This is a genomic window from Hymenobacter sp. CRA2 (genome assembly GCF_002007105.1).
GTDB lineage: Bacteria > Bacteroidota > Bacteroidia > Cytophagales > Hymenobacteraceae > Solirubrum.
This window is the reverse complement of sequence record NZ_MVBC01000001.1, coordinates 802,760-859,792: the sequence shown is the minus strand read 5'-3', so window position 1 is coordinate 859,792 and position 57,033 is coordinate 802,760. Positions and strand designations below refer to the sequence as shown.

48 protein-coding genes (2 of these 48 only partly in view) are annotated in these 57,033 nt (G+C 64.3%); 17 read left to right on the top strand and 31 right to left on the bottom strand.

Translation table 11 applies throughout. The features are described from left to right. The 5 genes from B0919_RS03515 to B0919_RS03495 form a co-directional block, all read right to left on the bottom strand. Positions 1-337, bottom strand: the start of a protein-coding gene (locus B0919_RS03515; RefSeq protein WP_078010796.1) for a class I SAM-dependent methyltransferase. It extends 413 nt beyond the left edge of the window; only the first 337 of its 750 coding nucleotides appear in the window; the start codon lies at positions 335-337; its stop codon lies off the left edge, out of view. Positions 338-684: 347 nt separating this feature from the next. Next, positions 685-1,080: a hypothetical protein gene (locus B0919_RS03510; protein WP_078010795.1), complete on the bottom strand. Its 396-nt coding sequence runs from the start codon at positions 1,078-1,080 to the stop codon at positions 685-687. Positions 1,081-1,133: 53 nt separating this feature from the next. Further along, positions 1,134-1,781, bottom strand: a complete 648-nt coding sequence (locus tag B0919_RS03505) for a hypothetical protein (RefSeq protein WP_078010794.1) — start codon at positions 1,779-1,781, stop codon at positions 1,134-1,136. 96 nt (positions 1,782-1,877) lie between these two features. Next, positions 1,878-2,738 (bottom strand): carboxylating nicotinate-nucleotide diphosphorylase, encoded by an 861-nt coding sequence (nadC, locus tag B0919_RS03500; protein WP_078010793.1) that lies wholly within the window; start codon positions 2,736-2,738, stop codon positions 1,878-1,880. A gap of 93 nt (positions 2,739-2,831) precedes the next feature. After that, on the bottom strand, positions 2,832-3,233 hold the full coding sequence (locus tag B0919_RS03495; RefSeq protein ID WP_078010792.1) for a DUF4783 domain-containing protein: 402 nt from the start codon (positions 3,231-3,233) through the stop codon (positions 2,832-2,834). Positions 3,234-3,377: 144 nt separating this feature from the next. On the opposite strand from B0919_RS03495, the gene gpmI reads away from it, so the two are divergent. From gpmI to B0919_RS03480, 3 genes are all read left to right on the top strand, one after another. Then, entirely contained in the window at positions 3,378-4,919 is a 1,542-nt protein-coding gene (gene gpmI / locus B0919_RS03490; protein ID WP_078010791.1) for a 2,3-bisphosphoglycerate-independent phosphoglycerate mutase, read from the top strand. After that, positions 4,912-5,517 (top strand): hypothetical protein, encoded by a 606-nt coding sequence (locus tag B0919_RS03485; protein WP_078010790.1) that lies wholly within the window; start codon positions 4,912-4,914, stop codon positions 5,515-5,517. Before gpmI ends, B0919_RS03485 begins: the two co-directional genes overlap by 8 nt. Positions 5,518-5,607: 90 nt before the next feature. Next, positions 5,608-6,213 carry a hypothetical protein gene (locus B0919_RS03480; RefSeq protein ID WP_139361877.1) on the top strand — a complete coding sequence of 202 codons (606 nt, stop codon included), beginning with the start codon at positions 5,608-5,610 and terminating at the stop codon, positions 6,211-6,213. 11 nt (positions 6,214-6,224) lie between these two features. On the opposite strand, the gene B0919_RS03475 is transcribed toward B0919_RS03480, so the two are convergent. The 4 genes from B0919_RS03475 to fumC form a co-directional block, all read right to left on the bottom strand. Then, positions 6,225-6,647: a secondary thiamine-phosphate synthase enzyme YjbQ gene (locus B0919_RS03475; RefSeq protein WP_078010788.1), complete on the bottom strand. Its 423-nt coding sequence runs from the start codon at positions 6,645-6,647 to the stop codon at positions 6,225-6,227. Between the two features lie 99 nt (positions 6,648-6,746). Beyond that, positions 6,747-8,261: a hypothetical protein gene (locus tag B0919_RS03470; RefSeq protein ID WP_078010787.1), complete on the bottom strand. Its 1,515-nt coding sequence runs from the start codon at positions 8,259-8,261 to the stop codon at positions 6,747-6,749. Between the two features lie 157 nt (positions 8,262-8,418). Continuing rightward, positions 8,419-8,859, bottom strand: coding sequence for a hypothetical protein (locus B0919_RS03465; RefSeq protein WP_078010786.1), 441 nt, complete (start codon positions 8,857-8,859; stop codon positions 8,419-8,421). Between the two features lie 130 nt (positions 8,860-8,989). Continuing rightward, the gene (fumC, locus tag B0919_RS03460) at positions 8,990-10,393 is read right to left on the bottom strand and encodes a class II fumarate hydratase (RefSeq protein WP_078010785.1); all 1,404 of its coding nucleotides are present in this window, start codon (positions 10,391-10,393) and stop codon (positions 8,990-8,992) included. Between the two features lie 369 nt (positions 10,394-10,762). Between fumC and B0919_RS03455 the strand changes: the two genes are divergently transcribed. After that, positions 10,763-11,134: a dodecin family protein gene (locus tag B0919_RS03455; protein ID WP_078010784.1), complete on the top strand. Its 372-nt coding sequence runs from the start codon at positions 10,763-10,765 to the stop codon at positions 11,132-11,134. Between the two features lie 68 nt (positions 11,135-11,202). Here B0919_RS03455 and B0919_RS03450 read toward each other — a convergent pair whose 3' ends face one another. From B0919_RS03450 to B0919_RS03425, 6 genes are all read right to left on the bottom strand, one after another. Continuing rightward, positions 11,203-12,345 (bottom strand): energy transducer TonB, encoded by a 1,143-nt coding sequence (locus B0919_RS03450; protein WP_139361876.1) that lies wholly within the window; start codon positions 12,343-12,345, stop codon positions 11,203-11,205. Then, the gene (locus B0919_RS03445) at positions 12,332-12,940 is read right to left on the bottom strand and encodes an RNA polymerase sigma factor (protein WP_078010782.1); all 609 of its coding nucleotides are present in this window, start codon (positions 12,938-12,940) and stop codon (positions 12,332-12,334) included. Before B0919_RS03445 ends, B0919_RS03450 begins: the two co-directional genes overlap by 14 nt. 135 nt (positions 12,941-13,075) lie before the next feature. Then, positions 13,076-14,209 carry a hypothetical protein gene (locus B0919_RS03440; protein WP_139361875.1) on the bottom strand — a complete coding sequence of 378 codons (1,134 nt, stop codon included), beginning with the start codon at positions 14,207-14,209 and terminating at the stop codon, positions 13,076-13,078. After that, entirely contained in the window at positions 14,146-14,586 is a 441-nt protein-coding gene (locus tag B0919_RS03435) for a hypothetical protein (protein ID WP_139361874.1), read from the bottom strand. Before B0919_RS03435 ends, B0919_RS03440 begins: the two co-directional genes overlap by 64 nt. A 57-nt stretch (positions 14,587-14,643) precedes the next feature. Then, the gene (locus tag B0919_RS03430) at positions 14,644-16,077 is read right to left on the bottom strand and encodes a hypothetical protein (RefSeq protein ID WP_078010779.1); all 1,434 of its coding nucleotides are present in this window, start codon (positions 16,075-16,077) and stop codon (positions 14,644-14,646) included. Then, positions 16,068-16,454 carry a hypothetical protein gene (locus tag B0919_RS03425; RefSeq protein WP_139361873.1) on the bottom strand — a complete coding sequence of 129 codons (387 nt, stop codon included), beginning with the start codon at positions 16,452-16,454 and terminating at the stop codon, positions 16,068-16,070. The genes B0919_RS03430 and B0919_RS03425 overlap by 10 nt, the downstream gene beginning before the upstream one ends. Before the next feature lie 212 nt (positions 16,455-16,666). Here B0919_RS03425 and B0919_RS03420 point away from each other — a divergent pair, with 212 nt between their 5' ends. Next, on the top strand, positions 16,667-18,634 hold the full coding sequence (locus tag B0919_RS03420) for a vWA domain-containing protein (RefSeq protein WP_078010777.1): 1,968 nt from the start codon (positions 16,667-16,669) through the stop codon (positions 18,632-18,634). 722 nt (positions 18,635-19,356) lie between these two features. Here B0919_RS03420 and B0919_RS03415 read toward each other — a convergent pair. The 4 genes from B0919_RS03415 to radA form a co-directional block, all read right to left on the bottom strand. Continuing rightward, on the bottom strand, positions 19,357-19,791 hold the full coding sequence (locus B0919_RS03415; RefSeq protein ID WP_078010776.1) for a hypothetical protein: 435 nt from the start codon (positions 19,789-19,791) through the stop codon (positions 19,357-19,359). 84 nt (positions 19,792-19,875) lie between these two features. Continuing rightward, positions 19,876-20,904 carry an SPASM domain-containing protein gene (locus B0919_RS03410; protein ID WP_078010775.1) on the bottom strand — a complete coding sequence of 343 codons (1,029 nt, stop codon included), beginning with the start codon at positions 20,902-20,904 and terminating at the stop codon, positions 19,876-19,878. 254 nt (positions 20,905-21,158) lie between these two features. Continuing rightward, entirely contained in the window at positions 21,159-22,628 is a 1,470-nt protein-coding gene (locus B0919_RS03405; RefSeq protein ID WP_078010774.1) for a TlpA family protein disulfide reductase, read from the bottom strand. 204 nt (positions 22,629-22,832) lie between these two features. Then, the gene (radA, locus tag B0919_RS03400; RefSeq protein ID WP_078010773.1) at positions 22,833-24,218 is read right to left on the bottom strand and encodes a DNA repair protein RadA; all 1,386 of its coding nucleotides are present in this window, start codon (positions 24,216-24,218) and stop codon (positions 22,833-22,835) included. A gap of 277 nt (positions 24,219-24,495) precedes the next feature. Between radA and B0919_RS03395 the strand changes: the two genes are divergently transcribed. From B0919_RS03395 to B0919_RS03360, 8 genes are all read left to right on the top strand, one after another. After that, positions 24,496-24,942: a DUF2846 domain-containing protein gene (locus B0919_RS03395; RefSeq protein ID WP_078010772.1), complete on the top strand. Its 447-nt coding sequence runs from the start codon at positions 24,496-24,498 to the stop codon at positions 24,940-24,942. A gap of 345 nt (positions 24,943-25,287) precedes the next feature. Then, a complete protein-coding gene (locus B0919_RS03390; protein WP_078010771.1) occupies positions 25,288-26,733 on the top strand; it encodes a T9SS type A sorting domain-containing protein in 1,446 nt (481 codons plus the stop codon). A 213-nt stretch (positions 26,734-26,946) separates the two neighbouring features. Continuing rightward, the gene (locus tag B0919_RS25915; protein WP_078010770.1) at positions 26,947-28,347 is read left to right on the top strand and encodes a sensor histidine kinase; all 1,401 of its coding nucleotides are present in this window, start codon (positions 26,947-26,949) and stop codon (positions 28,345-28,347) included. Between the two features lie 159 nt (positions 28,348-28,506). Further along, complete coding sequence (locus B0919_RS03380; RefSeq protein ID WP_078010769.1) at positions 28,507-30,168, top strand: FAD-dependent oxidoreductase; 1,662 nt, start codon at positions 28,507-28,509, stop codon at positions 30,166-30,168. Between the two features lie 235 nt (positions 30,169-30,403). After that, positions 30,404-31,264 carry a metallophosphoesterase family protein gene (locus B0919_RS03375; RefSeq protein WP_078010768.1) on the top strand — a complete coding sequence of 287 codons (861 nt, stop codon included), beginning with the start codon at positions 30,404-30,406 and terminating at the stop codon, positions 31,262-31,264. Continuing rightward, a complete protein-coding gene (locus B0919_RS03370) occupies positions 31,264-31,938 on the top strand; it encodes a hypothetical protein (RefSeq protein WP_078010767.1) in 675 nt (224 codons plus the stop codon). Before B0919_RS03375 ends, B0919_RS03370 begins: the two co-directional genes overlap by 1 nt. Positions 31,939-32,113: 175 nt before the next feature. Further along, complete coding sequence (locus B0919_RS03365; RefSeq protein ID WP_254846465.1) at positions 32,114-32,848, top strand: metallophosphoesterase family protein; 735 nt, start codon at positions 32,114-32,116, stop codon at positions 32,846-32,848. Next, positions 32,832-33,470: a hypothetical protein gene (locus B0919_RS03360; protein ID WP_139361872.1), complete on the top strand. Its 639-nt coding sequence runs from the start codon at positions 32,832-32,834 to the stop codon at positions 33,468-33,470. The genes B0919_RS03365 and B0919_RS03360 overlap by 17 nt, the downstream gene beginning before the upstream one ends. 15 nt (positions 33,471-33,485) lie before the next feature. Here the strand turns inward: B0919_RS03360 and B0919_RS03355 are convergent, their stop codons facing one another. Next, entirely contained in the window at positions 33,486-34,862 is a 1,377-nt protein-coding gene (locus B0919_RS03355) for a lysophospholipid acyltransferase family protein (RefSeq protein WP_176132829.1), read from the bottom strand. A gap of 241 nt (positions 34,863-35,103) precedes the next feature. Here B0919_RS03355 and B0919_RS03350 point away from each other — a divergent pair, with 241 nt between their 5' ends. Further along, positions 35,104-36,321: a tetratricopeptide repeat protein gene (locus tag B0919_RS03350; RefSeq protein WP_078010763.1), complete on the top strand. Its 1,218-nt coding sequence runs from the start codon at positions 35,104-35,106 to the stop codon at positions 36,319-36,321. A gap of 83 nt (positions 36,322-36,404) precedes the next feature. Here the strand turns inward: B0919_RS03350 and B0919_RS03345 are convergent, their stop codons facing one another. From B0919_RS03345 to B0919_RS03330, 4 genes are all read right to left on the bottom strand, one after another. Further along, positions 36,405-37,490: a chorismate mutase gene (locus B0919_RS03345; RefSeq protein ID WP_078010762.1), complete on the bottom strand. Its 1,086-nt coding sequence runs from the start codon at positions 37,488-37,490 to the stop codon at positions 36,405-36,407. An 89-nt stretch (positions 37,491-37,579) separates the two neighbouring features. Further along, positions 37,580-38,425 carry a prephenate dehydrogenase gene (locus B0919_RS03340; protein ID WP_078010761.1) on the bottom strand — a complete coding sequence of 282 codons (846 nt, stop codon included), beginning with the start codon at positions 38,423-38,425 and terminating at the stop codon, positions 37,580-37,582. A 4-nt stretch (positions 38,426-38,429) separates the two neighbouring features. Beyond that, entirely contained in the window at positions 38,430-39,614 is a 1,185-nt protein-coding gene (locus B0919_RS03335; RefSeq protein WP_078010760.1) for a pyridoxal phosphate-dependent aminotransferase, read from the bottom strand. Between the two features lie 43 nt (positions 39,615-39,657). Next, positions 39,658-40,491 carry a prephenate dehydratase gene (locus B0919_RS03330; protein ID WP_078010759.1) on the bottom strand — a complete coding sequence of 278 codons (834 nt, stop codon included), beginning with the start codon at positions 40,489-40,491 and terminating at the stop codon, positions 39,658-39,660. 605 nt (positions 40,492-41,096) lie between these two features. Here B0919_RS03330 and B0919_RS03325 point away from each other — a divergent pair. After that, positions 41,097-43,274 (top strand): PAS domain-containing protein, encoded by a 2,178-nt coding sequence (locus tag B0919_RS03325; protein WP_078010758.1) that lies wholly within the window; start codon positions 41,097-41,099, stop codon positions 43,272-43,274. 126 nt (positions 43,275-43,400) lie between these two features. Here the strand turns inward: B0919_RS03325 and B0919_RS24565 are convergent, their stop codons facing one another. The 4 genes from B0919_RS24565 to B0919_RS03305 form a co-directional block, all read right to left on the bottom strand. Continuing rightward, positions 43,401-43,856, bottom strand: a complete 456-nt coding sequence (locus B0919_RS24565) for a hypothetical protein (RefSeq protein ID WP_139361870.1) — start codon at positions 43,854-43,856, stop codon at positions 43,401-43,403. A gap of 22 nt (positions 43,857-43,878) precedes the next feature. Beyond that, a complete protein-coding gene (locus B0919_RS03315) occupies positions 43,879-44,172 on the bottom strand; it encodes a transposase (RefSeq protein WP_078010756.1) in 294 nt (97 codons plus the stop codon). Positions 44,173-44,394: 222 nt separating this feature from the next. Continuing rightward, positions 44,395-47,439 carry a M16 family metallopeptidase gene (locus tag B0919_RS03310; protein ID WP_078010755.1) on the bottom strand — a complete coding sequence of 1,015 codons (3,045 nt, stop codon included), beginning with the start codon at positions 47,437-47,439 and terminating at the stop codon, positions 44,395-44,397. A 321-nt stretch (positions 47,440-47,760) separates the two neighbouring features. Then, positions 47,761-50,799: a M16 family metallopeptidase gene (locus B0919_RS03305; RefSeq protein ID WP_078010754.1), complete on the bottom strand. Its 3,039-nt coding sequence runs from the start codon at positions 50,797-50,799 to the stop codon at positions 47,761-47,763. A gap of 343 nt (positions 50,800-51,142) precedes the next feature. Here B0919_RS03305 and B0919_RS03300 point away from each other — a divergent pair, with 343 nt between their 5' ends. Further along, positions 51,143-52,840, top strand: coding sequence for a M28 family metallopeptidase (locus tag B0919_RS03300; protein ID WP_078010753.1), 1,698 nt, complete (start codon positions 51,143-51,145; stop codon positions 52,838-52,840). A gap of 80 nt (positions 52,841-52,920) precedes the next feature. Here B0919_RS03300 and B0919_RS03295 read toward each other — a convergent pair whose 3' ends face one another. The 3 genes from B0919_RS03295 to B0919_RS03285 form a co-directional block, all read right to left on the bottom strand. After that, positions 52,921-53,367, bottom strand: a complete 447-nt coding sequence (locus tag B0919_RS03295; RefSeq protein ID WP_139361869.1) for a hypothetical protein — start codon at positions 53,365-53,367, stop codon at positions 52,921-52,923. Positions 53,368-53,462: 95 nt separating this feature from the next. After that, positions 53,463-55,301: a family 10 glycosylhydrolase gene (locus B0919_RS03290; RefSeq protein ID WP_078010751.1), complete on the bottom strand. Its 1,839-nt coding sequence runs from the start codon at positions 55,299-55,301 to the stop codon at positions 53,463-53,465. A 60-nt stretch (positions 55,302-55,361) separates the two neighbouring features. Beyond that, on the bottom strand, positions 55,362-56,471 hold the full coding sequence (locus tag B0919_RS03285) for a glycosyltransferase (RefSeq protein WP_078010750.1): 1,110 nt from the start codon (positions 56,469-56,471) through the stop codon (positions 55,362-55,364). Positions 56,472-56,618: 147 nt separating this feature from the next. Here B0919_RS03285 and B0919_RS03280 point away from each other — a divergent pair, with 147 nt between their 5' ends. Continuing rightward, positions 56,619-57,033: the 5' portion of a hypothetical protein gene (locus B0919_RS03280; RefSeq protein ID WP_078010749.1), read on the top strand. Its footprint extends 2 nt past the window's final position; only the first 415 of its 417 coding nucleotides appear in the window; it begins with the start codon at positions 56,619-56,621; the stop codon is cut by the window's right edge — 1 of its three bases falls inside, at position 57,033.

Sequence of the window (57,033 nt, the reverse complement as noted above, 5' to 3'; positions counted from 1 at the left end):
CAAAATCAAAAGGGCCGTAGGGCAGCGGAGCGCGCATATCGTGCACGTAGAAGCGCAGCCGCTCTGTTTCGTGCTGGCGCGCTACATCAATGCTTTCGGGTGAGAGGTCGAGCCCCGTCACATCGAAGCCGCGCTCGTTGAGGTAGATGGCGTGCCGGCCGCGCCCACAGGCCAGGTCCAGCAGCCGCTCCTTGGGCTTGGGGTGCAGATGCCGCAGCAGGTTGTCGAGGAAGTAACGCGCCTCGTCTTGGTTACGGTCGTGGTAGAGCAGGTGGTAGTAGGGCGAATCAAACCACGTGCTGAACCACTCGGCCGACTGCGCATAGGTGTACGGCATGGGAATGCGGAGGGAAAAGGAGGGCGTAACCCGACAAATTAACGATGAATGCCGGCCACGCGCCTAGCAAACCCAGGACTAAGACTAAGGTTAGTTTCCCTCCTCAGCTGAGGAGGGGTTAGGGGTGGTTGACCAAACGTTGAACGACTTCTAGAAATAGAATTTAGCTCTAGTTCATCAACCACCCCTAGCCCCTCCTCAGCTGAGGAGGGGAACTAACCTTAGCCTTGGCCGTGGATTTGACAATCCCGGTGAGCAAGTAAGCGCCCCGGCCCGGCCGCTGGCATATCGGTAGCCAGCGACTAGGCCGGGGCGCACGGGCAGTACGTCGAGCCGCGGTCGAGCGGTTAGTTTTTCTGCGGACCGCCGCCGTTTTCGTTCAGGTCGTGGTGCGTGTCGGTTTCGGCCGGCGTGCCTTCCTCGCCCATTTTGCTGCCTTCCACTTTGGCGGCTTCCGTCGTCTGGCCGTGCTCAGCCGTCATGCGGTCAGGCGCACCTTTAGCCGGGTCCAGGGTTTGCTCCACGTCCATGTGCGAGCTGATGGGCGTCTCGATAGCGCCACCCTTGTGCTGGCTGGGCGCGTCCGTGGCTTGGTCGAAGTCGTACGACTCGCGGGTGCCAGGAGCCACCAGGTCGTTGGATACTTTATTGTCCGGACGCCAGTCCGACGGTTCGCTGCTGCACGAAGCCAGGCCCAGCAGAGCTGCGGCGGCCAGGCCCAAAACGAGTTTGTTGGAGGTCATATTGATGAAGCGGAAGAAATGTCTCAAATGCGAAGTACGGAGAAAACGCTGGCTTAGGCGGCCTTGGGCGCTTCCGGCGCGGCAGTGCCGGGGCCGGCGGGCAGCAGGTTCTTGCGGCGCAGCAGGTTCTCAAACATGGTCAGGTCCTTCGGCGCGTTGAAAATACGCGTCGGCACGTGGATGAATACGGGCACCCACATCACCTTGGCCAGGGTAGCGCGCCAGCCGCTGACCTGGTCGGTCACGTCGGGCTGCTTGAGGTAGAGCACGTAGGCGTCCTTCTCGCGTTTTACGCGCTCGATCATGTCCCAGGTCATGCCGCGGGGCTGATCCTTATCGTTGGCGCGCATGGCGATGTAGCGCGGATCGAACTCGTAGCTGAGGCGCTCAAACAGCACCTTGCCCTGCTCCAGCTGCGTCACGCCCGTCACCTGCGCCGAGCGGATGAGCACGTAGAGTACCGTCACGAGTACGGCGGCCGCAATCCACCACCACGAAAAGCTGAAGATGGCCGGCAACGACAGCACCACCAGCGGAATAACGGCCTGCCACCAGTCCTTCTTCCACACCTGCATGAGGGCCATGCGGGTGTAGGTTTCCTTGTCGAGCTGGTATTTCTTGGTGCGGATGGCCAGCGGCGAAGACTGCGGCTGCTGGACGAATTGGCGACCCGCGCCGCCGCGGGGAATGGGAGGTTGCATTAGGAAGGTTTCAGTTATCAGTTGTCAGTTGTCAGCCAGTTGTTAGTACGTGCGACAAGCGCCGTAGGGCCTGACAACCAGCAACTGACAGCTCAATTAAAATGCTTTCAGACTCAGGTCCAGAATGTCGGCGGAGTGCGTGAGGGCCCCCACCGAAATGTAGTCGACGCCGCTTTCGGCCACAGCGTGGATGGTGTGCTCCGTGATGCCGCCCGAGGCTTCCGTAGGAAAGCGGCCGGCAATCAGCGCCACGGCTTCGCGCATGGTATCGGGCTTCATGTTGTCGAGCATGATGCGGGTGATGCCGCCTACTTCCACCACCTGCTGCACTTCCGTGAGCGTACGGGTTTCCACCACGATGGGCAGTTCGCGGCCCAGCTGCTGCAGGTAAGCGTGCGTGGCTTCGATAGCGGGCCGAATGCCGCCGGCGTAGTCCACGTGGTTGTCCTTCAGCATGATCATATCGAACAGCCCGAAGCGGTGATTTACGCCGCCGCCGATGAGCACCGCCCATTTCTCGCAGAGGCGGAAGTTGGGCGTGGTTTTGCGCGTGTCGAGCAGCTTGGCCTTGGTGCCGGCGATGAGCGAGGTCAGGTAGGCCGTTTTGGTGGCAATGCCGCTCATACGCTGCATGCAGTTGAGCACCAGTCGCTCGGCCGTGAGGATGCTGCGGGCCGGTCCTTCCACCGTCAGGGCCACGTCGCCGTGCTTCACGCGGCTGCCGTCGGGCAGCAGCACCGTCACCTGCAGCGCAGGGTCCACCTCCCGGAAGATGACCTGAGCCAGCTCTACCCCGGCCAATACGCCTTCGTCCTTCACCAATAAGCGGGCCTGCTTGCGGGCATCGGCGGGCACGCCGGCCAGCGACGAATGGTCGCCGTCGCCTACGTCTTCGGCCAGAGCCGAGTGGATAAAGGCGCGCAGCGCGTCGGGCGTGAGATAGGGCGGGGTTTGCACGGTACAAAAATAGGAAAAGGCCCCGACTTAGAGTCGGGACCTAACCCAGAGCAAGGAGGTAAAAGCAGGGGAGAAAGTAGTCGTTCAGCCCATCTACTCGTGCGAAAATTCCATGGTATCGATTTGCATCGCTCCTTGCGCGGCCTTCATCTTGATGAAGACCCGGTAGCTGCCATTTTTGCCAGCGTACTTACCGATAGCGTACTTGATGCCCTCGGAGGTGGAAGCGCCCTGGTGTACCACCTCAAAAGTGGCGGGCGAGTTCTTGGCGAAGAAGTCCTTCAGCACGAACTCCGCCTGCGTGGCGCTGTAGCTCTGCTTCTCGCCGTCGAAACCAATCTCCACCGTACCGCCAAAGTACTGAGATACAGCCCGGGACGAGCCGTTCTGAATGGCCGAGCGCACGGCCCCGAACGTGTCGTTCTGGGCGTGGACGGCGGGCGCCAGCAGGGCCAGGCACAGTACCGTCAGAGCTCGGAAAATCAATCGTTTCATGTAATATGCGGGGGTTGCAGCGGCGGGTATACCAAAACTATGCCAATCCCCTACGGGCAGCCCCGCGCGACGGTTGGGCGCTGATGGCTCCAAAATAGTGAATCGGTGCGGCTTGGCAGTTACGTAGCTCCTATCTTTGCGGCCATGAATAAACCGGTACTGTTGGTAATCCTTGATGGGTGGGGCTTGGGCACCAACCCGGCCGTGTCGGCCATTGCGGCTGCAAAGACGCCTTTCATCGATTCGCTTTTCCAGCGCTTTCCGCACAGCCGCCTGCAAGCTTCCGGCGAGGCCGTAGGGCTGCCCGATGGGCAGATGGGCAACTCGGAAGTAGGCCACATGAACCTCGGTGCTGGCCGCGTGGTGTACCAAGACCTGGTACGCATCAACAAAGCCATTCGGGAGCGGAAGCTGGGCGCCATGCCCGCCCTCAAGCAGGCGTTTGAGTACCTGCGCCAGCACCCCGACAAGAACCTGCACCTGATGGGCCTGCTCTCCGACGGGGGCGTACACTCTCACATCGAGCACCTGAAGGCCCTGTGCACCCTCGCCCACGACGAGGACGTGCACCGCGTGTTCATCCACGCCTTCACCGACGGCCGCGACACCGACCCCAAAGCCGGTGTGCGCTACGTCAACGACCTGGAGCAGCACCTTCAGCACGGGGCCAGCGGCAAAATCGCCTCCATCGTGGGGCGGTACTACGCCATGGACCGCGACAACCGCTGGGAGCGGGTGCAGGTAGCCTACGACCTGCTGGTGAACGGCAAGGGCCAGCGCTGCAACAACCTCATCGGCGCCATGCTCGACTCGTACAAGGCGGGCGTGACCGACGAATTCCTGAAGCCGCTGGTGAAAATCGGGGCCGACGACCAGCCGCTGGCTACCATGAAGGAGGGCGACGTGGTCATCTGCTTCAACTTCCGCACCGACCGCGGCCGCGAAATCACGCAGGCGCTGACCCAGCAGGACTTCCACGCCTTCAACATGCACCGGCTGAACCTGCACTACCTCACGATGACGAACTACGACGCGACGTTCGTGGGCGTGCAGCCGATTTTTGAGAAGGACAATCTGGAAAAGACGCTGGGCGAGGTGCTGGCCGCCAACGGCAAAAAGCAGATCCGCATTGCCGAAACGGAAAAGTACCCGCACGTGACGTTCTTCTTCTCGGGCGGCCGCGAGCAGGAGTTTGAGGGCGAAAACCGCATTCTGCGCAACTCGCCCAAGGTAGCCACCTACGACCTGCAGCCCGAAATGAGCGCCTACGAGCTGCGCGACGCCCTGGTGCCGGAGTTGCGGGCCAAGTCGGCTGACTTCGTGGTGCTGAACTTCGCCAACCCCGACATGGTGGGCCACACCGGCGTGTTTGAGGCCGCCGTGAAGGCCGTGGAAACCGTGGATCAGTGCGCCAACGACGTAATTTCGGCGGCGCTGGAAAGCGGCTACGCCAGCATCATCATCGCCGACCACGGCAACGCCGACGTGATGATGAACGAGGATGGCACGCCCAACACGGCCCACACCACCAACCTGGTGCCCTGCATCCTGGCCGATAACGACTACCGCGGCACGCTGGCCGACGGCAAGCTGGGCGACATCGCGCCCACCGTGCTGGCCCTGATGGGACTGCCGCAGCCCGCCGAGATGACCGGCGAATCGCTGCTGCGCCCGACCAATGCGTAAGCTCTCCGGGTTCCGACCCGCTGCGGCGGCGCTGATCCTGCTCCTCGGGGGCGGGGTTGGCGCCGCTTGCTCGTCGGGCGGCGACGATATCGGGGCCCGGCCGGCCCGGCGCCCGGCTGGCTACTTCGATACGCAAACGCTGCTGAACGCGCAGGTACAACGCCTGCAGCGGCAGCGCCCGGCGCTGGAGAAACGCGTGATGCTGCGCGACGCCCTGCCCGAAACTGCCAAGCTGCCGCAACCCGACTGGGCGCGTGAGCTGCAGCTGTTTTACCAGGCCGACATCAACAAGCCCGCGCTGCGCGGTGCCTACCAGGTACTCACGTCGGATTCGGCTGGCTTCACGCGGCGCATCTTCCGCCGCCTGCCCGAGGTAGACCACCCGGTGCTGGCTCTGGAAGTGGTGCAGGACGACTCCGTGGTGCGCGAACTGCGCGCCACGCTGGAGCAAAGGAACCCGCTGTTTTTCTCCGGCAAAAAGCTGCAACTACGTTTTGGTGCCGACGGCCTGCTGAGCGACTACGAAGTGCAGGGCCGCCAGAAGCTCGTGGGCTTCGATACCACGCGCTATGTAAGCAGCGCCCGGGTGCTGCGCTAGCCTCATTTACGCCTTACTGAAGTGGTCGTACAATAAATAAGCGGATGGCAAAAACGCCCTGCTGAGCTTACTTCTGATGCTTCTTTACTGGTGCGAAAGATTCTTGCCGCCGCTATCCTGACCTGTGCCGCGCGTTCGGCCACTGCTCAGGCAGCCACCGCTCCTTCAGCGGAACAAGTGCGGGTGGAAAAGCAGCTGGTGCTGGCCGGTATTAACTACCTGGGGGCAGCCGTGGCTTATGAGCGGCGCTTGGGCAGTAGCCTGACGGCCTACGTAAGCGCCGGAGCGCACTACAGCTTTTATTCCACCAATCTGCCTATCGGCGGCACCCGGTTCGTAAATGTTATCGACCCACATTTCGGGCGCGACTACAGCACGGCGGCACTTTTGCCCTACTTGGCCGGAGAGCTACGGGTGTATCCGCGGCTACTCGTGCGGCAGCGCCAGGGCAAGGACATCCGCCGGCAGGCGGGCAGCTTTCTGGGTTTGTTTGCCGAAGCCGCTTTGGCTACTGACCGCCTGATTAAGGTGCCCAACCTAGCTGCGGCTCACCCGGTGGGCCTTCGTTACGGCTTGCGGCGCAACGTAGGCGCGCATCTGCTGGCCGAAGGCAGCTTGGGGATAGTATCCAAGATCAGTCCGACCCAACGCACGCTGATGCCCCGCCTCGATGCCAGCCTCAACTGGGTCCTCTAACTCGCACTGAGCTATGCCCCTAGCAACGTCAGCACGATCCAGCGGCGGCCGCCGTCGTTACGGTGCTCCCCGAGGTAGATGCCCTGCCAGGTGCCCAGCGCCAGCTCACCCTTGGTGACGGGAATGGTGACGCTGCTGCCGAGCATGGCGGCTTTTAGGTGCGCGGGCATGTCGTCGGGGCCTTCCAGGGTGTGGCGGAAATAGGGCGCGTTTTCGGGCACCGCGCGGTTGAAGAACTGCTCGAAGTCGTGGCGCACCGTGGGGTCGGCTTTTTCGTTGATGGAGAGGCTGGCCGAGGTGTGCTGAATGAACACATGCAGCGTGCCTACCTGCACCTGTTCCAGTTCAGGCAGATTGGCCGTCACCAGGTCGGTAATGAGATGAAAGCCACGGCGCACGGCCGGCAAGCGCAGTCGTTTCTGAACGCAGATCATGGGTGGAGTATAGAGTATGGAGACATGAGAAGTGAGAATTGTTCTTGCATTTAAGGTGCTTAAGTCTCACTTCTCATGTCTCCATACTCATGTCTACAATTACGGATTGACGCGCTCGTAGGCGCCGGGGTCGGGAGTAGCGCTGCGGCTGAGGTTGCGCAGGTCGTTGGTCAGCGCGGGCAGCGGCACGGCACGGTTGCTGGCCGGCGAGAGGGTATCGAGGCGGTAGTCGAAGCGCTCGGCGGCGTTGTCGGGCGTGCGCTTGAACTTCGGGTTCACGTTGATCAGGTTGCCGTTGCGGGCCAGCCCGGGCTTGCCGCCGGCATCGGCGGCGGCCTGGTACTCCTGGGTGCGCAGCACACTGTTGCGCACCTGAATCTGCGCGAGGTAGGTGCTGCTGTTGTCGAAGTACAGCTCGTCTTCAAAGGAGCCCCACACGATGCTGTTTTCGATGCTGACGCGGGGCGCGACGCGCAGGGTGGGATTCTGTACCGGCAGGGCGTCGGAAAACGTGAGCGAGGAAGTCTGGCGGCGGAACTGCGGCGTGTAATTGGCCACGGTGCAGTACTGCAGGTTGTAGGTGCCGCCCTGGAAACCGGCCACGGCGTACTCGCCGCAATTGGTAAACAGGGAGTTGCGCACGTCGAAGTCGCCGGAGAAGCCCAGGATGCCGGCCCCATCGAAGGGAATGGGGTTGTTGAAGGTCAGGGCTGCGCCGGAGATGTTGCGGAAGGTCGTGTGCTCCACCGTCACCTTGGGGAAAGGCTGCCGGGCTTCGGGGTTGTACACCAGCAGGCCAAACGAGGCGTTTTTAAGGTCACAGAAACGCACCACGCTCGGCCGGCTGCCGGGGTCGAACTGAATGCCGGCCCACTGGCCCGGAATGTCGTTGTAGAAGCTTTCTAGCCGGTCGCCCTGGAAGCGCACGATGCGCGGGTCCTCGGGCTTTACCTCGCCCGTGGGCTGCAGCGTGGGGTTGATGCGCAGCTGGCCCCGCACCACTATGCCGGCACCGGCGTGGCAGTACACGCGCGTGCCCTCCTGCATGGTCAGGGTGCAGTTGCTGTTCACCAGCACGCCGCCGTAAATGACGTGCGGCTTGTCGTTGCGCCACACGGCGTTGCACGGCAGCGTCTCGTTGAAGTGGAAGTACGCGTTCTGGCCGTAGGCAATCAGGCGCACCAGCTGCTCGTTGCCGTTGGTGCGAAACTGAATCTGGTCCTCGGTCAGGAAAGGCTTGTTGAGCGGCTGGTTGTTGGTGCCGAGCGTGGCCTTTACCAGAATCAGCAGGCTGTCCTTGCCGCGAATGGTGAGGTTTTGCTGGGCCGCGCCCGAGTCGCCGTTGATCAGGAGCTTGTAGGGCTGGCCGTAGGCACCGGACAGCCGGATTCCCTCTACCTGCACCGCGCGCTTGTTGCGGTTGTACACCCACAGGCGCTTGCTCACGGTGCGCGTCTGCACAAACACGGTATCAAACATCACCGTGTCGGTGGAAAACTCTAGCCGGGCGCTGCTATCGGTAGTCAGAAGCTCCTCCTTCGGTTCGCAGCCGGGTAGCAGCACGGTGGAAACCAGCATGGCGAGCAGGAGCAGCAGCGGAAAAATGTAGCGCACTGATCAAATGGTTAAAGGGCCGAATGGTTAAATGGTTGACTGTGCAACGCGGGCAGAACGACTAGCCATTCAGCCACCCAACCATTTCAAAACACAAACCTACGGCTCAGGCGCTTAACGACGAAGGCGGCGCGCAAAGTGCCCGGTGGGCAGGCGCCTAGCCCAATGAGGGCAGCTGCCCGGTGGTCAGGGGTTTGCGCACCCAGGCGCGCGCCGTTTCCAGGTCGTCAAAGTACATGGGGTCGGGGCGGTTGGTGTGGCCGGCGGCGTTGGCCCGCTGGATAATCTCCGTCAGGCGCCGGCGCCCGGCTTCGCTGCCCGAGTTGACGATGGCCACTTTATCCAGCTTCAGCTCCACGTAGCGGGGGTACCAGTACTTTTCCAGCCACTGCACCTCGGCCTCCTGTGGCAGGGGCATGGCGCGAAAATCACTAAGCCAGGCCCGCGCTTGGTAGCGTTCGGCCAGCAGCAGGGCCTGCCAGTACGCGTCGCGAAACTCACCGGCCGAGATGCTGCTGTGCAGCCACTGCACCTCCAGCAGGCGATGCTGCCGCACGTAGGCAATGCGCAAGTATGGTTTTTCGTAGAGTATAATCATGCATTGGATGTATAGACATGAAAATGCGCCCAAAAACCGGGCCTAAGGCACAGCGGTGAATTTTGTTAACAATAGAAACGCCGCAACCGGTTAGGGCTGCGGCGTTTAAACGCACAAGGGCGGATTTTATTTAGCGGGGCAGCTCGCCCACCATGTCTTCGGGCTTGAGCCACTCGTTGAACTGCTCCTCGGTGAGGTAGCCCAGCTGCAGGGCCGTTTCCTTCAGCGTCGAGCCGTTTTTGTGGGCCGTCTGCGCAATTTCGGCGGCCTTGTAGTAGCCGATGTGCGGGTTCAGGGCCGTCACCAGCATCAGGGACGACTCTACGTGCTTGCGGATGTTATCTTCCAGCGGACGGATGCCCACGGCACACTTGTCGTTGAACGACACGCACACGTTGCCGATCAGGCGGGCCGAGTGCAGGAAGTTGTAGATCATCACCGGCTTGAACACGTTCAGCTCGAAGTGGCCGTTCATGCCGCCGATGTTGATGGCCACGTCGTTGCCCATTACCTGAGCAGCCACCATGGTCATAGCTTCCGACTGCGTGGGGTTCACCTTGCCGGGCATGATGCTGGAGCCGGGCTCGTTGTCGGGGATGAACAGCTCGCCGATGCCCGCGCGCGGACCCGAAGCCAGCAGGCGGATGTCGTTGGCAATTTTCATCAGCGAGGCGGCCACCGTCTTCAGGGCGCCGTGGGCTTCCACGATGGCGTCGTGGGCAGCCAGGGCCTCAAACTTGTTTTCGGCCGTGATGAAGGGCAGGCCGGTGAGGTCGGCAATGTGCTTGGCCACGTTCTCCGAGTAGCCGGCGGGCGTGTTGATGCCCGTACCCACGGCGGTGCCGCCCAGCGCCAGCTCCGAGAGGTGGGCCAGGGTGTTCTTGATGGCGCGCAGGCCGTGGTCGAGCTGCGACACGTAGCCGCTGAACTCCTGGCCCACCGTCAGCGGGGTAGCATCCATCAGGTGGGTGCGGCCGATCTTAACGATGCCCATGAACTCCTTGGACTTGGCGGCCAGGGTGTCGCGCAGCTTCTCGATGCCGGGGATGGTCACCTCCACCAGGATTTTGTAGGCCGCGATGTGCATGGCCGTGGGGAAGGTGTCGTTCGACGACTGCGACTTGTTCACGTCGTCGTTCGGGGCCAGGGCCTTCTTCTCGTCGAGCAGGTTGCCGCCCTGCAGCACGTGGCCGCGGTAGGCTACCACCTCGTTCACGTTCATGTTCGACTGCGTGCCCGAGCCCGTCTGCCACACCACCAGCGGAAACTGGTCGTCGAGCTTGCCTTCCAGGATTTCGTCGGCTACGCGGCCGATCAGCTCGGCTTTCTCGGCCGGCAGCACGCCCGCGTCGCGGTTGGTCAGCGCGGCGGCTTTCTTCAGGTAAGCGAAGGCGCGGATAATCTCCTTGGGCATCCGGTTGATGTCCTGCGCAATCTGGAAGTTCTCGATGGAGCGTTGGGTTTGGGCGCCCCAGTAGGCGTCGGCGGGGACCTGCACGGTGCCCATGGTGTCTTTTTCGGTGCGGAATTGCATCAGGCGAACAGACTCGGTGAAACGATGGGAATTAGGCGCGGCAAAGGTAGCACCCGCCGCCAAAGCAGGCTAAACGCAACGCAGCAAAGGCACCGTTGCGCACGGGTTTTATTTTATAACGGGTACTAGTAAACTAAGCTACCACCGGAAATCTGAGCGCGAATTTCCACTTGGTAAACATGTTTACTGTATTGTTGCCCCCGTTAAACACGGCGCCAATACCTGCTACTTCTGCGAAAATGAGGCGTGAAGGCGCTGTTGGTCTGCGGGGCCTGTGCTTTCTTCTGGCGAATATGTCAGCCGCTGAGTAGCGGGGCTGCGTACATGCTGGTTCGCCACTGTATCGTTCAACCCCACACCCCCACAGCCATGAGCACCATCAAGAAAGTTATCGAAGTGCTGGCCTCGTCGGACAAGAGCTTTGAAGACGCCCTGCAGCGCGCCCTCACCGAGGCCAGTACCACCGTCAAAGGCATCAAGTCCATCTACATCAAGGACCAGAGCTGCCGGGTGCAGGACAATAAGATTGTGGAGTACCGCATCACGGCCAAAATCACCTTCGAGGTGATGCACCGCTGGCAGCCCTCCACGCAAGGCCAGGCAGCGGACGAAGAAGTGGATGGCGGCGGCGTGCCCGACTACTCGGGCGTGCGCATCAAGACCGAACCCGATCTGCCGCAGGCGGAAGGCCCCGGCGGCAGCGCTACTGCCCCCGAAAGCGGCGGCGGCTACAGCAACTAGCCAGCCCGGACGCGAGCAAAGCGGCCCGCCGGTTCGTGCTGAACTGGCGGGCCGCTGGCGTGTATGCGCTAGCGGAAGGGCACGTCTACGCGCACCGTCTGGCTGGCGCGGCGGCCGTTCACGATGCCCGGGCGCCAGGCCGGCCCCTCGCAGATTAGGCGCATGGCTTCCTCGTCGAGGGCGGGGTGCAGGCCGCGTACCACCTGGATATTCTGGACGGTACCGTCGGCTTCCACGGTGAATTTCAGCTTGACAACTCCGGAAAGGTTCTGGCCGCTGGCTTCGCTGGGCCACTGCTGCTCGCGGCGCAGGTAGCGTTCCAGGGCGGAGTAGCCCCCCACGGGCATCGGGGCAATGGCCGGCGCGGGCGGCAACTCGGCTTTGCGCTTGCCGGCTTCTTCCACCAATGTATTGGCTGAGGCCGCCGGCACAGGCGCCTTCTTAGCGGCCATGGCCACCCGGCCGGCCACAACCGGCGCCTCGGTGGGCGCTGGAGCGGTGACTTCCTGAGCGACGGCCGGCAACTGTTCGGCAAGCTTGCTGTCCTCGCTGCCGACTCCGTTCAGCGCAGGTTCAGCGGCGATGGTTCCGGCTGCTACGGCCGTAACCGGTTCTTCCGGAGCCTGCACCGGCCGGCGCGGCGTGCGCCGCCGAGGCGCAGCGGCGTAGCCCGGCGCAGGACGGCTTGCCGGGCGCTTCCGAATACTGGAAGCCGCAGCCGGCGCCGTAACTGGCGCTGCTGCTACGGCCGGCGCCGCCTCAACGGATGCTTCCTCGGATACGGCCGGAGCCGGTGCTGGAGGCGCGGGCACCACTTTCGGGGCAGAGGGTCTGGTCGTGGCGGCCACTGTCGGCTGGGGCCGCTCGGCCCGTTGCCACATCCCCAGGAGGGCGACCAACAAGGCCAAAACGGCCGCCGCGGCGGCCATCCACCAGCCAGCCGCACCGCGGGGAGCAGCCGGCTCGGCCTGTACGCGGGCGTGCAGGCGCTGACGCAGCTCGGCCAGCGCGGCGGGGGCTACGGCCGCGGGCACGGCCAGCAGATAGCCGTCGAGGGCATCGGCGCAGAGGGCGCAGCCCAGGGTATGGTGCTCTACCTGCCGCCGCTCCGGGGCCGTAAGCGTCCCGGCGGCGTATTGCCGCAGCACCGCCGCAGGCAGATGCGCAGTCGGCAGAGCCGAAGCCGGAAGGTGCGAATCAGCGGACGACATGGCGGGCGAGGGAGAGTTTGAGGTTGCGCTTACCGTTTTGCAGGTAGCTTTTCACTTGCTTGAGGTCGTAGCCGGTAAGCGCGGCAATTTCCTGGTACGACTGCTGTTGGCGGTAAAACAGGTCGAGGCACTGCTGCTGCTCGGGCGGCAGCGCGGCCATGGCCGCTTCGAGCTGCTGCAGGTGCTCCTCGGTGGGAAAATCGTCGTCATCAGCAGCTAGATGCAGGACGCCGTCGGATTCCACACCGGCCGCGCCGGGCAAGGCAAATTCCACCGTATCGGGCGCCGATTTGCGGCGGCGCAGCTCCATCAGGCAGTGGTTGCGGGCGGTGGTGTGCAGCCAGCTGCTGAGGTGCTGCACCTCGTGGCGGCGCAGGTCCACCACCAGCTTTTCGAAGATGTGCATCACCGCGTCCTTGGCGTCGTCTTCGGTGCGCAGGTAGCGCAGGCACACGCCGTACACGAGGTGGAAGTACGGTTCGTAGAGGCGGCCGAGGTCCTGCACGTCGCCGTGCTGCCGGTAGCGTGCGAGCAGCTCCGCCTCGGTCGGGGGCGGCGCAGCGGCGGACTTATTGCGGCGAAACAGCGAGAACATACACGAATGATGGCGGCAGGCTAAAGATACGGAGCCGGACGGGCCGCGGCGCGGCGGTAGAAAATGAAACGGGGCACCAGAACTTTCGCTTAGGTTCGGGGGCTCCGTTTCGCACTTGTCCACGCCACTACCGGACTACGGCTGCACCACCAACCGGCGCCCGGGCCCGACGGGTGCGCCGCCCTGTTCGTAGCGCAGGGCGTACACGCCCGCCGCCAGCCCGCTGAGCGGCAGCTCCACCTGCCCGCTCGGGGCCGCCGGCACCGTCGCCGTGCGCACACATCGCCCTAGTGCATCGAGCAGCACAACGTGGGCCAGGGCGCTGCCCGCCGCCCGGCGGTAGGGCACACGCGCCGCGCCGGTAGCCGGATTGGGGAAGGGCTGGCCCAGCCCGGCGAAATCAGCGGGCCGCGGCTGGGCTGGCGCGGCAGCCGTGACGACGGCCGGCAGCCCGCGCAGGCTCACCCGCGCCGCGTACGGGGCCGAGACGAACGCGCCGCCCGGCCCGGCCGTGCAGCCACCCAGCACGTAGGCGGCGCTGTCGCCGTCGGCCAGCAGCTGGAAGGTTTCCACCCGGTTGCAGATGGGGCTCAGCAGCTCGTGGCGCTGCAGCAGCCGGCCGGTGGCCCCGTCCAGGCGCAGCAGGTAGAAGGGGCGCTGCTCGGCCGCGGGCGTGTTGTTGTAGGACAGCAGCACCAGCACCGAGCCGTCGGCCAGCTCCAGGGCCGTGCCGTACTGGCCGATGGCGCCGGGCGTGCGCGGCGGCAGGTAGCGCTCCACCCGCGTCCAGACCGGGCGCAGCTGTGCGTCCACCTTCACGGCCACCGGAATGTTGGGCCGGCTCACAGAGTCAACGCTGGTAAGCACCAAAAATCCACCGTCTGTCAACGAGAACAAATTTCTCCATCCTTCAGGTGTCGCTACGGTGCGCCCCGGGCCAAGCGGAGCGAAGCGCAACGAGTTCAGCGAGTCGCCCCGCTGGTTTACCAGCAGCAGCTTCAAATCGTACTGCTGGGCGTACTGGGTGTAGCCCATCAGCAGCAGGTTGCCTTGCAGCGTAAACTTCATATCCGCGATAATATCCCCTTGCCACCCATAGCCCTTGACCCAAAGCAGGTTGCCCGTGGTGTCGGTCTTGGCAAGCGAAAAGCTGGTGCGCGCTCGGGCGTCGGAATAGAAGCCCAGAAAGCAGGCGGCGGCCGTGGTCAACACGCCACCGCAGAGCTCCTGCCAGCCGTTAAAGAAGTTGTAGCGCCGCGGTGCCCCCATGCCAGGCTGAAATCGTTGCGGTAGCGCACCAGCGTCAGTTTCTGGTTATCGGCGGGCGTCGCGCCCGGACTTCCGTAGCAGACCACGTAGCCGCCAAAGGCTGCCGCCCGGCCCAGACCTGCGTTGAGCCGGTAAAACTGCATCGGGGTGGCCAGCGTGTCCAGCTGGCGGTTGAGGCGGATGAAGCGCTGCTGAAACCCCGGCATTTGCGGCAGTCGCTTAATCGTGTAGGTCAGCACACTTCCATTAGCCAGCCCGGAGGCCAATGGGAAAGGGCGCGTACTCAAGGCTGGGTACATCCGGTCGCGCAGCAGTCGCTGGGCGGGGCTTAGCTGGCTTACAAAAGCCAGTAAAAGCAGAAGGCAGAAGGTACGCATGGCGCAAAACTGTAGCCCCGCCCGGCCACTACAGTGCCGAGCGGGGCTACGAAATAATTAACGCGTAATGACTAAGTGCTTGGCCGGGCCGGGGCGCCCGTCCGTGACGAGGCGGTAGCTGTAGTGGCCGGGCGGCAGGGCGCGCACGTCCAGCAGCAGCTGGCCGGCGCCGGCCCGGGCGGCAAGCGCCTGCGTGAGCACGCGCTTGCCGCTGAGCAGGCTGTAGAGCTGCACCTCGGCGCGGCGTACCTCCGTGCCCAGCGCGTAGCGGAGCATTAGCTCGGCCGTAGCCGGGTTGGGGCTGACCCCGTCGAGGCGGGTAGTGGCCGTTTCAACCGGGCTGGTGGTGGTGGCGCTAGGCCGCAGGGCGGGCCTTGTGGCAACCGGCAAGGCTTTCGGGTAATAGTACCGCAACCGGGTGGCTGCTTCCTCGGCTACATCGGTGCCGGAGAGGGCAACTTGGCGCAGGGCCACGCTGTCGGCTGGCAGCAGGCGCTGCCCGGGGCGTACGGGGCGCTGGGCCAGGCGGGTCAGCGCGTCCGAGAGCTTAATCTGGTTGTGCACCTCCACATCCTGGCCGGCAGTACGCAACAGCTCGGCGCGCACCCATTGGGCGCGGGCAACGTTACGTTGTTGGCGCCGGATGCGCAGCAGGCCCAAGCCAATGGATCGGTACGCGTCGGAGTTGGCTGTTTCCAGGCGGGCCAGGTATAGCTCCAGCGGAGCCAGGTTGTTCTGGCTGGCGAAGTGGCGCACAATCTCGCCCTGGTAGTCTTTTAACCGGTAAGCCGGCGCGTTGCGCCGCAACACCGAATCCATCAGGGCCTGCACGATGGCAGAAGCCCCCCCAGCTGCCCGGGCCGCGTTGACCCCGGCGGTGTAGGGAGAACAAGCGTTGATAGGAGATAAGCTAGAGGGAATAACAGTCGTACCGTTATTCCCTGACCCTGATACAATTTCCTGCCCTGAACTATACCGCCAATAGGTTACCGAGCCGTTCCCATCGTTGCGCAGCGGCTCCTGGATATTTACGAAGCGGTTGCCGCCCGGCTGGCTGTTGGAGCCGAACTGCAGACTTTGCTGCATGGCGCTGGAAACTACAATCCCGTAGACGTAGGGCGGGCCGCCGCTCAGGCGGGTAAAGCGGTTGCAGCGCACCTGCGGGTTGCTCAGGTAGTACGTGGCGGGGTTCACGCGCACGGCTTCTTCGCAGTTGAAAACGAAGTTGCCCAGCAGGCGGGGCTGGCCGTTGAGCGTGCTCATGCCCACGTTCAAGTCCCGGAAATAGTTGGTTTCCAGCAGTTGGTTTTCCCCCGCCACGGCTCCCAGCTGCGGGCGCGGCGAGGCCACAGTGCCGAAGGGGGCACCGTACACGTAGTTCCCGCTGGCCGGGCTGGCCCCGTAGCTAAGGCTGCCGCAGTAAAGGCCCGCGGCCGAAGAACCGGGGTCTATTTGCGGCGATGAAGCGCCATTCAGCGGGTTCAGATACACGGTATTGCCGGAAAATTCGTTGGAGAAATTACCATCTTGCTGCCAGATACCAATGGTGTAGATGTTTGCGTCAACTGGTCCACGACCTTCTGCGCTGCAAGGCCGGTGCGGGCCGTACCGCTGACCTGCACCAACGCGCCAATGCTCTTTACCGCGCCAGCGTTACCGACGGCCTCGGCCGCGGGCCTTGCGACAATGGTGCCACCGGCTAGCAGGGCGTAACCATCGGCCGCAGCGGGGAGCAGCCGGGCAGGCGGACTCAGCAGCGGCTGGCTAGCAGCGGCCGCCACGAGCGGGAGAGGAAGAACTGCCTTTGGGGAGAGGCGGATGCCTGCTTCAGCGCACAGCAGCGGCAGCAGGAGTAATAATGTTTTCATAAGCGGGTATGTATTGTTGAACGGGGTATGCTTACTAGATCGGCCCATAGCACGGCTCCGCTGAGGGCCTGGAACTGCGCTTGCTGGCACAGCACCAAAATACACCCTTGTTTGGCATCCCGACAATGGAACATCTTTTTATTCCCACCCCGTGTGGAATCTGAAGTTGCCCCGCATCCAACAGGCACCTACCACCTCAAACACCTGTTCTGATGCGCACCGTATTGCTTTCCTGCCTGCTGAGTGCGGCCGTCGCTACGGCCTGCCAACGTGGTTCCGTTGCCCAACGCCCGGTCGGCGCTTCGCAGCCCGGCGTGCTGATAGCCCCCAACACGACCGACTCGCTGGCGGTGAGTGGCCGGGTCACGGAAGCGGGCACCGGCGCGGACCTGCCCGGCGCCACCGTGCTTATCAAAGGCACAACCACCGGTACTACCACGGCCTTCGACGGCTCGTTTCGCCTGGCCCTGCCGCCGGGCACCCGCGACGTAGTCCTAAGCATTGCCTCCGTTGGGTATAGCCCCAAGGAAGTGAAGGTCAGCCGGGGCCAGCAAGTGCAGGTGGCGCTGGCTGCCGACACCAAGCAGCTCAACGAAGTGGTAGTGACGGGCTACGGCAGCGCCAGCAAGATGAGTGGCATTTCCGGACCGCCGCTGTTCGGTGGGCGCAAGGCCAAGATGGCCCAGGGCGCGGCGCCGGCACCCAGCTATGCGCCGCTGCCCGGCCGCGTGGCGCGCGCCGAATCCGAATCGTACGCCCACCAGGCCGAAAACGGCTTTCAGCTGGTGAGCAAGGCGCCCCTTAGCACCTTCAGCATCGACGTGGACGCGGCTTCCTACAGCAACGTGCGCCGCTTCCTGCTGCAAAACGGCCAGCTGCCACCCCCTGATGCGGTACGCACCGAGGAGCTGGTGAACTACTTCAACTACCAATACCCGCAGCCCACCGAAGCCGGCGCGCCCTGCGGCCTGCACCTGGAGCAGGCCCGTTGCCCCTGGGAGCCGCAGCACCAACTGGTGCTGGTGGGCCTGCAGGGCCGTACCGTACCGAATGAGCAGCTGCCGCCGGCCAACCTGGTGTTTCTCATCGACGTGTCGGGCTCCATGCAGTCGGCCGACAAGCTGCCGCTGGTAAAGGCCTCGCTGCGGCAGCTGGTGCGTGAGCTGCGGCCGCAGGACCAGGTGTCGCTGGTGGTGTACGCCGGGGCTGCAGGCGTAGTGCTGCCGCCCACGCCGGGCACGCAGCGCGCCGACATCCTAGCAGCGCTGGATCGGCTGGAAGCGGGCGGCTCCACGGCGGGCGGCGCGGGCCTGCGCCTAGCCTACGCCACCGCGCGGCAGCACTTTAAGAAGGAGGGCAACAACCGCGTGATTCTATGCTCCGACGGCGACTTCAACGTGGGCGAGTCGTCGGACGACGCCATGGAGCACCTCATCACGCAGGAACGGGAGTCGGGCGTGTTCCTGTCGGTGCTGGGCTTTGGCACCGGCAACCTGCAGGACAGCAAAATGGAGCGCCTCGCCGACAAGGGCAACGGCAACTACGCCTACATCGACCACCTGGCCGAGGGCCGGCGCGTGCTGGTGCAGCAGTTCGGCGGCACCCTGTTTACGCTGGCCAAGGACGTGAAGCTGCAGGTGGAGTTCAACCCCGCCAAGGTGCAGGCTTACCGCCTCATTGGCTACGAAAACCGCCTGCTGGCCGACGAGGACTTCAACAACGACAAGAAAGACGCCGGTGAGCTGGGCGCCGGGCAGCAGGTCACGGCCCTGTACGAAGTGGTGCCGGTGGGGGCCCCGCCCGTCATTGATAATCTGAAGTATCAGGCGCCAGCGGCGGCAACCAATGGGGCCGCCGCTACCGAGTTGCTTACCGTGAAGATGCGCTACAAAGAACCCCAGGGTCAGCAAAGCCGCCTGCTCAGCCGCGCCTTGCCCGCTACCGCCCCCGCCACGCTCGCGGCGGCCTCCGAAAACCTGCGCTGGGCCGCCGCCGTGGCCCAGATGAGCCTGCTGCTGCGCCAGTCGGAGCGGCGCGGGGCTACCACCTGGCCCAGCACCCTGGAGCTGGCCCACGCCGCCCGCGGCCACGACGCCGACGGCTACCGTGCCGAATGCATCCGCATGATGGAAGTAGCCGCGGGCCTGACGCCGGGCACAGAAGCCTACGGCCGGCGTTAAGCCTTGTCCCGAGCCTCTATTCCCCTTTTTACGACTTCCCACGCCATTCTTATCCCTACATGACTCGTGCTAGTGTACAAGTGCAGGTATCACGCGCCGGGGCCCGAGCGAGGGAGGCCATGACGCCCGCGGCCCCGGCACGCTATCCTACGGCTTGCCAGCATACCGCAACCAACTTCACCGCCTTTCCCGATGCTGAAGCGCCAACTCACCTGCGCCCGGCAACCGGTCAGCGGGCAGGAAGTCGGCTTCGGGCGGAGCAGCGAGGTTGGGGGCTGGTGCATGCCCCCGCCGCTGCTCCGCGCTGGCAGGCTTGGCCGCCGCAAACCGTCCGCACAAGGATATCATGCAGCGCGGCGGCCGGTTCTTTTGAACCAGAAGCGCCGCTCGGCGGTTGCAGGTTTAGTGTGTCTTGTGGAGGGATTGAAGCCCGCTCAGTGCGCCGTCCGCGTTGCGGATGCGCTTATGCGGATCAGGGGAAGGACACACGCCACCGTGCACGAACGACAAGCGCTGCTCATGCTACCCGCGTGGCTGCTGTCACGCGCTGGAATTCAATGCTTTCTGCACAGCTTGGCGCAGTTCGGGCAACCACCCGGCTTGATTCCTACTCCCTTAGTCAGGCGTGAGGCCCCGACGCCCACACGCTCACGCGGCATTTACCCGTTCCAACCATTCACTCACTGACGCGAAACGGCCCGCCCCTGGCGGGTCGCTTCGTTTTATGCCGGTGTGTGGCGGCGCTGCTCCTGCTGCAGCCAGCGAATGGCCTCGCCTTCGTCGCCGAAGAAAGCCAGCGCGAAGGGCTGCCCGTCGTAGTGGCTGGGCGGCCGGTAACCGGGGCTGGTAGTGAGGGCGTGCAGCAGGGCCGGGGCCGTCAGGTAGGCCACCGCCAGGCGGCCGCCCAGCCGCGGGCCCATTTGCGGGAAATACTCCGTGAGTAGCCACTGCGTAATGGCCGGGTCGTTCAGCGTACGGCTTCGGATATCCTGTAGCCAGTACCGGCAGCCGCACGCCAGCGCATCGGCCGTGAGTTGCTCGTAAACGGCTGGCAGCGCGGCCGGCTCGGGCTGATAGCTCCAACGGCCGACCAAGATGCCCAGATCGGGCCGGTAATCAGTACGCAGAAGCTGGGGGGCGGAACTGGAAGGAAGCATGCGGCAGCAATGGCGGCGCAAGGTACAGCTGGTTCTGTACCCGGCAAGGCTTTACTGCAATCAGTCGGCTTACTATAGTCCAACTCAGCCCCACACCCGCGTGCCCTCGGTGCAGTTGCGGCACATTTCCACCTGGTCGCGGCCCTTGAGCAGGGCGCGCCGGAACCCCTGGTACTTGGGCCCGTGCCACAGCTGCCGGAACGTGGTGCCCTTCAGGTCGCCGAGGCGGTACTCGGCATCTTTATCAAAGCAGCAGGGCACCACCAGCCCGTCCCAGGTGATAACGCAGGAGTGCCACATCTTCCAGCAGTGGTTCAGCAGGCGGTTTTTGATGCTCCACGAGCCGTCGGCGTTGTTCTGGTAGCGCGAGTAGTAGTCGATGGTCGGAATCAGCGGCGAGCCTTGCTGGTAGTCGTATATCTGGGCCGTCTTGAACCACACGTCGTCCACGCCCAGCTCCCGGGCCAGTTCCCGGGCCTCGTCGATCTGGTGCTCGTTGGGGCGCACCACCAAAAACTGGAAGATGATGCGCGGCGTCTGCGAGTTGAGCTCCTGCTTGTACTTCACCACGCGCCGCACCCCGTCGAGCACCTTATCGAGGCGGCCACCCACGCGGTACTGCTGGTACACTTCCTGCGTAGTGCCGTCGAGCGACACGATGAGGCGGTCCAGCCCGCTTTCCACGGTTTTCTTCGCGTTGGCCTCCGTCAGGTAGTGGCCATTGGTGCTGGTGGCCGTGTAAATCTTCTTGCGCGAGGCGTACTGCACCATGTCCAAAAACTGCGGGTGCAGGTACGGCTCGCCCTGGAAGTAAAACGTGAGGTACCACAGCCGCGGCGCCAGCTCATCGATGGTGCGGTGAAACACGTCGTCCTGCAGCATGCCCGTGGGCCGGGTAAAGGAGCGCAGGCCGCTGGGGCACTCCGGGCAGCGCAGATTGCAGGAAGTGGTGGGCTCCAGCGAAATAGCCAGCGGCAGCCCCCAGGCCCGCGACTTTTTGGTGAGCCGGCTCAGCACGTAGGAGCCCGTCACCTGCGCGGCGTTGAGGGCCCGCAGCGGCGTGAGCTTGGAGAAGAAGTTGAGCCCGTCGCGCACCGCGGAGGCATTGAACATTGGCATGGCTGATACGAAGGGCGGCCCGACGAGCCAGCTGATTTCCGCCGCACTAACCCCAACCGGCGGCCTTAAGTTATGCGGCTGGTAAAAATAGCGGCTTTGGCCGTGGTCGGTGGCGCCACCGCGCGTGCCGTGTATCGTTTGCGCTTTAGGCCGGGCATTGCCCGCCGCTTAGAAACAGCAGTGCCACGGCCTAGAGCCGTGGCACCATACTCTTGTGAATCGACTACAAAAGCCGTCTGATCCGCAGTTTAGTTCTTACCCGGCGCGGGCTGGGCGCTGGTGTAGGTGGCGGCTTTGCCGAACGACTCCTTGATTTCGTCCATGGCGGCGCGGCTGCTCAGGCGCTTGGGCTTGGTGTTGAGGAAGGTACCGTCCTCGGCGATAAGGAAATAGGCGGGCACCTCCTGCAGCATGTAGGCTTTGGCTACGGTGCCGCGCTGCCCGCCGGGGGCGCGCAGATGGGTGCCGGCCAGCTTCTTGCTCACCACTAGCTGCTTCCAGGCCGGCTCGTTGTCGTCCAGCGCGATGTTGACGAAGGCAATATTCTGCCCGTTAAACTTCTTAGCCAGCTCCTGGGCATAAGGCAGGTCGCGCAGCGAAAGGCCGCTGGTGGTGCGCCAGAAGTTCAGGTACACCAGCTTGCCGCGGAAATCCTGCAGCGACACCGTGTCGCCCTTGGCCGAAACCAAGCGGAAGTCGGGCGCAGGCGACCCGATGGCGAAGTCCTTGTGGGCGTCGAAGTCGGCCTTCAGTACGGGGTAAAACTGGTTGCTCTTGTCCACCGAAGCGCGGAAGTCATCCAGCATGGCCGCCGACTGCTTCACGTGCCCGAAGCGGAACGACTCCTGTAGCACGCGCCCCATCACGACGGGGCGAGCGGGACCCTGCAGCTTCTCCTTGGCCATGTTATAGCACACGCGGTAGAACTCAGGGTCGCCCTTCTTGTGGCCGGCCGCGGTGGCGGCGTAGTGCACGTAGTTGAGCAGGAATTCCTGGTAGTTCTCGTTCTGCAGCGCGGCTTCGTTGTTGATCAATGACGCGTCGTTGAGGAAGTCGTAGTAGGTAGGCGACATTTTCAGCCGGCCTTCGGTGGCTACTACCTGCTCGCGCAGGTCCTGAAAAGTCAGCCGGTCGTTGGCGTAGCTGTAGTCTACCTCGGCCTTCACGTAGTTGCGGAAGGCGGGCGACACCGTCTGATCTTCCTGCACGTCCTTGAGGAACTTCATTTCCTCCTTGCGGCGGTAGTCGAGGAAGGAGACGAACGGGGCCTCGTAGAGCGAAATGTTGTCGGGCAGCACCTGAAAGCCGTCGTTCTCCACGAACCGCTCATCGAAGTCGGCCAGGTAGGTATTGGCCTGGGCGCCCTTGCCCTTGAACTTCACGGAGGTGGCCAGGTCGTCGCCCTTGAAGCGCACGTCCATGTTGGTGCCGGGTTCCAGCCACAGGCCGGCCACGTCGTCGCCGTACACCAGGTCGGCTTTGGTGGGGCCGTTCACTTTCATCGCCAGCCGAAACTCGCCCTTGTCGTTGACGGCGGCATAGGTCAGCTGCTCCTTCGGGTCGAGCGGATGTTCCCGCACCGATACGGCGACCGAGTCGGCCGTTTTGCCGCTGATTTTACCGGTGAGCACCACAGTGCTTTGGGCCTGCGTTGCCAGCGGCGCCGTCAGCGCTGCGGCAAACAAACCGAGGGCGAAAGTGCGTGAGACGAAGGACATCGGGCGGCTAGGTATCTGGGTGAGGCAAAGCAAACAATAACTCTCATACGCGGCCGGGGCCGCCCCGTTGCTGCCTATCCGAAAATTGAGTCGGCCAAGCGTTTCACGGGAAAAGTCAATTGATGGACCGAAGATAAGGCGATTGGATACACAAAATCCAATCGGCCGGCTCACATTTTCGGGTGATTCCTAATTTTTTGGGGTTTAGCCAAAGAGGCCCGCCAAAACTTCATCGAGACGTCCTACCGGGTGAACTTTTAGTCCAAACCTTCCCAAATCAAGACCGCGGCCGTTGAATTGCGAAATGTACATCTCGCGGAAGCCGAGCTTTTCAGCTTCCGACAGGCGCTGATCGAGTCGGCTCACCGCCCGGATTTCGCCGCTCAGGCCCACTTCGGCGGCCAGACACACGTCGCCGGGCACCGGAATATCATTCAGGGAACTGACCACGGCGGCGCACACGGCCGCGTCCAGGGCCGGGTCTTCGAGGCGCAGGCCGCCGGCAATGTTCAGGAACACGTCGTGCTGGCCCAGGCGCAGGCCCGAGCGTTTCTCCAACACGGCCAGCAGCATCTGCAGGCGCTTGGCGTCGAAGCCGGTGCTGCTGCGCTGCGGCGTGCCGTAGGTGGAGGGCGTCACCAGGGCCTGCACTTCCACCAGCAGCGGGCGGTTTCCCTCCAGCGTGGCGCCGATGGCCACGCCGCTGAGCTGCTCGTCGCGCTGCGAGAGCAGGATTTCGGAGGGGTTCGACACCTGCCGCAGCCCCGAGCCCTGCATCTCGTAAATGCCCAGCTCGGAGGTGGAGCCGAAGCGGTTCTTGACGGTGCGCAGAATACGGTACGTGAGGTGCCGGTCGCCCTCGAACTGCAGTACCGTATCCACCATGTGCTCCAGGATTTTGGGGCCGGCAATGGAGCCGTCCTTGGTGATGTGGCCGATGAGCAGCACCGGCACGCCGGTGTCCTTGGCGTACTTCAGCAGCTCGGTGGTGCACTCGCGCACCTGGCTCACCGAGCCCGCACCCGACTCCACCAGCTGGGAGTGCAACGTCTGGATGGAGTCGACCACTACCACGTTGGGCTGCAGCGCGTCGATCTGCTTGAAGATGTTCTGGGTGCTGGTTTCGGTGAGGATGTAGAGGCCCGGGTGCTGCTGGCCCATGCGCTCGGCGCGCATCTTGATCTGCTGCTCGCTTTCCTCGCCCGACACGTACAGGATGCGCAAGTTCTTGAGCTGCATGGCAATCTGCAGCATCAGGGTGCTCTTGCCGATGCCCGGCTCGCCGCCGATAAGCACCAAGGAGCCCGGCACGAGGCCGCCGCCGAGCACGCGGTTCAGCTCGCCGTCGTGGGTATTGAGGCGCGACTCTTCTTCGTAGAGGATGTCGCCCAAGGGCTTGGGCTTGGCCGCCTTGCTGGTGCCGCCCACCGAGGTAGAGGCCTTCCACGCGGTGGCGGGCGTGAGTTCGTCCTTCTGCACTACTTCCTCCACGTAGGTATTCCACTCGCCGCAGCTGGGGCAGCGGCCTATCCACTTAGCGCTTTGGGCGCCGCAGGTCTGGCAGAAATAGAGGGTCTTGACTTTGGCCATGGAGCTCAACCGGGGTAAAAGAAAGTAATGCTTTCGGCTGCTAAAAAGTTTGGCAATTACGGGTTTTTTGGCCGGTAAAAGCGGCTCACCAAGCTACTGTCGGCGGGCACCGCTCCACCCCTAGACCTAGGGTGCCGGGCTGACTACGCGGCCTCCCAGTGCCCCACCAGCACAACGTGTATCACATTGATTAGCAACTATATCACCTTTTTATGTGATTGAAGCGAGCAGGGCCTTTCTATACTTTCGCTCCGTACTATTTTCCTTCTCTACGGACATGCGCACCCTCCTCTGCACCAGCCTGCTAGCCGCAGCCACCGGCACCTGCTACGCCCAAGGCCCCGTTCCCACACCCACGCCCGAAATGGCCACTGTGGTCTTCTACCGTCCGCCGATGCTGGCCCAAGCCGGCGTCAACTTCACGGTGCGGGCCAACGGCGCCGAGCTGTGCCGCCTGAGCAACAAGCGCTACTTCGTGAGCAAGCTCAAGCCCGGCGAAACCTCCTTTACCTCCGTGGCCGGCGGCCTGAACCTGCCCGACCAAGACAAGTTTGACCTGACGCTGGAGCCGGGCAGAGTGTACTATGTGCAGGGCGACGTCAAAAGCCGCCTGATGACCGTGAAAATGGTGTTTACGGAAGTCACGGAATCAACCTACAAGAAGAAAAACGCCGACCTGAAGCCCGACAACTGCGACGCCGCGGCTACCTCGGCGGGCAAGTAAGCGGGGCGGCCTCAAGTGCACCCAACCAACGCGCGGCTCGTCTTTCGCAGGCGGGCTGCGCGTCGCTGTTTCCTCCTAGTTGGTAGCGGCGCCCCCAGTAGCACCGGGCGGGCTGTTGGCTACCCAATCGGTGCCGTTGGCATACATAGCCCGGCGGCAGCGGTAGCCCGGTGGTAAGTTTGGCTTCGGCTCGGGCCTGATACCAGCTGCTGGCTCCTCCGGGCGCCGTAGCGGCGGGCAAAAGGCCTGAAGCGCAACCTGGTAAATAAATGAGGTTTAACCGGACCGCCTGTGTACTTTAGCGGCCCCGATGCAAATCCGGCCCGGAACTCTTTAATCCATTCTATGAAAGCTTTCTACGGTTCTATTGGTTTCCTTGGCCTGAGCCTGACTGGCATGGCTCAGAACATGACCATTAACGGCGCGCAACTGACAGTATCTTCTGGGGCTGTACTATACGTCGACGGGGCCGTGACCAACACCGCGGGCAGCACCCTTACCAACGAAGGCACGCTGCAGCTCGGCGGCAACTTCGTCAACCAAGGCACCGTGAGCGGCAACGGCTCAGTGGTATTCAGCGGCACGACCAATCAGACGCTGACGCCGGGTGGCGCCACGCTGTACCGCGTGGTCGTCAGCAAGCCGACTGCCGGCCAGGATACGCTTATCGTACCGGCCGACCTGACCATCAGCAACCAGCTTAGCTTCACCAAGGGCATGGTGCGCACGCCCGCCAGCGTCGTTATCACCCTGCCCAACGGCGCCACCGTGCAGGGCGAAGCCGCGGGCCAGTACGTGCAGGGTAACCTGCGCGTGGTGCGCACGGCGGTGAGCGGAGCCTCGGTCTTCGACTTCGGCAACGGCCTGGCACTGACGCCGGGTGCCAACAACCTCGGGCAGGTAACCGTGACGCGCACCGCCGGCCTGCGCCGGGCCGACGTCAGCTACGGCACGAACCCCAATAACGCCGCCTTCAAGGGCATCGACCGGATCTGGACGGTGCAGGCCGCGCAGCAGCCGACCTCGGAGGTACCGCTAACCCTGACCTGGGTAGCCGACAACGACAACGGCCTGACCAACTTCAGCAACGCCCAGCTGTGGCAGAAAACTGCCGCCAACGCCAGCTGGCTGCCCGTGGGCGGGCCCGCCGATGCCTCGGCCTCGCGCAGCATCACGGCCAACGCCAGCAGCCTGAGCGGCTCCTTCACGGTGAGCAACGCCGCCAACCCGCTGCCGGTAGAACTGGTGGATTTCACGGCCGAGCGCGTGGGCAAGGATGCCCTGCTGCGCTGGACCACGGCACTGGAAAAAGACAACGACCGGTTTGAGGTGGAAGCTTCCGTGGATGGCCGCGCGTTCCGCCGCATCGGCACGGTGGCTGGCCAGGGCACCACCACCCACCGCACCGACTACGAGCTGACCGACCTCGGCATTGCGCGCTACGGGGCCAGCGTGATTTACTACCGCCTCCACCAGGTGGACCGCAGCGGCACGGCCAGCTACTCGCCTGTTCGCACCGTGCGTGTAGACGAGCGCAGCGAGCTGGTACAGGCCGCCCCCAATCCTTTCCACGACGAGCTGACGGTGCGCCTCACCCTGGCTACTGCCGGACAAGTATCGCTGCACGTGCACGATACTGCCGGACGCTTGCTACTGCAGCAGCAAGCCAACGCAGCGGCCGGGGCCAGCACCATGACCCTGGAAGGCGCGGGCAAGCTGCCCATCGGGCTGTATTTCCTGACGGTAACTACCCCGCAGGGCAAGAGCACGGTGAAGCTAACCCGCGAATAGTACCGCGTCAATCTCCCAACGCAAAACCGCCCACTGGCCCCTGGCTGGTGGGCGGTTTTGCGTTGGGGCCAAAGTATTTCTGCCCGAACGGCGTCTGCCAACGCGAGAGCCGCCGGCCGGTGATGCCAAAACCCGGTGGCTTCCGCTACTTTCGCATACCCCGCCTGCGGGCGCCGGTTGTTTTTTGTGTTGTCCCTTTCCAGTCGACGTGCTATGGCCACAACCGCAACCCTTACCGCCGAAGACCTGACCGTGGTGCCCGCCCTGCAGGGTTTGCCCGATGACGTGCTCACCTGGCTGCTTACCCACGGCGAACCGCGTGAGGCGCCCGCCGGCACCGAGCTGTTTCATCCCGGCGAAGAAGCCAACCACCTGATTGTGCTGCTGCGCGGCAGCCTGCAGCTGTGGCGCGAGCAAAACGGCCACCGCGAACCGTTTCTGCGCTTCGAGGCCCCTATGGTAACCGGCGTGCTGCCCTACTCCCGCCTGCGCCAGACCTCGGCCGTGGGCGTGGTAGTGGCCGATGCCTCGCTGCTGCTGCTGCACCGCGACTTATTTCCCGAGCTGGAGCGCATCAGCCCCGAGCTGGTGCAGCGCCTGGTAGGGCTGATGAGCGACCGGGTGCGCGAGGAAGCCCGCACCCAGGAGCGCGACGACAAGCTGCGCGCCCTGGGCAAACTATCCGCCGGCCTGGCCCACGAGCTGAACAATCCTGCCGCCGCCATCAGCCGCTCCGCCGCCGAGCTGTCGAACCGCACCGGCTCGGAGGCCGTGCTGCTGCAGGAGCTGGTGGCCGCGGGCGTCACGGCCGAGCAGCTGCCGCCGCTGCTGATGCTGGCCAGCCGCTCCACCTTGCCCGGCGCCTCCATTTCGGCCCTGGAGCGGGCCGACTGCGAGGAAGAGCTGGAAGACTGGCTTAATCAGCAGGGCATAACCGACGTGCACGGCCTGGCTACCGGCCTGCTCAGCGGCGCCCTCGATGCCGACGCCTTGGCTCCGGTACTCGCGGCCTTGCCCGCCGACGCCCGCCGGCCCGCCCTGCGCTGGCTGGAGGCCCAGCTGACCAGCCGGCAACTGGTGCGCGACATCCAGGAAGCCTCACGGCGCATTTCGGAGCTGGTGCACAACGTGAAGGACTACTCCCACATGGACCGCGCCGCCGGCCTGGTGCCCACCGACATCCACGGTGGCCTCGATAGCACCCTGGCCCTGCTGAGCTACCCGCTGCGCAAGCACCACATCCGCGTGGTGCGCGACTACGCCGAGGGCCTGCTGAGCGTGGTGGGCCAGCCCGGCGCGCTCAATCAGGTGTGGACCAACCTTATCGACAACGCCATCGATGCCATCGGCACAGAGGGCGTCATCACGCTGCGCACCCGCCGCTCCGGCGAGTTTGTGCAGGTCTGCATCGAAGACAGTGGTCCGGGCATTCCGCCCGACGTGTTGCCGCATATCTTCGAGCCGTTCTTTACAACCAAGCCCGTGGGTGAAGGCACCGGTCTGGGCCTCGACATTGCCCGCCGCATCGTGCTCAGTCACGGCGGGCGTGTCAACGTCAGCTCCGTGCCCGGCCGCACCGAGTTCTGCGTGTGGCTACCGATGGAAGAAGAATAGATAACACCGTTTCTGGCAGTCATCCTGAGCGAAACGCGCCGGACCGACGCGCGCAAACGCCCCTACCCGGATAGCTACTACCGGCGTGGGAAGGTCCTTTGCTGCGCCGATGTCGGCGCAAGGATGACAACTGATACCCCCTTATGCCGCACCCAAGCCATGGATAAGAAACCTGTTTTGCTCGTCGTCGACGACGACCCGCAAGTGCTATCGGCCATCGACCGCGACCTACGGCAGGAATTCCGGCCCGACTACCGCGTGGTGCGGGCCGGCTCGGGCGCCGAAGGCCTGGAAGTGATTCGCCAGCTCAAGGCCCGCGCCGAGCCCCTGGCCCTGGTGCTTTCGGACCAGCGCATGCCCGATATGGAGGGCGTGCAGCTGCTGGAGCAGGCGCGCACGCTGTTTCCGGAGGCCAAGCGCGTGCTGCTCACCGCCTACGCCGACACCGAAGCCGCCATCCGGGCCATCAACGACGCCCGCCTGGATTACTACCTGATGAAGCCCTGGGACCCGCCCCAGCACCTGCTCTACCCCACGCTGCACGATTTGCTGAGCGCCTGGCAGGCCCAGCACCGGCCGCGCTTCCGCGGGGTACGGCTGCTGGGTTTTCAATGGTCGCCGCTCTCGCACGAGCTGAAGGATTTCCTGGCCGCCTACATGGTGGCGTATCAGTGGCTGGACTTCGAATCCAACCCCGAAGCCGAGGCCCTGCTCAGCTCCCTGAACCTGACGCCGAGCGAGCTGCCGGTGGCCGTGTTTGAAGATGGCTCGGCGCTGGCCCAGCCCACCCGTGCGCAGGTGGCCGAAAAGCTGGGTCTGGCCCTGAAAGCCTTGCAGGCGCTTTACGATGTGGTGGTGGTGGGCGCCGGGCCCTCGGGGCTGGCCGCGGCGGTGTACGGCGCCTCGGAAGGGCTCAAGACGCTGCTCATCGAGCGGCAAAACCCCGGCGGGCAGGCCGGCACCTCCTCGCGCATCGAAAACTACCTGGGTTTCCCCACGGGCCTGAGCGGTACCGAACTGGCCCACCGCGCCTGGACGCAGGCCGTGCGCCTCGGGGCCGAGTTCCTGACGCCGCAGGAAGTCACGCAGCTCTGCGTGCAGGACGAGTATAAAGTGCTGACCCTGGGCGACGGCAGCGAAATCCGGACGCGGGCCGTGGTGCTGACCACCGGCGTGAGCTACCGCCAACTGGAGGTGCCCGGCATGCAGCAGCTCACCGGCGCAGGCGTGTACTACGGCGCAGCCCGTACCGAGGCCCGCTCCTGCGCGCAGCAGGACGTGTACGTGGTGGGCGGCGGCAACTCGGCCGGGCAGGCGGCCATGTACCTGGCCACCTACGCGCGCCAGGTGTTCATCGTCATCCGTGGCGCGTCGCTGGCCGCGTCCATGTCGGCTTACCTCATCGAGCAGATCGGGCGCACGCCCAACATCGAGCTGCTGCCCTTCACCGAAATAACGGAAGTGCAGGGCCAGGACCACCTCGAAAGCGTGGTGCTGCGCAACAGCCAAACCCGGCAGAGCCAGCAGTGCCCGGCGCGGGCCGTGTTCGTGTTCATCGGCGCCAAGCCCAGCACCGAATGGGTGTGCGACGTGCTGCTGTGCGACGGCAAAGGCTACGTGCTCACCGGCCGCGACCTGGTGAGTGACCCGCGCTACGCCACCAAGTGGAAAAAGCAGCGCGAGCCGTACGCCCTGGAAACCTGCGTGCCGGGCGTTTTCGCGGCCGGCGACAGCCGCGCCGGGGCTATGGCCCGGGTGGCTTCGGCCGTGGGTGAGGGCTCCATGGCCATCAAGTTTGTGCACCAGTACCTGGACGAATAGCCCCAGCAGCTGGTAACCTGTTAGTAACCGCCCGAATGCCAGAATAGCCGGTGCGGAGCCGATCAGGCGCTGTACACTGCGCTATAAAACGCAGGTAAAACCCGGTAAGTTAAAATAAAATTATCTGGATGTCCGATACACGGCGGGCTTTTATTTAACAAAACCTCCTGCTCGTAGGTATATGCTCCTGACCTCGGGAGCCAAGGCCGCACATCTGCGCCCCGAGACACTACCTATGACCTACTTCTTCTCGCTTTTCCACCGCCTTTTGCGCCTGCGCCCAGCTCTGCTGGCTGGTAGCGCTTTCACCCTTGCTTCCCTGCTCTCCGGCTGCGGTCTGATTGAGTTCAACCCCAACGAGACGCGCACGCCGGAGGCCTACAGCAACCTGACCCGTAAAAACCTGGAGCGCCTGCAGCAGCAGCCCAACCCGCTGGGCGGCGACTCGCTGCGCTTCGTGTTTGTGGGGGATTCGCAGCGCTTTTACGACGAGGCCGATGCCTTCGTGAAGAGCGTGAACCAGCAGCCGGGCGTGGCCTTCGTGGCCATAGCCGGCGACATCTCCGACTTCGGGCTGATTCGGGAAATGCGCTGGGTGCACGACCGGCTCAAGAAGCTTGACGTGCCCTACCTCACCGTCATCGGCAACCACGACCAGGTGGGCAACGGCCGCGAGTCCTACCAGAAAGTGTACGGCCCGCTGAACTACAGCTTCGAGTACGGCGGCACCCGCTTCGTGCTGGTGGACACCAACGGCCGCGAGTACGGCTTCAACGGCCGCGTGCCCGACGTGCCGTGGGTGCAGCGCGCCCTGAGCGAGCCGGGCCCCGGCATCCGCCGGCAGGTGGTGATGAGCCACGTGCCGCCCATGGATGCCGACTTCGATCCGCAGCTGGAGCGGCCCTACGTGCAGGCGCTTAATGACGCGCCGCGCGTGGCCTTCGAGCTGAACGGCCACCGCCACGACTTCAGCATCGGGGAGCCCTACGAAAACGGGCTGACATTCATCAACTCCTACAGCTTCGAGAAGCGGGAGTACGTGGTGCTGACGGTGTGGGGAGAAAAGGAGTTTTCGCTTAAAACCGTGCAGTACTGATGCGCCGCCTACTTCTATTCGTGTTGTGGGGGGCCGCGCTGCCCGCCACCGCCCAGCTTGACAGCACCACGCTGGCGCTGGTGGCCGAGCCGCTGGAAGCACCGGCCCCGCCCAAGGAAACCAAGGTGGCCCCGGCAGGCCTGGCCGCTCAGCCGTGGTACCACCCGCACCATGTGGTGCTGCAAACGGCTGGCGGCCAGGGCATGATTACGGGCGGGGTGGGCTACACCACCCTGCGCGGCCGCATTGATCTGGACGTGCTGGCGGGCTATGTGCCCCGCCAATACAGCGTCACGCCCATGGGCGTCTTCACCGCCAAAGCCGGCTATTCGCCCTGGACGCTGCCCGTGGCAGCGGGCCGCTGGCAGGTGCGCCCGCTCACCGTGGGCGCCCTGGTAAGCCACACGGCCAGCCGGGGGCTGAACAACACGCGCGACGACAAGTACTACAAGGGCTACTACTGGTGGTCGTCGCGCACGCGCATCGGCGGCTTCGTGGGCGGCAAGGTGTCGCGGGTGGTGGGCACCACGCGCTACGGCCGGCCCCGCACCCTGGGTGCTTACTACGAGCTGGGCACCAACGACCTGTACCTGGCTAGTTTGTTTACCAATCTGGGCGGCCTGGGCGTGCACGAGATTCTCACACTCGGCTTCGGCGTGAAGCTGGATCTGTAAATCGCCCGGCGCTGTAACCGAATGATAGTCTGCGCGGTATTACCGGTACGCGGGCTTGTTACTTCCCGGCCGCATGGGGTGGATGAGGGTTTTTACTCGTTGGAGCGTCGGCGCGGGGTTGCTTATCCTGGCGGCGAGTTGTCAGCTACTCGAATTCAGCCCGCACCAGGTGACCATGCCCGGGGCCAGCCAGCTCACGGCCCGGCACCTGGCGCGCCTGCGCCAGCAGCCCCGCGCCGCCCGGGGCGATACGGTGCGCTTCGTCTTCGTGGGGGATACCCAGCGCTTTTACGACGAAACGGCCGACTTCGTGCGCAGCGTCAACCAGCAGCGCGGCATTGATTTCGTGCTCGTCGGCGGCGACATTTCCGACTTCGGCCTAGCCCGGGAGCTGCAGTGGACCGACCGCCGCCTGGGGCAGCTGCGCGTGCCCTACCTCACCGTCATCGGCAACCACGACCAGGTAGGCAACGGCCGACAGGCTTATCAGGCCGTGTTCGGGCCCCTGAACTACAGCTTCGTGTACGGCGGCGTGAAGTTCGTGCTGATCGATACCAACGGCCGGGAGTCGGGCTTCGGCGGCCGCGTGCCCGATGTGGCGTGGCTGCAGCGCGAGCTAGCCGATACCGTAGGCGTGCGCCGCGCCGTCGTGGTCAGCCACGTGCCGCCTACCGACCTCGACTTCGACCCCAAGCTGACGGCCGCCTACGCCGCCGCGCTGGCGCGCAGCCCGCGCCCGGCCATGCACCTGGCGGCCCACATCCACCGCCACACCGCCGGCCACCCCTTCCACGACGGCGTGCCCTACCTCACCACCTACAGCTTGCAGAAGCACCGCTACCACATCCTCTCGGTGTGGGGCGAGCGGCAGTTCCGCCTCGAAACCGTGACGTATGGACCTCAGGCCTAACCCCTCGCTTTTGCTGACGGCGGCCCTGCTGGGCCTGGCCGGCACGGCAGCGCACGCGCAGGCGGCGGGGCCGTTTTTCGTGTCGGTGCAGGTGGCGGGCGGCTCGGGAGCCGTGGCCGTGGGCGGCGGCTACTGGCTGGCCCATCGGCAACTGGAACCGGAGCTGCTGATAGGCGTGCTGCCGGGCAAGCTGGCGGGCGGCCGCCCGCTGCCGGTGTTCAGCCTGAAAACGACCTACGCGCCGCGGGGCTTCCGGCTGGGCTCGGAGGCGGCGTGGCGCCTCTCGCCGCTGACGGTGGGCGGCATGATCAGCTACACGCCCGGCCCGAACCTGTACCTGGTGCGCAACCCCGACCGGCGCTATTCGACCAACAAGTACTACTGGTGGCCCTCGGCGCTGCGCATCCACGGCTTTGTGGGGGCTCGACTGGCCCAGACGGCCGCGGGCGGCTGGCCGCGGCGGCGCCTGCTGGCCGCCGAAATCGGCACCAACGACCTGTACTTCGTCAGCTGGCTGACCAACAGAACGCTACGCCTGCCCGAAATCCTGACGCTGGGCCTCACCGCCAAAGCCGGCGGCACGCCCAGCTACGGCCCGATAGGGAACGGCGGCAAGCCCTAGCCGGCGCGGCGACTTTCAGTTCGCGCTACCGGCAGTTTGGGCCGTCACGTAGGCCGTTCGAGCCTCGCCGAGCAAGCGCAGGATGGTGGCGCGCTGGCGCAGCACGGCTTCGGCGGTGCCCTGGTGCTGGCGAAACAGGCGCAGCACGCGCAGGCGTTGCAGGCGCAGGGTCAGCTCGTTCCAATAGTGCAGGGCGTAGAAACCGGTAACGGGCAGGCTGAGGGCGTAGAGCACCGTGAGCCAGGCGCTATGCGTGAGGCGGTGCACCAGCCAGATTTGCAGCGGATACAGCAGGCCGAAGGTGAACATGCCCGTCACCATCATCAGCGGGGCAATAAACTCCACGTCTTTGGTGGCGCGCTTGGCCACCAGGGAGGGAATGATGTAGGGCACGTAGTTATTGACGGCCCCGTAGAGGTACACCGGGAAGCCCAGCACCACTTTCAGGGTGGTGAGCAGACCACGCTCCAGGCGGCCGCGGCCGGCGCCGCTGCGCTGCAGGGCTTCGTCGGAGAGGCGCAAGCGGCGCAGCTCGGCGGCATAATCCGTCACGCGCTGGCGTAGCTCGTCGAGGTGCGCCGGCTGGTGCCGCTCAAACCACGCCACGGCTTGCAACAGGGTGCGCGTGAGCTGAAACTCCTCGTAGGGGCTGCCTTCGTCGTGGTCGGGCACGAGGTAGTCGCCGAAGGTATCTTCCACTTGCCGCACCAGCGCGTCCTCGGCGTCGTCGCGGGTCACCACGAGGTGGTCTTCCAGGCGCCGGCGCAGCTCCTCGGTGAGGGCGTCGGCAGCGGCGTCGGGGTCTTGCTTATACTGCGCGGCGTAGTCGGCTACCTGGATGGGCTCGGCGGGGTTGATGAGCACATCGGAGCGGAAGCGCGTGGACGCGGAGTAGTTCAGGCCGATGGGCAGGATGCGCAAACCCAGGCGGAAATCGTGGCGGGCTTCGGCACCGAGGGCAATGCGAGCCGCGCCCGTCTTTAAGGGGCGCAGGCGGCGCTCGGCCACGCTGGTGCCCTCGGGAAAAATCATCAGCAGGCCGCCGCGGCCGAGGTGGTCGTAGCTGCGGCCGAAGGCTTTTTCGTTCAGCTCGGCCAGCTGAGCGGGCGTGATGTTGGCGTCGCCGGATTCCACATCCTGGCGGCGGTAGACGGGGATGCAGTTGGAGCGCTCAAAAAACCAGCGCGACACCGGGTTCTGGAAGAAAGTGCTCTTGGCCAGGAAGAACAGCTGGCTGCGGCGCCGATTGGCCGCTACCAGCAGCGGGTCCATGAGGGTGTTGGGGTGGTTGGCGGCCACCAGCAGCGGCCCCGGCTCCTGCAGGCGCTGCGGGTGACGGATTTCGATGCGACGGAAAAACACGCGCAGCGCCAGCTGCACGGGAGGCTTCATCAGGGAATAAAAGAGCGGCATAGGGGAAGCGGCCAGGTCCGGAGCTGCGGCCAGGCAGAAATACGGCATTTTCGGCGAATAGTCGGGCTGAGCCGGCGCGAAATACCGCCGCCGAGCAGTGGCTTGGTCGCCGAAGCAGCATTTGGTAGCTTGCCCTGTACTCTGGCGTCGCCCCAAACCTGTCCCATCTGCCGCCGTTGGCCTGCCTATTCTCCGGCTTATTTATCCAATCCAACCTCCCATGCGTCTTGCTTTATCCTTTTTCGCCGCTGGCTTATTGCTCGCACCCGCCGCCCAGGCCCAAACCGAAGCCGCCGTGCTGCAGCAGGCCGAGCAGCTGATTCAGCAGAAGAAGTACGAATCGGCGTACCGGGTGCTGGATAAGTTCGACCCAAAAAACGCCCGCACCGCGGTGCTGCTGAAGAAGGAAGACGTGGTGCTGAACTACTACCTGCTTAGCGTCAACCACGAAATATTCGGGCTGCAGGACCTCAAGCCCACTCAGCGCGTGGAAGAACTGCGCGGCAAGCCCGGCCGCTACGGCAGCGTCCGCCTGCCGCTGCGCCCGTTGCTGGATTCGCTCAAGCGCCTGCGCCCCACCGACTACGGCCTCGATCTGGGCCTGGGCCATTACTACTACGCCGTGCAGCAGTGCGGCTGCGGCCGTCAGGGCCTGAGCGAAGACGAGCTGCTGCAGCGCGCCGAGCAATACTTTACCACGGCCCACGCCCACCAGCGCGAGGATTTTGAGTCGCACTTCGCCCTGGGTTTCATCTCGATGCGGCGCAAGCAAATGGCTGAGGGCGCCGCCGAGCTGGAACGCTCCCTGGCCCTGAACCCCAACTACCCCAACGCCCACTACAACCTCGCCTACGCCTACAGCGCCCTCGGCCGCCCCGCCGACGCGCTGCCCCACGCCCGCCGTGCCGGTGCGCTATACCAGAACCCCGAATACAAAGCCGACGCCGTGAGCATGACCGCCACTCTGGAAAAGCAGCTGAAAGGCGGCGCTGCCCCCAACCTGCTCGGCACCCGCGAAGCCGAAGCCGCCGCCAATGCCAAGGACCAAGCCGCTTACGACGCACTGAAAGCACAAGTGGCCGCCGCCGTAGCCGCCAAGGCGCCCAATGCCAAAGCCCTCACGCTGCAGCTCTTCCAGTTGAACCCGGCCAACGATGCGGTGTATAGCGACTTGATGGACATCTACCAGGAGCACGAGCAACCCGCCGCTATGGCCGCCTTCTTCCAGGAACAGCTCCCCGCAGCCCCGCAGACGCCCGCCGTGCAGGGCTTGCTGCACTTCTACGTGGCCTGCTTGGATATGCAGCTGCAGCGCCCCGCCGAAGCCTATCCGCACTTCCGCCAGGCCGATATGCTGCTGCGCAAAGTGTCCTCGCCCGACAACCCGGCCTTCGCCATCATCAAGAAAGGCCTGAACGAAAGCCGCCCGAAAAAGTAGATTTCCAGCTAAAGCCAGAAGCTAGTTGCCCTCCTCCGCTGAGGAGGGCAACTAGCCTCACTGCTGGCTCTGCGGCTTTCCCGCTATTCATTCATCACCCGGTCCTGGTGGGTGATGGACTCCAGGTGCACCGCATCGAGGAAGCGGTGGATGAAGTTCTGGCTCAGGCCCAGCTTGGCACCCTTTCGTACGCCGCGGTCCACGATTTCCTGCCAGCGGCCGGGCTGCAGGATGGTGATGTTGTTGTCCTTCTTGTAGCGCCCGATCTGCTCGGCCACGGCCATGCGCTTGCTGATGAGCTGCAGAATCTCGTCGTCGAGGTGGTTGATTCGCTCCCGCAGCTGCGCCAGGGCCGTCAGAAACTCCTGTTGGTCGGTGGTTTCGCGGCGCCACGTGAGGCCCGCCAGCAGCTCGGCCAAGGCCTCGGGCGTCACCTGCTGGGCCGCGTCGCTCCAGGCCGCGTCGGGGTTCTGGTGCGCTTCGATCATGAGGCCGTCGAAGTCCAGGTCGGCGGCCTGCTGGGCCAAGCCGTGCAGCAGCTCGCGCCGGCCGGCAATGTGGCTCGGGTCGCAGAGAATAGGCAGGGTGGGGAAACGGCGCTTCATCTCGATGGGCAGGTGCCACATCGGGGCGTTGCGGAACTCCGTGTTGCCGTAGCTGCTGAAGCCGCGGTGAATCAGGCCCAGGTGCTCCACGCCTACTTTTGTCAGGCGCTCCACGGCCCCGGTCCACAGCTCCACGTCGGGGTTCAGGGGGTTCTTGATGAGCACTGGCACCTTCACGCCGCGCAGCGCATCGGCTACCTCCTGCACCGAGAAGGGGTTGACGGTGGTGCGCGCGCCCAGCCAAAGCACATCCACGCCGAAGGCCAGGCAGTCTTCCACGTGCTTGGCCGTGGCTACTTCCACGGCCACGGGCAGCCCGGTTTGTTCCTTGGCCCGGATCAGCCAGGGCAGCCCCCGCGTGCCGATGCCCTCAAACAGCCCCGGCTTGGTGCGGGGCTTCCAGATACCGGCGCGCAGCATGTTCACGCGCCCGGTGTCGGCCAGGCGCTGGCAGGTATCGAGCACCTGCAGTTCGGTTTCGGCCGAGCACGGACCGGAAACGACCAGCGGCTTGTCGGCAATGAGCGGGTTGATGGTAGCGGCGAGAGGGGCAGCAGAAGTCATGACAAAAGAAGGTTTTGAGGCGAGAGAAGAGAAGTGGAGGGCGACATATGCTCTGCCTTCAAAGGCGGGGCATATGTCTATTTCGCGGCTTATTTGATGATGCGGCGGATGTGGTTGGCCTGCTCGATGAGCGCGGCAAAAGCAGCGTAATCTTCCTGTTGCAGCAGTTCGCGCATGCGCTGCAGTTGGTGCAAGTGCTCATCGAGCACGTCGAGCACGTTGAGGCGGTTTTGGCGAAAAATGGGCACCCACATGGCGGGCGAGCTTTTCGCCAGGCGCACGGTGGAGGCGAAGCCCCCGCTGGCCAGCTCGAAAATGCGCTGCTCCTCCTTTTCCTTTTCCAGCACCGTGAGGGCCAGCGCGAAGGAGGTGATGTGCGAGATGTGCGACACGTAGGCCGTGTGCACGTCGTGGTCGGCGGCAGCGAGGTGCACCAGGCGCATGGGCAGCTGGTGAAACAGCGTTTCGACGAGCTGCAGCGCGTCGGGGGCGCTGCCGGCCGCGTCGCAGATAACCAGCGTGCGGCCCGCAAACAGCTCCGGCACCGCCGCCTCCGGCCCGGAGTACTCGGTGCCGGCCATGGGGTGCACCGCCACGAAGCGTGCCCGGCGCGGGTGGGCCTGCACGGCAGCCAGCAGAGCAGCTTTGGTGGAGCCCACGTCGATGACCACTTGGCGCTCCGTCACCAGATCGAGCACGGCGGGTAGTACCGTGAGCATGGCGTCCATGGGCACGGCTACTACGACCAGGTCGGCGGGCGCCACGGCCGCGGCTAAGTCCTTGTGAGCCTTGTCGATAAGCCCCAGATCCTGGGCCTTGCGCAGGTTCTCCGGGCTGCGGTCGACGCCAATGACGCGCGCGGCCAGGCCCTGCTGCTTCAGGCTAAGGGCGAGCGAGCCGCCAATGAGCCCCACACCGATTATGGTTACAATCATGGCCTTAATGGGTTAGCGCCGCACTTGCCAGGCGGGCGTTGACGATTCTTTCCAGGGCCTCCGTCAGCACCGCCTCGGGCTGGCACAAGCTCACGCGCACGAAGCCGTTGCCGTTGGAGCCGAAAATGCCGCCGGGCGTGATGAACACCCGCGCCGCTTGCAGCACTTCGTCGCTGAGGGCGAAGCCGTCGGCGTGCGAGGTGGGCACCGCCGCCCACACGAACAAGCCCACCTGCCGGCGGTCGAAGCGGCAGCCCAAGGCATCGAGTAGGCCAAACACCTGCTCGCGGCGGGCGCGGTAGGTAGCATTCAGCGCCTCAAACCACTCAGCGCCCAACTGCAGGGCGGCCACGGCGGCCTGCTGCACCGGCAGGAACATGCCCGAATCCATGTTGCTCTTGAAGCGCAGCACCTCCTGCAGCAGGTCGGCGCGGCCAGCCAGCAGGCCCACGCGCCAGCCGGCCATGTTGTGCGACTTGCTGAGCGAGTTCAGCTCCAGGGTCACTTCGCGGGCGCCGGGCACGGCCAGCAGGCTCGCCGGATGCTCGTTCAGGATGAAGCTGTAGGGGTTGTCGTGCACCAGCAGGATGCCGTGGGCTTTGGCAAAAGCCACCAGCTCTGCCAGGGCCGCCGCATCGGCCGGAGCACCGGTGGGCATGTGCGGGTAGTTCACCCACATGAGCTTTACACGGCTTAGGTCGCGGCTGGCTAAGGCCCGCAGGTCGGGCTGCCAGTCGTTTTCGGTGGTGAGGTCGTAGTCGACGGGCGTGGCACCGCTCAGGTGCACGGCGGCGCGGTAAGTAGGGTAGCCAGGGTTGGGAATCAGCGCCTCGTCGCCGGGCTGCAGAAAGGTCATGCACACATGCACGATGCCCTCTTTGGAGCCAAGCAACGGTAGCACTTCGCTGTCGGCATCCAGCGCCACGCCGTAGCTGCGCTCATACCATTCGGCCATGGCCCGGCGCAGCGCCGGCACGCCCTTGTAGCTCTGGTAAGCGTGCGTCGTGGGCAGTTGGGCCGAACGGGTCAGCGCCTCGATTACGCTCGGGTGCGGCGGCAGATCGGGACTACCGATGCCGAGGTTAATGACATTGGCACCGGCCCGGTTCAGCGCGTCGATTTCGCGCAGCTTCTGCGAGAAGTAGTACTCCTGAATGGGCGCCAGGCGCTGAGCAACTTGGATATTCATGGCTGAGGTTGAGTCTGTTATTGGTCGTCTATTTGCCTGCTGATCAGTAAGTCTGCCCCTTATGGTAGATGCCCAGTACCCGCACACTCTCAGCTACTTCGTTGAGCGAGGCCAGCGCCTGTTGGAAGTCCTCGGGCTGCTCGAATTCCAGGTCGGCATGGAAGTAGTACTCCCAGGTGGTGCCGGGCCGCGGAAAGGACTGCAGCTTGGAAAGGTTTATGCCGCAGGCGGCAATGCGCGTGAGCACCTCGGCTAGGCTGCCGCGGCGATGCGCGGTGTGGAAGTACAGAGAAGACTTGTTGTGCTGCTCGCTGCTGAGCTGGGCGTGGCCGGCGCGCTCCACTACCAAAAAGCGGGTGTAGTTGTCGGCGGCGGAGTGGATGTCGGGCGCCACGATATCGAGGCCGAACAGCTGGGCGGCCAGCTCGCCGGCAATGGCAGCCACACCCGCGAGCTGCTGCTCCTGGATATGCCGGGCGCTCAGGGCTGTGTCTTCCGTCTCTACCAGCCGCCAATGCGGGTGCCGGCTCAGGAAATCGGTGCACTGCAGCAGGGCCATGGGGTGGGAGCGGACTTCGCGCACGTCGGCCAGCGTCTGGCCCGGCAGCAGCACCAGGTGCTGCCGGATTTGCAGGTACACCTCGCCGGTAATCTGCAGCGCGGCCTGCTGGAGCAGGCGGTAGTTGGGCAGGATGCTGCCGGCAATGGAATTCTCGATGGCCATCAACCCGCAGGCCGCTTCGCCGCTAGCCACCTGCCGCACCACCTCGGCGAAGGTCGCGCAGGAGTACACAGTCACTGCCCGGCCAAAGTAGTGCTGGGCGGCAATCTGGTGGAAGCTTCCGGCGAAGCCTTGAATGGCAACAGTTTGAGTCATGCGGGAGGGAATAAAAAAGGGCCTCCGCGGTAGCGGGGCCCTGGTGGTTTTGCTGGGTGTGCCTGACTTCAGGCTGCGCAAATAGGGCCCCGCTTCTTCCGGTAGAAGAAGTAATAGAAGCCATAAAAAAAGCGGGCCGTGCGAAGCATGAGTGCGGGACTGATGGGCAGAAAAAAAGCGCCTCCCGGGCAGGAGGCGCTTGTAGAATCTGGGTTAGGGTTGCTACAAAGAGGCCTCGCTGCTACGCGTGAGCGTAGTAGAAATAGTAGCTAAAAAAGTACTGGGCCTGCGGTGCGAGCATGAGCTTGTGGGGTACTGAGTAAGCCAAAGGTGGGAAAGGCCGCCGAAGAATGCAAGCTTTTCTTTTCGAGGCCACCGCGTGACCGGCGGCGCCGTCAGTAGCGGCAGTGGGCCGTGCAGTCAGTCATTCCAAAAGCCCGTGGAAGGTTGCGCGAAGCGCAGACCTCAACTGTATTACCCTCCTGCGGCCAAAAACAATGGCTGATGGGGCGCTGAGGGCCGAATACATCCCATACAAGCGCCCTGCGGCACCTTGCCGACGGCGGTTATCTTTACCGAAGTTACGGCCGTATTCCCGGGCACTTATGACAGGTACTTCCGCTTTTGAAACTTCCGCCGAGGGGGCGCTGCCGCCGGGGCTGCTGGGCCCGCTGCTGCGCATCAGCCACGCGGGGGTGATGGTGATGCGCCCGGTGTACACCGACGGCACCATTGTGGATTTGGCCTGGGTGTACCTGAACCCGGCGGGACAGCAGATGCTGGGGCTGCCCGAGTGCCCGACCTCTTCGTTTCTGACCCTGTACCCGACGGCCCCGGCGGCGGGTGTGTTCGACTTTTACCGCAACGCGCTTCTATCGGGGCAGGAGCAGCGCCGCACCAACAATTACCAGCACGACGGCCTCAACGGCTATTATCTGCTGGCCGCCCAGCGCCACGCCGATCTGCTGGTGGTGAGCTTCACCGATACCAACGACCAACCACGCACGGCCGTGGAGGAAGCCCTGCGCCGCGACCAAGCCCGCGAGGTACTGGCGCGCACCACCGCCGAAACCCAGTATGCGGAACTGCAACGCATCTTCGCGCAGGCCCCGTTGGCACTGGCCGTGTACCAGGGGCCGCAGCACGTAGTGGTACTGGCCAACGAGGCCACGGCCGCCATCTGGGGCCGCCCGCTGACCGAGGTTCTGCACCGGCCGGTGTTTGAGGTGCTGCCCGAAGCCGCCACGCAGGACGTCGTAGACATTTTCAATAATGTACTGGCCACCGGGCAGCGGTACGTGGCCCACGAGCAAGCCACGCGCATCAATCGCCACGGCCGCGAGGACACAGTGTATTGGAGCCTCGTGTTTGAGCCGCAGCGGTCCATCGACGGGCGCGTGACGGGCATCATCACGGTGGGCACCGAAATAACCGAGCTGGTGCGGGCCCGCCAGCAGGTGCAGGGCCTCAACCAGAACCTGACCGCGGCGAACTGGCAGCTGCAGGCGGCCCACGAGGAAGCCCTGGCCCACAACGTGGAGCTGGAGCTGATGCAGGAGCGACTGCGCCAACTGAATACCGGGCTGGAAGTGCGCGTGACTCACCGCACGCAGGAAGCCCAGGCAGCCCGTGCCGAGGCGGAGCAAGCCCGGCAGCGCCTGGAGCAGCTGGTGATGGAGGCGCCGGCGGGCATCTGCATCTACGGCGGCCCCGAGCTGGTGTACGAGCTGGTAAACCCGCGCTACCAGCAGCTACTGCCGGGGCGCCGGCTGCTGGGCCGTCCGCTGCTGGAAGCAGTGCCAGAAATAGCCGAGCAGCCGGTGTACGCGCTGCTGCGGAAGGTGTACGCCACGGGCCGCACCCACGAGGCCAACGGCATGCTGGTGCCCCTGGCCCGCACCGCCGACGGGGTGCCCGAAGAGCTTTACTTCAACTTTGTGCTGCAGCCGCGCCGCAACGGGCAGGGGCAGGTTGATGGGGTGATGGTGTTCGTGTTTGAGGTGACCGAGCAGGTACAGGCGGGCCGGCAGGTGCTGCGCCTCAACGAGGAGCTACAAGCCAGCAACGCGGCCCTGCAGCAAACCAACGAACGGCTCACGCGCACTAACCGCGACCTGGACACCTTCGTGTACACGGCCTCGCACGATTTGAAGGCGCCCATTGCCAACATCGAGGGGCTGCTGCACGCGCTGCGCACACAGCTGCCGCCCCCCGTGCTGCAGGAGGCCGACACCGCCCAGCTGCTGCACCTGATGGATGAGTCGGTGGCCCGTTTTCAGACCACGCTGGGCCACCTCACCGATATTTCGCGGCTACAGCAGATGCCGGCGGCCCCGGTGGAAGCCGTGCCGCTGGCCCCGCTGGTGGAGGCCGTGCGCCTGGATTTGCAGCCGGAGTTGGCCTCGGCCGGCGCCCTGCTCAGCATAGATGTGGAAGCCTGTCCGACGGTGCGCTTTTCGCCCAAGAGCCTGCGCAGCATTCTGTATAACCTGATCAGCAACGCGCTGAAGTACGCCCACCCCGGCCGCCCCGTCCACGTGGAGTTGCGCTGCCACGGCGCGGCCGGTGAGGTGGTGCTGGAGGTGCACGACAACGGCCTGGGCCTGAGCGAGCAGCAGCAAGGGCAGCTGTTTGTGCTGTTTCGGCGGCTGCATACCCACGTACCGGGCTCGGGTGTAGGGCTGTACATGGTGAAGCGCTTGGTAGAAAACGGCGGTGGCCGGGTGGCGGTAGAAAGCCAGCTGGGCGTGGGCTCCACGTTCCGGGTGACGCTGCCGGCGTGAGTACACGCGGGCATAAGTACCGACGTACTTCAAGGACTTTGCTCGGCTCAGTACCTACATGTCCTATTCCACTTGGCGGCCACTGGTCATAACGGCCGCGCGGCCGTTCATTGTTTATAAAAACTGCTAAGGCTGGCCTGTAGCCGCTTGGTGCGAGGTAAACATCATTGATACAACGTCGCCGTACATGGGCGAGCGGCGTACGCTCACGCGCACATCTTGGGTATCGGAGAAGCGAAAGGTGCCAATCTGCTTGGTCCAGGTGCCGGTAGCTTGCTGCCCCGGCGGACGCCGGCTATAAGCGGCCGCGTCCGAATTGAAAAACCGCCGCGTATCGTCAAAATACTGCGGCGAATCGGCGCGCATTTCCAACATAGTGCCGAATTCGGTGAACCCAACTAGCACGGAGGGAAATGCCACTTCGTCTGCTAGTGTTACAGTCTTAAGCTCCATCCCGACTTCGGACAGACGTAGATGTTTCGTTTGACTTAAATCAACAGTTGAGAAGCTACCAGAGCTGATGATAGAGTATAAGATAACATGGGTTTTCACCAATCGTACTAGGTAAGGCAATTGATTCATGCAGATCAAGTATTAGGAGATGTTAACAGTCGCGCAGCCAGAGGACGACTACCGCAATATGGCCGAAGGCTAAGAAATGTGCCCTCAGCTTGTCGTAGCGGGTGGCTACGCGGCGAAACTGCTTGAGCCAGCTGAACAGGCGTTCGACGGGATGGGGTTGCGCATAGCCGTGCACATCGAACGTGCGTGGGTGGCGGCGCTTGCGGCGGGGCAGAATCACAGCGCAGGTACTGTGGGCGGCCAGCACCGCCACGAGCGGGTCGGAATCATAGCCGCGGTCGGCCACGAGGTAAGCCTGGGCCAAGTCCGCGAGCAACGGCTGCGCCTACGGCGCATCATGGCAGTGGCCCGGCGTCAGGCCGCCGCGCACCAGCCGGCCACGTGCATCGGCCGCTACGTGGGCTTTGGTGGTGAGTCCGCCGCGGTTGCGCCCATGCAGCAGCAACGAAACCAACAACAATTCATCCGCCTGAAACAACAAACCGGAGCGCAGCCCCTATGCTGCACCCCGGTTTTAGGCTGTAAAAGCTTGGTCAGCTTACTTGCCAGCGTTGTCGGACTTCATTTTCTGCTTGTCCTTTTTGCCGTCCTCCTTCATTTTCACCTTAGCCTTTTTGTCGCTGGTGGCGGGCACGGGTGAGGCCGCGGGCTCTTCCGTAGCCAGGGCCGACGGAGCCGCTGCCACGGGCTTGCCGTCCATGTCGATTTCCACCACTTCGTAGCCTAGCTGCTTGAGCTCCGGCAGGTACTTCTTGTCGCCCACGGTCACGATCTGCATGTTGTCGGGGGCGAGGTACTTCTGGGCCAGGGCCAGCACTTCTTCGCGCTTGAGCTGCTGCAGAATCTGCGTCTGCTGGTCTACGTAGTCGGGCTTGAGGTCGTACTCCAGCAGGCGCGAGAGGAAGGAGGCTTTCTGCTGACCGGTTTCGTACTTCAGGGCGTCGCGCTGGCCGATGCTGGCCTTCAGAAACTGTAGCTCTTCTTCGTTGATGCCATCCTTGCGGTAGCTTTCCATTTCCTTCATAAACTCCTTCACGGCCTGCGCCGAGGCATCGGCGCGCACGCCGGCCTGAGCCGTGAACGGAGCCCGGTAGTGCGTGCCCTGGAAGTACGACCACGCCCCGTAGGTGTAGCCCTTGTCCTCGCGCAGGTTCAGGTTGATGCGCGAGTTGAAGGCACCGCCCAGCAGGTAGTTGGCCAGCCCGGCGCGGTAAAAGTCGCCGGTGGCATCAAAGGGCATGCCGAGGTAGCCAATGCGGATTTCCGACTGCGGCGCGTTGTCTTTGCTGATGAAATACAGCTTGGTTTTGGCCGATTGGGGCGCGGCCACGTCGGCCGGAATGCTCACGTCTTTGCGCTGCCACTGCTGCAGGAAGGCCAGCTTGGGCGTAATGGCGGCCTGCGGGGCGTCGCTCACCACCACGAGGTGGCTCACGTTGGGCGCGAAGTTTTGCTGATAGAAGCGCTTCACGTCGTCGAGCGTGAGGGCGGCCACGGTGCTGGGCGAGCCGGCCACGGCCACTCCGGCAATGTTGTCGGCGCCGTAGAGCAGGCGGTTGAAGGCCAGATCGGCCACCACGCTGGGCTGGTTTGCGAAGTCCTTCACCATGTCGAGCTGCTGCTTCTTCACGCGGTCGAAGTCTTCCTGCGCGAAGCGCGGGTGCAGCAGGCTTTGCTCCACCAGGGCCAGCGTCTGGTCGAGGTTTTTGGTCAGCGACTGCACAAACACCTTGGTGTCGTTGTCGCCGGCGTAGATGAACACCTGGCTGCCCAGCCGGGTAAGGGCGGCGGCCATTTCCTCGCTGGTGTACTTTTCGGTGCTCTCCGACAGCATCTTGGCCGTCATTTCGGCCAGGCCGGCTTTCTGCGGTTGGGTCTGCAACAGACGGTGGCCGCCGCGGATGGTCAGCAGCAGGTTGGTGGAAGGCAGCTCCGTGTTGCGGGTGCCCATCACGCGCAGGCCGTTGGGCTGGTCGGCGCGCCACAGGGCGGGCACTTTCACCACGGGGTTGGTGCCGGACTTGGGGCGCTGGCCGCGGTCGAAGCTGTCCTTGGCCTTCACGTACTTCAGGCCGGCGTACTCGTCCTTGGGCGCTTTGAAGCCCGACTTGTCGACGGTGAAATTGGACTGGCCGGCCATGAGCTCGGGTTTGCCGGCCGGTACCACGCTCAGCACCACGGCGCGCTTGCCCTTGAGGTACTGGTTGTAGACGCGCATCACGTCGGCCTTGGTAAGGGCTTGCACGCGCTGCAGGTCGCGGGGCAGCATGTTGGGGTTGCCGGTCAGGAACTGGTAGGAGGCCAGGCGGGAGGCTTTGGCCTGCACGCTGGCGAGGCTGTTGATGTCGTCGGCTTCGCGGTGAGCCTTGAAACGGGCCAGGTCTTCGTCGGTGACGCCGCGCTGCTCAAACTCGGCCAGCGTCTGGCGCACTAGGGCTTCGGACTGGTCGAGGTCGGAGCCGGCGAAGTTGATTACCTGCAGGGTCAGCTCGCCGCTGAGCTCCGAGCAGGGATGATAGGCCACGGCCTGGGTGGCCTTCTGGCTTTTGATCAGGTTCTTGTAGAGCAAGGAGTTGTTGTCGCGGCCCAGGATGTCGGCCAGCGCATCGAGCGGAATTTCATCGGGGTGCATGCGCGGCACCGTGGGGAAGAGCACCTGCAGCATGGGCTGGCTGATGTTGGCGTCTTCGTAGCTCACGTAGCGGTCCTTGTCGAGCACGGGCGCCGGCAGCTTCACGCGCGCCACCTCGGGGCCCCGCTGAATGCTGCCGAAGTACTTCTCCACCAGCTTCACCACGTCGGCCGTTTTCACGTCGCCGGCCACGGTCACGCTGGCGTTGTTGGGGCCGTACCAGCGCAGGAAGAAGTTCTTCAGGTCGTTGACGTCCGAGCGGTTCAGGTCTTCCAGGTAGCCGATGACGGGCCAGCTGTAGGGGTGGCCGTAGGGGTACATGGTGCGGCCGGCCAGCTCCCAGGCCCGGCCGTAGGGGGCATTGTCCACGTTCTGCCCACGCTCGTTCTTTACCGTAGCGCGCTGCACCTCAAACTTTTGCTGCGTTACGGCGTCGAGCAGGAAGCCCATGCGGTCGGCCTCCAGCCACAAGGCGGTTTCGAGCTGGTTGTTCGGCACGGTCTCGAAGTAGTTCGTGCGGTCCTGGTTAGTGGTGCCGTTCAGCGTGCCGCCCGCCGCCGTGACGAGCTTAAAGTGTTCCTCGTCGGCTACGTGGTCGGAGCCCTGGAACATCATGTGCTCGAAGAAGTGGGCAAAGCCGGATTTACCAATCGTTTCGCGCGCTGAGCCCACATGATACGTCACGTCCACGTGCGCAACGGGGTCCGAATGGTCCTCGTGCACTATCAGCGTGAGGCCGTTGGGCAGCACATATTTCTCGTAGGGAATCAGCAGCTGCCCGGCCTGCGGCGTCACTTTCTCCACCAGGCGCGTGCCCGAGGCGGTAGCCTTGGTGGCTGATGAGCCTTTGGCCGCGGCGGGTTTGGCGGCCTGGCGTTGCTGGGCCTGTGCCAGTGGGCCACAACCTAGGGCTAAGCCCAGGCCGAGCAAGACTAAGGGTTTGGTATTCATAGCCATTGAGAGAGGATGTTAGGTTGATAAGGTAGAATTTTGTCCGCATTCAACGACCAGCCCCACCCGTTTATTCATTAGCCACCCGCAATATTCTTCGTGCTGTCCAGCGGTCTGAATTTATTCCAGTAACAACCCACGAAAATCACCTCGTCGCAGCAGTAGCAAAGCCGGGTAATCCGCCGGCTCTGGTTGCACCACCCAAGCCCGCTTTCACGGCCCCATCGATACCTGACGCGCTACGGCGGGGCCCAACAAAAAACCGGGGTGCGGCCACTGCGGCCACACCCCGGTTTGCATTCTGGCAGAAGCCTGACTGGCTTACTTGCCGGCTTCGTCGGACTTCATTTTCTGCTTGTCCTTCTTGCCATCCTCTTTGGTTTTCACCTTCACCTTCTTGTCGCTGGTGGCGGGAGCAGCGGCGGCGGCCGGAGCCGGAGCAGCTTCAGCAGCCACAGCGGCCGCTACGGGGTTGCCGTCGGCGTCCAGCTCAATCACCTCGTAGCCCAGCTGCTTGAGCTCCGGCAGGTACTTCTTGTCGCCCACGGTCACGATGTACATCTGCTCGGGCAGGTACTTACCCGCCAGCGTAGTCACGTCCTCCTTGGTCAGGTTGTTCAGAATTTCGGCCTGCTGCTTCACGTAGTCGGTGGGCAGGTCGTATTCCACGAGGCGCGAGAGGAAGGCGGCCTTCTGCTGACCGGTTTCGTACTTCAGGGCGTCGCTCTGGCCGATGGAGGCCTTCAGGAACTGCAGCTCCTCATCGGTGATGCCGCCCTTGCGGAAGTTCTCGATTTCTTTCATGAACTCCTTCACCGACGCGGCCGAGGCATCAGCCCGCACGCCGGCCTGAGCCGTGAACGGCCCGGCGTAGCGCGAGCCCTGGAAGCCCGAGCGGGCGCCGTAGGTGTAGCCCTTGTCTTCGCGCAGGTTCAGGTTGATGCGCGAGTTGAAGGCGCCGCCCAGGATGTAGTTCATCAGGTACGCGCGGTAGTACTCACCGGTGGCGTCGTAGGGCAGGCCCACGTAACCGATGCGGATTTCCGACTGCGGCGCGTTGTCCTTGTTGACGAAGTACAGCTTGGTTTTCTCGGCCTTGGCCGAAGCCGTAGCTTTCGGCAGCTCCACCGGCTTGGTCGTCCAGCTGTTGAGGAAGCCCAGCTTCGGGGTGATGCTGGCCTGCGGGGCGTCGCTTACCACCACCAGGCTGCTGATGTTGGGGGCGTAGTAGGTCTGGTAGAACTGCTTCACGTCGTCGAGCGTGAGGCTGCCCACCGAGGCGGCCGTACCCGTGGTGGGCACCGCCATGATGTCGTTCTGCCCGTAGAGCAGGCGGTTGTAGGTCTTGTCGGCAATGACCACCGGCTGCGTGTTCTGGTTGGCAATGCCTTCCAGCGTCTGCTTCTTGAGGCGGTCGAAATCGGCCTGATCAAACTTGGGGTGCAGCAGGCGCTGATCCAGCAGGGCCATCGTCTTGTCCAGGTTCTTGGTCAGGCTCTGCACGTACACCGTGGTAGCATCGGCGCCCGGCGACACGCGGATTTCGCTGCCCAGCTTCTCCAGCTCGGCGTCGAACTGCTCGGCCGAGTACTTCTCGGTGCCTTCGTCCAGCATGCCGGCCGTCAGGGCCGCAATACCGGCTTTGTTCGGCATAGCGCCTTCCAGGCGGTGGCCGCCGCGGATGGTGAGCAGCAGCGTGGTGGTCGGCATTTCGGCGTTTTGCGTGCCGATAACCTTCAGCTTGTTGGGCATGTCGGCCTTCCACACGGCCGGCACGCTCACCAGCGGCGCCTGCCCGGCTTTGGGCTGCACGCCGCGGTCGAAGCTGTCCTTGGCCTTCACGTACTTCAGGCCGGCGTACTCGTCCTTGGGCGCTTTGAAGCCCGACTTGTCGACGGTGTAGTTGTCGGCCTTGGCCACCAGCTCGGGGTTGGCCTTGGGCACCACGCTCAGAATCACGGCTTTCTTGCCGATGATGTATTGCTTGAACACGCGGTCCACGTCGGCCTTGGTCAGCGACTGAATGCGCTTCAGCTCGAGGGGCAGGCGGTTGGGGTTGCCGGTCTGGTACTGATAGGCGGCCAGGGTGCTCACCTTGCCGCTCACCGAGGAGAGGCGGTTGATCAGGTCGGCTTCCGTGGAGGCTTTGTAGCGGGCTACGTCCTCTTCCGAGATGCCACGCTTGGCCAGCTCGTCGATGGAGGCGCGGATGGTGGTTTCGAGGTCGGCCAGCGGCTTGCCGGGGTAGCCCAGCGCCACGATGGTAAACTCGCCGCCCAGCTCGGAAGTGGGATGGTACGACTGCGCCTGCACGGCCTTCTGGGCCTTCACCAGGTTCTGGTACAGCGGCGAGGACTTGGTGCCGCCCAGGATGCTGGCCAGCGCGTCGACGGCTACCTCATCCGGGTTGTTGCCGGGGATGGTCGGGAAAACCATCTGCAGCATCGGGAAGCGCACGTTGTCCTGGTAGCTCACGTAGCGGTCCTGGGCCAGCGTGGGCTCGGGCAGCTTCATGTTCTGCACGTCCGGGCCCTTCGGAATCGAGCCGAAGTACTTCTCCACCAGCTTCACCACGTCGGCCGGCTTCACGTCGCCGCCCACCGTTACGGTAGCGTTGTTGGGGCCGTACCAGCGCAGGAAGAAGTTTTTCAGGTCGTTGACGTCCGAGCGGTTCAAATCCTCCAGGTAGCCGATGGTCAGCCAGGAGTAGGGGTGCCCGTAGGGGTACAGCGTCTTCGAGATGTACTCCGAAGCCAAGCCATAGGGGCGGTTGTCGTAGTTCTGGCCGCGCTCGTTTTTCACGGTGGCGCGCTGTACTTCGAATTTCTTCTCCGTCACCGCGTCGAGCAGGAAGCCCATGCGGTCGGCCTCCAGCCACAGCGCCGTTTCCAGTTGGTTCGAGGGCAGCGTTTCGAAGTAGTTGGTCCGGTCGCGGTTGGTGGTGCCGTTCAGCGTGCCGCCGGCGGCCGATACGGTCTTGAAGTGCTGTTCGTCGGCCACGTGGTCGGAGCCCTGGAACATCATGTGCTCGAAGAAGTGGGCAAAGCCGGATTTACCAATCGTTTCGCGCGCCGAGCCCACGTGGTAGGTCACGTCCACGTGCGCAATCGGGTCGGAGTGGTCTTCAGCCACGATGAGCGTGAGGCCGTTGGGCAGCACGTACTTCTCGTAGGGAATGACGACTTCGCCGGGCTTGCGGGTTACTTTCTCCACCAGGCGCGTGCCCGAGGCGGTAGCCTTGGTAGCGGTGGTTTTAGCAGCGGGTTTGGCGGCTGCCTTCGCCTGGGCCGATGCAGCCTGCGGCGCGGCGGCCGTCAGGAAAGCACCCAGCCCGAGCAGCAACAGTTGATTGCGGGTCATAGGGGAATCAAAAGGATGAGTAGGAGTGAAGCAAGTTAAGCAGCCGCCGACATTTGGCGCGGGGTCCGTCGGAGGCTCCGCGCAAAAGACGCAACCAAAACGCGCAAAGCTGCGTACGCCGACGCCCTATTCTACCAACCGGCCAACTACTGATGCCAATGCGCGGGTTTGCGGGGTCAACGCCCGCCGTTCGGGCAGGGCGTAGCATCGTTGGGCAATAGCCGCGAAATTGATTTTCGCGGCTACGCGCGTGGTTCCGCCCCGCCTGGGTGGCCGTGTGCCCCGCCGAATTTACTCCGCATATTGCAGCCCAGCCCTTTATAGCTACCTAAAACCTTTGCCCATGCGTTTCTATCCTGCCTCTGCAGCCGCCGCGCTGCTGGGCCTGCTACTGGCTGGCTGCCAGGGCAACTCCACCAACTCCACGGCCGATGCCGGTTCCGCCGGCAGTTCCGCAGCGGCCAATGACGGCATCAGCGCCACCGTTATCGGCCAGCACATCAAGCAGCTGGCTTCCGATGAGTTTCAGGGCCGCAAGCCCTTCACTGTGGGCGAGACGAAAACCACCGAGTACCTAGCGGCGCAGTTCAAGCAGCTGGGCATGCAGCCCGGGCCCGACGGCAGCTACTTTCAGCAGGTGCCGCTGGTGGAAATCAACACCACGCCGGCCGCTACCATGCAAATCAGCGGCAAAGGCCAGCCGCTGACCTTGCGCTACCAGCAGGACTTCGTGGCCGTGACCGAGCGGGAACAGCCGCGCATCGAGCTGAATAACTCCGCGCTGGTATTTGCCGGCTACGGTGTGGTGGCTCCGGATTATCAGTGGAACGACTACGCGGGCCTCGATGTGAAGGGCAAAACCGTGGTCGTGCTCATCAACGACCCGGGCTTTGTGGTGGGCGACACGACGCTGTTTAAGGGCAAGGCCATGACCTATTACGGCCGCTGGACCTACAAGTACGAGGAGGCGGCCCGGCAAGGCGCGGCGGGCGTCATCATCGTGCACGACACGCGGCCGGCCTCCTACCCGTGGTCGGTGGTGCAGAGCAGCTGGAGCGGTTCGCAGCTGTTTCCGCAGTCCGACGACAAGGGCGCTTCCAAGTGCGCGCTGGAAGGCTGGATGACGCTGGATGCGGCCAAGCGCCTGATGCAGAACGCCGGCCAGAACTTCGACGCCCTGCAGGCGGCGGCCAACAAGCCCGGCTTCCGGCCCGTGCCGCTGGGCCTGAACCTGACTACCTCGCTGACGACCACCACCCGCCGCACGGCCTCCAAAAATGTGGTGGCCATGCTGCCCGGCTCCGAGCGCCCCGAGGAATACATCCTCTACTCGGCGCACTGGGACCATCTCGGCATCGGGCCGGCGGTGCAGGGCGACTCCATCTACAACGGCGCCGTGGACAACGCCTCGGGTTGCGCCGCGCTGCTCAACATTGCCCAGGCTTTTGCGCAGGCGAAGGAAAAGCCCAAGCGCAGCATCGTATTTCTGGCCGTGACGGGCGAGGAGCAGGGCCTGCTGGGCTCGGCCTACTACGCCGCGCATCCACTGTTTCCGCTCAACAAAACGGTGGCCGACCTGAACATGGACGCCTTGGCCGACTTCGGCCCGATGAAGGACCTGACGGTGGTGGGCTACGGGCAGTCGGAGCTGGATGACTACGCCACGGCCGCGGCCAAGGAGCAGGAGCGCTACATCGTGCCCGACCAGACGCCCGAACAGGGTCACTTCTTCCGCTCCGACCACTTCAGCCTGGCCCACGTGGGCGTGCCGGCGCTTTACGCCTCGGGCCGCCTGGAGAGCCGCGCCAAGGGCAAAGAATTCGCCCGCGAGCAGAACGAGGCCTACGAAGCGCAGCACTACCACCAGCCCAGCGACGAGTATAGCCCCGACCGTGACCTGGGCGGCATGGAGCAGGATGCGCGCCTGCTCTACCGCATCGGGCAGCGCCTGGCCGGCGAGACGACCTTCCCGCAGTGGAAAGCAGGCTCGGAGTTCAAAGCCATCCGCGAGAAAAGCCTCGCGGAAAAGCCCAGGACCTAATCCGTCTTGAGCTGGCACAAGAAAAGCCCGGGAGTTGATTCCCGGGCTTTTTCGTGTCGGTGCCTCAGCCAAGTCAGGCGCTAAAAGGCCCGGTAGCGGAAGTACTTGGTCTTGAGGCGCCGGCGCACGTAGCCGGGCAGCGGTTCGCCCTGCTGGTAAGCAGCCACAATCTGGGCGTAACGCTCGGGGCCGAAGCGCTGGGTGCGCCATAGGCCGTAGCCCAGCATCAGCCCGCCGCCCAGCACATCCTGGTTGGTATCGATGCGCTGGCCCTGCGAGGTACTGTCGTTGCGCAGGGCCATGCCCACGGCGGCTTTGCTGAGCGTGGCGCTGCCGCCACCCACGTACCCGGCGGCCCCTTTCAGGCGGCGGGTAAACAAATGCTGCACGGCCCGGATGGTATCGGCTGCGGAATAGCGCAGCGACGCGAGGGGCGGCAGCGTAGCAGCGGCCGTAGCACTCTGCGCAACGGCGCTCGAGCTGCTGGCGGCTACTGCCAAAGCACTAAGCAGAAATATTCGACGCATAACATAAGGGAAGGGCCCGGCTAACGTTGCCGGGCCCTTCAAATTTACTTGCTGGGAGCAGTTCATGCGCCTGCCTATGTACCACAATATCAACTTTACCGCGTCAGCAGCACTTTCTGCTGCCAGCTACCGGTTTCAGTGCTCAGGCGGATGACGTACACGCCCGCCGGTAGCGTGCCCGCAGTCAGAGTCAGCGTGTGCCGGCCGGCGCTGAAGTCGCCATCGGCGAGGCGGCTGACCACGCGGCCGGTGAGGTCGAATACCTGCACGGTGGCGTGCGTGGCCGCGCCAAGGCGGAAGCTAAGCTGCGTGCGCTCCGAGAAGGGGTTGGGGAAAGCCGGCTCCAGGGCAGCAGTAGCGGCGGCCGTTTTGGTAGGCAGCACCAGTAGCAGTTGGGCTGGGTCGCTTTCGTTGTAGAGACGGTCGAGGGCCGTGACGGTGTAGCGGTAGGGCGGGGGCGTGCTGCCCTGCCACATTTCGCGGTAGTACGTGGTGTCGGTAATGGCCACGATGTTGGCCGGGTCGGTGAGTTGGGCGGCGGTGATGGGGCCGGGCGCGGCGTTGCTCAGGCGGTACACCACGTACCAGCGCGCCGTTTCGCCATCGGTAGCCGGCGCGCCGGGCCGCCAGTTCAGCTCGGTCATGCCCGTCAGCAGGTTGTTGTTCTGCGAGCCTTGCACCATGGTAGGCGGCACGTTGTCTTTCCACGGCATGGTGGGCACCAGGGCCTTGTAGCGGTAGAAATTGGTGCGCAGCGAGTCAGCCACGCCCAGCGGGTTGTTCAGCAGCTCGGTGCTCTTGTAGAAGATGCTGCCGCGCACATTGGCTTGCTGACGCAGCAGCCGGATCTGGCTGGGAATCTGCGTGGGCTGGTTGAAGGCGTCGGTGGCCGTGGCGCTGACCTTGTAGGCGGCATGCCCGATGTACACGTGGCGCGGCGTGGTGGCTGATACCTGCTGGTTCCACCACGGCACGATGAGGTCGTAGCGGGCGGCGGTGGTCGTGGGCGTCCAGTACACCTGCGGGGCCAGGTAATCCACCCAACCCTGCTGCAGCCACTTGCGCGAGTCGGCGAAGATGTCGGTGTAGCTCTGGAAAGCGGTGGTGGCGGTGCCGCCCACGCTGGTGCCGTTGCGCCACACGCCGGGCGGCGAAATGCCGAACTTCACCCGCGGCTTGGCCGTGCGGATGCTGTCCGACACGGTGCGCACGAACAGGTCGATGTTGTCGCGGCGCCAGTCGGCTTTGGTGGTGATGCCGCGCGGGTCGGCGGCAAAGGCTGCGTCGTCGTCGAAGGTCACGCCCGACTGCGGCGCCGGGTAGAAGTAGTCGTCGAAGTGAATGGCGTCGACATCGTAGCGGCGCACCACGTCCATGACCACCCGCGTGAGGTACTGGCGCACCTGCGGCAGGCCGGGATTGAGCACGCGCAGGGTGCCGAAGGGCACAATCCAGTCGGGGTGCAGGCGCGAGACGTGGTTGGCGGCAATACTGGAGGTGTTGGCATTGGTCACGGCCCGGTAGGGGTTGATCCAGGCATGGAACTCCAGCCCGCGGCGGTGCGCCTCCCGAATCATGAACTGCAATGGGTCGTAGGCGGGCTGCGGGCCCACGCCCTGGGTGCCCGTCAGCCACTCGCTCCACGGCTCCAGGGTGCTGGGGTAAATGGCATCGGCTGAGGCGCGAATCTGAACCACCACCGCGTTGATGCCGTTGGCGCGGTGCCGGTCGAGCAGGCTGATGAAGTCGGCCCGCTGCTGGGCCGGCGTGAGGGTTTTGGAGCGCGGCCAGTCGAGGTTGAACACGTGAGCCACCCACACGGCGCGCATTTCGCGCTTGGGCTGGCTGGGGGCCTGGGCCTGGGCGCTCAGCCAGGAGCACAGCAGCAGGAGGGCACCGCAGAGGCGGCGCCAGCGTAAGTAAGTTTGTTTCATATGGTGGGAATGAAGCAGTTAGTCAGCAAGTATACGACTGCGCCGCTTTTCCCGCCAGCCTTATACCTCGGCCCACACGTAGCGGCGCTCCTTCCAGCGGATATGGCCCGGCAGCAGGGTGTACACCAGCACCAGCACCGACATCAGGGCCAGGTAGTACTCGTACACCAACAGCACCCATAGCGGCTCGCGCCGGCCCACCTGCCGTAGGCTCAGGTGCAGAAACAGCGTCTGCAGCGCCACTTTCAGCAGGAAAACCAGCGGCGTAAACGGCCACGACACCAGCGGCGGGAAGAACAGCACCGCGTAGAACACGCCGTACAGCCCGAACAGGCCCGACAAATACCACGGCAGGCGGCCTGTGCCGCGCATCCACCGCTTGCGCTGCTCCAGCAGGCACTGCACCGTGGGCTGCGGGGCCGATACGCCCAGCACGTGGCGGTGCCAGAGGTTGCGGTAGTCCCAGCCGGCATCCACGATGCAGCGGAACAGCTGCAAATCCTCGGTAATCTGAAACGCCAGCGCCTCATAGCCCCCAATGGAGTCGTAGGCCGCGCGCGTCACGAGCATGTTGTTGCCCACGGCCGTCACGGGCAGCCCGGCATCGGACAGCAGCCGGATGACGCTCAGTCCGAACAGCCAGTCCAGCCCCTGCAGGCGGCCGAACAGGCCGCCCTCGGCCGTGGTAGCGCCCGTTACCACGCCCACGCGGCCTTCGCCATCGATATCGGCCGCCCCGAGCATGTACTGCACCCAGTCGGGCGAGAGGGCCATGTCGGCGTCGGTGAGCAGAAAGTAGTCCGCGGTGGCTTGGCGGCAGAGATGGGCAATGGCGTTGCTTTTGCCCTTGGCCAAACCCACCGGCGCCCCGATGCGCACCAGCCGAAACTGCGGCTTGTCTTCGATGAAGCGCTGCACCACGGCGGCGGTGTCGTCGGTGCTGTGGTCGTCGCCGATGAGGATTTCCAGCTTATCGGCGGGGTAGTTCAGGGCAGCCAGCCGCTGCAGGCACCGCTCGATGTGGTGGGCTTCGTTGCGGGCCGGCAGCAGAATGCTCACCCGCGGCCGGGCTACCGCTGCGCGCGGCGGCCGCTGCCGCACCAGCAGGCGCCAGAGCATGAACAGGCAGATAGCGAAGAAACCAGCGAAGAAGCCGTGAACGAGCAGCATAAGGAACGCTAAGGGAGTGGGCGCGGCCCTTGCTGTACGTGTGTTTTGGGGGCAACTGTTACCGCCGTGTCGGGCAAAGGCCCCGGCCGGTTACCTTTATCTGCATTTTCACCACGACATCATCCTTTTCCACGTTAGTTGCCCGCTATGGAAACCGTCGATCAGGAGTACCTGCGCCTCTCGTACCGCCCGGATCTGCACCTGCTCTTTCTGCGCTGGTCGCGGGCAGTTTCCTCGGCCGAGCACCGCGCCGGCTACGAGGCAGCCCTGGTCATGGCCCAGGCGCACCAGTGCGGCCATTGGCTGGTGGATCTGCGCGCCCGCGGACTGGCGTCGGCTGAAGATTTCGACTGGGTACTGACCACATTTCGCCAGCAACTGCGCGACGTGCTGCCCGCGCCGCGCCGCATAACCTACCTCGTCACGCCTTACCACGCCGAGCTGATTGATGCACGGCTGCACGCGCAGGAGCCCTTGGTGGCAGAGGAAGTCCGCCGCGGCGCCGATATACGCACCTTCATCGAAGAGCTACCCGCCCAGCACTGGCTGCAGATGGGCACCT

What these genes read in the sequence shown, in the direction of transcription:
- B0919_RS03495 (WP_078010792.1), bottom strand. Translation starts at nt 3,233, where the DNA reads ATGAAACGATTGATTTTCCGAGCTCTGACGGTACTGTGCCTGGCCCTG.
- B0919_RS03440 (WP_139361875.1), bottom strand. Translation starts at nt 14,209, where the DNA reads ATGGGGGCACCGCGGCGCTACAACTTCTTTAACGGCTGGCAGGAGCTC.
- B0919_RS03375 (WP_078010768.1), top strand. Translation starts at nt 30,404, where the DNA reads ATGACCTACTTCTTCTCGCTTTTCCACCGCCTTTTGCGCCTGCGCCCA.
- B0919_RS03300 (WP_078010753.1), top strand. Translation starts at nt 51,143, where the DNA reads ATGCGTTTCTATCCTGCCTCTGCAGCCGCCGCGCTGCTGGGCCTGCTA.
- B0919_RS03450 (WP_139361876.1), bottom strand. Translation starts at nt 12,345, where the DNA reads ATGTCGTCCGCTGATTCGCACCTTCCGGCTTCGGCTCTGCCGACTGCG.
- B0919_RS03475 (WP_078010788.1), bottom strand. Translation starts at nt 6,647, where the DNA reads ATGATCTGCGTTCAGAAACGACTGCGCTTGCCGGCCGTGCGCCGTGGC.
- B0919_RS03415 (WP_078010776.1), bottom strand. Translation starts at nt 19,791, where the DNA reads ATGCTTCCTTCCAGTTCCGCCCCCCAGCTTCTGCGTACTGATTACCGG.
- B0919_RS03330 (WP_078010759.1), bottom strand. Translation starts at nt 40,491, where the DNA reads ATGACTCAAACTGTTGCCATTCAAGGCTTCGCCGGAAGCTTCCACCAG.
- B0919_RS03340 (WP_078010761.1), bottom strand. Translation starts at nt 38,425, where the DNA reads ATGATTGTAACCATAATCGGTGTGGGGCTCATTGGCGGCTCGCTCGCC.
- B0919_RS03410 (WP_078010775.1), bottom strand. Translation starts at nt 20,904, where the DNA reads ATGTTCAATGCCTCCGCGGTGCGCGACGGGCTCAACTTCTTCTCCAAG.
- fumC (WP_078010785.1), bottom strand. Translation starts at nt 10,393, where the DNA reads ATGCAATTCCGCACCGAAAAAGACACCATGGGCACCGTGCAGGTCCCC.
- B0919_RS03290 (WP_078010751.1), bottom strand. Translation starts at nt 55,301, where the DNA reads ATGAAACAAACTTACTTACGCTGGCGCCGCCTCTGCGGTGCCCTCCTG.
- B0919_RS03310 (WP_078010755.1), bottom strand. Translation starts at nt 47,439, where the DNA reads ATGAATACCAAACCCTTAGTCTTGCTCGGCCTGGGCTTAGCCCTAGGT.
- B0919_RS03405 (WP_078010774.1), bottom strand. Translation starts at nt 22,628, where the DNA reads ATGTCCTTCGTCTCACGCACTTTCGCCCTCGGTTTGTTTGCCGCAGCG.
- B0919_RS03345 (WP_078010762.1), bottom strand. Translation starts at nt 37,490, where the DNA reads ATGACTTCTGCTGCCCCTCTCGCCGCTACCATCAACCCGCTCATTGCC.
- B0919_RS03360 (WP_139361872.1), top strand. Translation starts at nt 32,832, where the DNA reads ATGGACCTCAGGCCTAACCCCTCGCTTTTGCTGACGGCGGCCCTGCTG.
- B0919_RS03380 (WP_078010769.1), top strand. Translation starts at nt 28,507, where the DNA reads ATGGATAAGAAACCTGTTTTGCTCGTCGTCGACGACGACCCGCAAGTG.
- B0919_RS03425 (WP_139361873.1), bottom strand. Translation starts at nt 16,454, where the DNA reads ATGAAAACATTATTACTCCTGCTGCCGCTGCTGTGCGCTGAAGCAGGC.
- B0919_RS03390 (WP_078010771.1), top strand. Translation starts at nt 25,288, where the DNA reads ATGAAAGCTTTCTACGGTTCTATTGGTTTCCTTGGCCTGAGCCTGACT.
- B0919_RS03395 (WP_078010772.1), top strand. Translation starts at nt 24,496, where the DNA reads ATGCGCACCCTCCTCTGCACCAGCCTGCTAGCCGCAGCCACCGGCACC.
- B0919_RS03510 (WP_078010795.1), bottom strand. Translation starts at nt 1,080, where the DNA reads ATGACCTCCAACAAACTCGTTTTGGGCCTGGCCGCCGCAGCTCTGCTG.
- B0919_RS03370 (WP_078010767.1), top strand. Translation starts at nt 31,264, where the DNA reads ATGCGCCGCCTACTTCTATTCGTGTTGTGGGGGGCCGCGCTGCCCGCC.
- B0919_RS03350 (WP_078010763.1), top strand. Translation starts at nt 35,104, where the DNA reads ATGCGTCTTGCTTTATCCTTTTTCGCCGCTGGCTTATTGCTCGCACCC.
- B0919_RS03285 (WP_078010750.1), bottom strand. Translation starts at nt 56,471, where the DNA reads ATGCTGCTCGTTCACGGCTTCTTCGCTGGTTTCTTCGCTATCTGCCTG.
- B0919_RS03435 (WP_139361874.1), bottom strand. Translation starts at nt 14,586, where the DNA reads ATGCGTACCTTCTGCCTTCTGCTTTTACTGGCTTTTGTAAGCCAGCTA.
- B0919_RS03305 (WP_078010754.1), bottom strand. Translation starts at nt 50,799, where the DNA reads ATGACCCGCAATCAACTGTTGCTGCTCGGGCTGGGTGCTTTCCTGACG.
- B0919_RS03295 (WP_139361869.1), bottom strand. Translation starts at nt 53,367, where the DNA reads ATGCGTCGAATATTTCTGCTTAGTGCTTTGGCAGTAGCCGCCAGCAGC.
- B0919_RS03465 (WP_078010786.1), bottom strand. Translation starts at nt 8,859, where the DNA reads ATGATTATACTCTACGAAAAACCATACTTGCGCATTGCCTACGTGCGG.
- B0919_RS25915 (WP_078010770.1), top strand. Translation starts at nt 26,947, where the DNA reads ATGGCCACAACCGCAACCCTTACCGCCGAAGACCTGACCGTGGTGCCC.
- radA (WP_078010773.1), bottom strand. Translation starts at nt 24,218, where the DNA reads ATGGCCAAAGTCAAGACCCTCTATTTCTGCCAGACCTGCGGCGCCCAA.
- B0919_RS03335 (WP_078010760.1), bottom strand. Translation starts at nt 39,614, where the DNA reads ATGAATATCCAAGTTGCTCAGCGCCTGGCGCCCATTCAGGAGTACTAC.
- B0919_RS24565 (WP_139361870.1), bottom strand. Translation starts at nt 43,856, where the DNA reads ATGAATCAATTGCCTTACCTAGTACGATTGGTGAAAACCCATGTTATC.
- B0919_RS03455 (WP_078010784.1), top strand. Translation starts at nt 10,763, where the DNA reads ATGAGCACCATCAAGAAAGTTATCGAAGTGCTGGCCTCGTCGGACAAG.
- B0919_RS03365 (WP_254846465.1), top strand. Translation starts at nt 32,114, where the DNA reads ATGCCCGGGGCCAGCCAGCTCACGGCCCGGCACCTGGCGCGCCTGCGC.
- B0919_RS03355 (WP_176132829.1), bottom strand. Translation starts at nt 34,862, where the DNA reads ATGAAGCCTCCCGTGCAGCTGGCGCTGCGCGTGTTTTTCCGTCGCATC.
- B0919_RS03420 (WP_078010777.1), top strand. Translation starts at nt 16,667, where the DNA reads ATGCGCACCGTATTGCTTTCCTGCCTGCTGAGTGCGGCCGTCGCTACG.
- B0919_RS03485 (WP_078010790.1), top strand. Translation starts at nt 4,912, where the DNA reads ATGCGTAAGCTCTCCGGGTTCCGACCCGCTGCGGCGGCGCTGATCCTG.
- B0919_RS03325 (WP_078010758.1), top strand. Translation starts at nt 41,097, where the DNA reads ATGACAGGTACTTCCGCTTTTGAAACTTCCGCCGAGGGGGCGCTGCCG.
- B0919_RS03505 (WP_078010794.1), bottom strand. Translation starts at nt 1,781, where the DNA reads ATGCAACCTCCCATTCCCCGCGGCGGCGCGGGTCGCCAATTCGTCCAG.
- gpmI (WP_078010791.1), top strand. Translation starts at nt 3,378, where the DNA reads ATGAATAAACCGGTACTGTTGGTAATCCTTGATGGGTGGGGCTTGGGC.
- B0919_RS03445 (WP_078010782.1), bottom strand. Translation starts at nt 12,940, where the DNA reads ATGTTCTCGCTGTTTCGCCGCAATAAGTCCGCCGCTGCGCCGCCCCCG.